55 protein-coding genes, 1 tRNA gene and 1 riboswitch (1 of these 57 only partly in view) are annotated in these 54,900 nt (G+C 69.3%); of the genes, 34 read left to right on the top strand and 22 right to left on the bottom strand.

Annotated elements, in window-relative coordinates; all coding sequences use genetic code 11:
* From ACX80W_RS13830 to ACX80W_RS13820, 3 genes are all read right to left on the bottom strand, one after another.
* Positions 1-439 carry the beginning of a DNA repair helicase XPB gene (locus tag ACX80W_RS13830; RefSeq protein ID WP_459284225.1) on the bottom strand. 1,202 nt of this gene lie to the left of the window's left edge, so 439 of the gene's 1,641 nt are visible here — the first part of the coding sequence; the start codon lies at positions 437-439; its stop codon lies beyond the left edge, outside the window.
* Complete coding sequence (locus ACX80W_RS13825) at positions 432-2,894, bottom strand: helicase-associated domain-containing protein (protein WP_459284223.1); 2,463 nt, start codon at positions 2,892-2,894, stop codon at positions 432-434. The genes ACX80W_RS13830 and ACX80W_RS13825 overlap by 8 nt, the downstream gene beginning before the upstream one ends.
* A gap of 66 nt (positions 2,895-2,960) precedes the next feature.
* Positions 2,961-3,209: a hypothetical protein gene (locus ACX80W_RS13820; RefSeq protein ID WP_459284221.1), complete on the bottom strand. Its 249-nt coding sequence runs from the start codon at positions 3,207-3,209 to the stop codon at positions 2,961-2,963.
* 171 nt (positions 3,210-3,380) lie between these two features.
* On the opposite strand from ACX80W_RS13820, the gene ACX80W_RS13815 reads away from it, so the two are divergent.
* From ACX80W_RS13815 to ACX80W_RS13805, 3 genes are read left to right on the top strand one after another with little or no spacing between them, the layout of a single operon-like run.
* Positions 3,381-3,764 (top strand): cold-shock protein, encoded by a 384-nt coding sequence (locus ACX80W_RS13815; RefSeq protein WP_459284219.1) that lies wholly within the window; start codon positions 3,381-3,383, stop codon positions 3,762-3,764.
* A gap of 4 nt (positions 3,765-3,768) precedes the next feature.
* The gene (locus ACX80W_RS13810; RefSeq protein WP_459284217.1) at positions 3,769-4,524 is read left to right on the top strand and encodes a DUF3027 domain-containing protein; all 756 of its coding nucleotides are present in this window, start codon (positions 3,769-3,771) and stop codon (positions 4,522-4,524) included.
* A gap of 42 nt (positions 4,525-4,566) precedes the next feature.
* Complete coding sequence (locus ACX80W_RS13805) at positions 4,567-5,841, top strand: MFS transporter (protein WP_459284215.1); 1,275 nt, start codon at positions 4,567-4,569, stop codon at positions 5,839-5,841.
* 74 nt (positions 5,842-5,915) lie between these two features.
* Here the strand turns inward: ACX80W_RS13805 and serC are convergent, their stop codons facing one another.
* Positions 5,916-7,061, bottom strand: a complete 1,146-nt coding sequence (gene serC / locus ACX80W_RS13800; protein ID WP_459284213.1) for a phosphoserine transaminase — start codon at positions 7,059-7,061, stop codon at positions 5,916-5,918.
* A gap of 245 nt (positions 7,062-7,306) precedes the next feature.
* Between serC and ACX80W_RS13795 the strand changes: the two genes are divergently transcribed.
* The 10 genes from ACX80W_RS13795 to ACX80W_RS13750 all read left to right on the top strand — a co-directional run bounded on the left by ACX80W_RS13795 (position 7,307) and on the right by ACX80W_RS13750 (position 15,904).
* Complete coding sequence (locus tag ACX80W_RS13795; protein WP_459284211.1) at positions 7,307-8,002, top strand: iron-dependent transcriptional repressor DtxR; 696 nt, start codon at positions 7,307-7,309, stop codon at positions 8,000-8,002.
* Between the two features lie 434 nt (positions 8,003-8,436).
* Positions 8,437-9,156, top strand: coding sequence for a M23 family metallopeptidase (locus ACX80W_RS13790; protein WP_459284209.1), 720 nt, complete (start codon positions 8,437-8,439; stop codon positions 9,154-9,156).
* 124 nt (positions 9,157-9,280) lie between these two features.
* A riboswitch (cyclic di-AMP (ydaO/yuaA leader) is annotated at positions 9,281-9,434 on the top strand.
* A gap of 5 nt (positions 9,435-9,439) precedes the next feature.
* Complete coding sequence (locus tag ACX80W_RS13785) at positions 9,440-10,204, top strand: NlpC/P60 family protein (protein ID WP_459284207.1); 765 nt, start codon at positions 9,440-9,442, stop codon at positions 10,202-10,204.
* A gap of 30 nt (positions 10,205-10,234) precedes the next feature.
* Positions 10,235-11,032, top strand: a complete 798-nt coding sequence (locus tag ACX80W_RS13780) for an NlpC/P60 family protein (protein ID WP_459284205.1) — start codon at positions 10,235-10,237, stop codon at positions 11,030-11,032.
* A gap of 236 nt (positions 11,033-11,268) precedes the next feature.
* The gene (locus ACX80W_RS13775) at positions 11,269-11,766 is read left to right on the top strand and encodes an HNH endonuclease (RefSeq protein WP_459284203.1); all 498 of its coding nucleotides are present in this window, start codon (positions 11,269-11,271) and stop codon (positions 11,764-11,766) included.
* A complete protein-coding gene (gene mobA / locus ACX80W_RS13770; RefSeq protein WP_459284201.1) occupies positions 11,763-12,392 on the top strand; it encodes a molybdenum cofactor guanylyltransferase in 630 nt (209 codons plus the stop codon). Before ACX80W_RS13775 ends, mobA begins: the two co-directional genes overlap by 4 nt.
* Before the next feature lie 20 nt (positions 12,393-12,412).
* Entirely contained in the window at positions 12,413-12,688 is a 276-nt protein-coding gene (locus tag ACX80W_RS13765) for a DUF6457 domain-containing protein (protein WP_459284199.1), read from the top strand.
* Positions 12,685-13,947 carry a molybdopterin molybdotransferase MoeA gene (locus ACX80W_RS13760; RefSeq protein WP_459284197.1) on the top strand — a complete coding sequence of 421 codons (1,263 nt, stop codon included), beginning with the start codon at positions 12,685-12,687 and terminating at the stop codon, positions 13,945-13,947. Before ACX80W_RS13765 ends, ACX80W_RS13760 begins: the two co-directional genes overlap by 4 nt.
* 42 nt (positions 13,948-13,989) lie before the next feature.
* Positions 13,990-14,868 carry a formate dehydrogenase accessory sulfurtransferase FdhD gene (gene fdhD, locus ACX80W_RS13755; protein ID WP_459284195.1) on the top strand — a complete coding sequence of 293 codons (879 nt, stop codon included), beginning with the start codon at positions 13,990-13,992 and terminating at the stop codon, positions 14,866-14,868.
* Between the two features lie 4 nt (positions 14,869-14,872).
* A complete protein-coding gene (locus tag ACX80W_RS13750) occupies positions 14,873-15,904 on the top strand; it encodes an LLM class flavin-dependent oxidoreductase (RefSeq protein WP_459284193.1) in 1,032 nt (343 codons plus the stop codon).
* Between the two features lie 129 nt (positions 15,905-16,033).
* Here ACX80W_RS13750 and ACX80W_RS13745 read toward each other — a convergent pair whose 3' ends face one another.
* The 3 genes from ACX80W_RS13745 to ACX80W_RS13735 form a co-directional block, all read right to left on the bottom strand.
* The gene (locus ACX80W_RS13745) at positions 16,034-16,825 is read right to left on the bottom strand and encodes an amino acid ABC transporter ATP-binding protein (RefSeq protein ID WP_459284191.1); all 792 of its coding nucleotides are present in this window, start codon (positions 16,823-16,825) and stop codon (positions 16,034-16,036) included.
* Entirely contained in the window at positions 16,812-17,471 is a 660-nt protein-coding gene (locus ACX80W_RS13740; protein ID WP_459284189.1) for an amino acid ABC transporter permease, read from the bottom strand. Before ACX80W_RS13740 ends, ACX80W_RS13745 begins: the two co-directional genes overlap by 14 nt.
* A 127-nt stretch (positions 17,472-17,598) precedes the next feature.
* Positions 17,599-18,420 (bottom strand): amino acid ABC transporter substrate-binding protein, encoded by an 822-nt coding sequence (locus tag ACX80W_RS13735; RefSeq protein WP_459284187.1) that lies wholly within the window; start codon positions 18,418-18,420, stop codon positions 17,599-17,601.
* Positions 18,421-18,660: 240 nt separating this feature from the next.
* On the opposite strand from ACX80W_RS13735, the gene ACX80W_RS13730 reads away from it, so the two are divergent.
* Positions 18,661-20,580: an ABC transporter ATP-binding protein gene (locus ACX80W_RS13730; RefSeq protein ID WP_459284185.1), complete on the top strand. Its 1,920-nt coding sequence runs from the start codon at positions 18,661-18,663 to the stop codon at positions 20,578-20,580.
* On the opposite strand, the gene ACX80W_RS13725 is transcribed toward ACX80W_RS13730, so the two are convergent.
* Together ACX80W_RS13725 and ACX80W_RS13720 are read right to left on the bottom strand one after the other, a co-directional pair.
* Positions 20,570-20,998: an NUDIX hydrolase gene (locus ACX80W_RS13725; protein ID WP_459284183.1), complete on the bottom strand. Its 429-nt coding sequence runs from the start codon at positions 20,996-20,998 to the stop codon at positions 20,570-20,572. The two genes, ACX80W_RS13730 and ACX80W_RS13725, sit on opposite strands and share 11 nt — an antisense overlap.
* Positions 20,999-21,070: 72 nt before the next feature.
* Positions 21,071-21,144: transfer RNA gene (locus ACX80W_RS13720), tRNA-Arg, on the bottom strand.
* Positions 21,145-21,347: 203 nt separating this feature from the next.
* On the opposite strand from ACX80W_RS13720, the gene ACX80W_RS13715 reads away from it, so the two are divergent.
* The 5 genes from ACX80W_RS13715 to ACX80W_RS13695 all read left to right on the top strand — a co-directional run bounded on the left by ACX80W_RS13715 (position 21,348) and on the right by ACX80W_RS13695 (position 28,314).
* Positions 21,348-22,913 carry an alanine/glycine:cation symporter family protein gene (locus ACX80W_RS13715; RefSeq protein WP_459284182.1) on the top strand — a complete coding sequence of 522 codons (1,566 nt, stop codon included), beginning with the start codon at positions 21,348-21,350 and terminating at the stop codon, positions 22,911-22,913.
* Positions 22,914-23,049: 136 nt separating this feature from the next.
* On the top strand, positions 23,050-25,500 hold the full coding sequence (pcrA, locus tag ACX80W_RS13710; protein ID WP_459284181.1) for a DNA helicase PcrA: 2,451 nt from the start codon (positions 23,050-23,052) through the stop codon (positions 25,498-25,500).
* A gap of 153 nt (positions 25,501-25,653) precedes the next feature.
* Positions 25,654-26,820 (top strand): ADP-forming succinate--CoA ligase subunit beta, encoded by a 1,167-nt coding sequence (gene sucC, locus ACX80W_RS13705; protein WP_459284179.1) that lies wholly within the window; start codon positions 25,654-25,656, stop codon positions 26,818-26,820.
* A gap of 12 nt (positions 26,821-26,832) precedes the next feature.
* Positions 26,833-27,735, top strand: a complete 903-nt coding sequence (gene sucD, locus ACX80W_RS13700) for a succinate--CoA ligase subunit alpha (RefSeq protein ID WP_459284178.1) — start codon at positions 26,833-26,835, stop codon at positions 27,733-27,735.
* A 114-nt stretch (positions 27,736-27,849) separates the two neighbouring features.
* Complete coding sequence (locus tag ACX80W_RS13695; RefSeq protein ID WP_459284176.1) at positions 27,850-28,314, top strand: SRPBCC family protein; 465 nt, start codon at positions 27,850-27,852, stop codon at positions 28,312-28,314.
* 38 nt (positions 28,315-28,352) lie between these two features.
* Here ACX80W_RS13695 and ACX80W_RS13690 read toward each other — a convergent pair whose 3' ends face one another.
* Entirely contained in the window at positions 28,353-29,447 is a 1,095-nt protein-coding gene (locus ACX80W_RS13690; RefSeq protein WP_459284174.1) for a VIT1/CCC1 transporter family protein, read from the bottom strand.
* Between the two features lie 353 nt (positions 29,448-29,800).
* Between ACX80W_RS13690 and ACX80W_RS13685 the strand changes: the two genes are divergently transcribed.
* Entirely contained in the window at positions 29,801-31,534 is a 1,734-nt protein-coding gene (locus ACX80W_RS13685; protein ID WP_459284173.1) for a long-chain-fatty-acid--CoA ligase, read from the top strand.
* Positions 31,531-32,955, top strand: coding sequence for an AI-2E family transporter (locus ACX80W_RS13680; protein WP_459284171.1), 1,425 nt, complete (start codon positions 31,531-31,533; stop codon positions 32,953-32,955). The genes ACX80W_RS13685 and ACX80W_RS13680 overlap by 4 nt, the downstream gene beginning before the upstream one ends.
* A 67-nt stretch (positions 32,956-33,022) precedes the next feature.
* Here the strand turns inward: ACX80W_RS13680 and ACX80W_RS13675 are convergent, their stop codons facing one another.
* A complete protein-coding gene (locus ACX80W_RS13675; protein ID WP_459284169.1) occupies positions 33,023-34,567 on the bottom strand; it encodes a sodium:solute symporter family protein in 1,545 nt (514 codons plus the stop codon).
* Between the two features lie 178 nt (positions 34,568-34,745).
* Here ACX80W_RS13675 and ACX80W_RS13670 point away from each other — a divergent pair, with 178 nt between their 5' ends.
* The 4 genes from ACX80W_RS13670 to ACX80W_RS13655 all read left to right on the top strand — a co-directional run bounded on the left by ACX80W_RS13670 (position 34,746) and on the right by ACX80W_RS13655 (position 38,445).
* Positions 34,746-35,324 carry a helix-turn-helix domain-containing protein gene (locus ACX80W_RS13670; RefSeq protein ID WP_459284168.1) on the top strand — a complete coding sequence of 193 codons (579 nt, stop codon included), beginning with the start codon at positions 34,746-34,748 and terminating at the stop codon, positions 35,322-35,324.
* Positions 35,325-35,466: 142 nt separating this feature from the next.
* The gene (gene speB / locus ACX80W_RS13665; RefSeq protein WP_459284265.1) at positions 35,467-36,453 is read left to right on the top strand and encodes an agmatinase; all 987 of its coding nucleotides are present in this window, start codon (positions 35,467-35,469) and stop codon (positions 36,451-36,453) included.
* Complete coding sequence (locus ACX80W_RS13660; RefSeq protein WP_459284166.1) at positions 36,454-38,148, top strand: thiamine pyrophosphate-binding protein; 1,695 nt, start codon at positions 36,454-36,456, stop codon at positions 38,146-38,148.
* 90 nt (positions 38,149-38,238) lie between these two features.
* Complete coding sequence (locus ACX80W_RS13655; protein ID WP_459284164.1) at positions 38,239-38,445, top strand: hypervirulence associated TUDOR domain-containing protein; 207 nt, start codon at positions 38,239-38,241, stop codon at positions 38,443-38,445.
* 9 nt (positions 38,446-38,454) lie between these two features.
* Here ACX80W_RS13655 and ACX80W_RS13650 read toward each other — a convergent pair whose 3' ends face one another.
* Positions 38,455-38,793, bottom strand: coding sequence for a DUF3140 domain-containing protein (locus tag ACX80W_RS13650; protein WP_459284162.1), 339 nt, complete (start codon positions 38,791-38,793; stop codon positions 38,455-38,457).
* Between the two features lie 141 nt (positions 38,794-38,934).
* On the opposite strand from ACX80W_RS13650, the gene ACX80W_RS13645 reads away from it, so the two are divergent.
* Positions 38,935-39,477, top strand: coding sequence for a hypothetical protein (locus tag ACX80W_RS13645; protein ID WP_459284160.1), 543 nt, complete (start codon positions 38,935-38,937; stop codon positions 39,475-39,477).
* A gap of 177 nt (positions 39,478-39,654) precedes the next feature.
* A complete protein-coding gene (locus ACX80W_RS13640) occupies positions 39,655-40,287 on the top strand; it encodes an FMN reductase (protein ID WP_459284158.1) in 633 nt (210 codons plus the stop codon).
* Between the two features lie 17 nt (positions 40,288-40,304).
* Here ACX80W_RS13640 and ACX80W_RS13635 read toward each other — a convergent pair whose 3' ends face one another.
* Genes ACX80W_RS13635 through ACX80W_RS13625 form a run of 3 tightly spaced genes read right to left on the bottom strand, consistent with a single transcriptional unit; the run spans position 40,305 to position 43,274 of the window.
* On the bottom strand, positions 40,305-41,438 hold the full coding sequence (locus ACX80W_RS13635) for an FAD-dependent oxidoreductase (protein WP_459284156.1): 1,134 nt from the start codon (positions 41,436-41,438) through the stop codon (positions 40,305-40,307).
* Positions 41,431-42,150, bottom strand: a complete 720-nt coding sequence (locus tag ACX80W_RS13630) for a class I SAM-dependent methyltransferase (RefSeq protein ID WP_459284154.1) — start codon at positions 42,148-42,150, stop codon at positions 41,431-41,433. The genes ACX80W_RS13635 and ACX80W_RS13630 overlap by 8 nt, the downstream gene beginning before the upstream one ends.
* The gene (locus ACX80W_RS13625) at positions 42,147-43,274 is read right to left on the bottom strand and encodes a type III polyketide synthase (RefSeq protein WP_459284152.1); all 1,128 of its coding nucleotides are present in this window, start codon (positions 43,272-43,274) and stop codon (positions 42,147-42,149) included. The genes ACX80W_RS13630 and ACX80W_RS13625 overlap by 4 nt, the downstream gene beginning before the upstream one ends.
* 96 nt (positions 43,275-43,370) lie before the next feature.
* Here ACX80W_RS13625 and ACX80W_RS13620 point away from each other — a divergent pair, with 96 nt between their 5' ends.
* The 3 genes from ACX80W_RS13620 to ACX80W_RS13610 all read left to right on the top strand — a co-directional run bounded on the left by ACX80W_RS13620 (position 43,371) and on the right by ACX80W_RS13610 (position 46,154).
* On the top strand, positions 43,371-44,270 hold the full coding sequence (locus ACX80W_RS13620; RefSeq protein ID WP_459284151.1) for an SDR family oxidoreductase: 900 nt from the start codon (positions 43,371-43,373) through the stop codon (positions 44,268-44,270).
* Positions 44,271-44,362: 92 nt separating this feature from the next.
* Positions 44,363-45,373, top strand: a complete 1,011-nt coding sequence (locus tag ACX80W_RS13615) for a hypothetical protein (protein WP_459284149.1) — start codon at positions 44,363-44,365, stop codon at positions 45,371-45,373.
* A gap of 136 nt (positions 45,374-45,509) precedes the next feature.
* Positions 45,510-46,154: a hypothetical protein gene (locus ACX80W_RS13610; protein WP_459284148.1), complete on the top strand. Its 645-nt coding sequence runs from the start codon at positions 45,510-45,512 to the stop codon at positions 46,152-46,154.
* A 38-nt stretch (positions 46,155-46,192) separates the two neighbouring features.
* Here the strand turns inward: ACX80W_RS13610 and ACX80W_RS13605 are convergent, their stop codons facing one another.
* From ACX80W_RS13605 to ACX80W_RS13590, 4 genes are all read right to left on the bottom strand, one after another.
* Positions 46,193-46,630, bottom strand: coding sequence for an arsenate-mycothiol transferase ArsC (locus ACX80W_RS13605; protein ID WP_459284146.1), 438 nt, complete (start codon positions 46,628-46,630; stop codon positions 46,193-46,195).
* A gap of 93 nt (positions 46,631-46,723) precedes the next feature.
* A complete protein-coding gene (locus ACX80W_RS13600) occupies positions 46,724-47,755 on the bottom strand; it encodes an LLM class flavin-dependent oxidoreductase (RefSeq protein WP_459284144.1) in 1,032 nt (343 codons plus the stop codon).
* 126 nt (positions 47,756-47,881) lie between these two features.
* The gene (locus ACX80W_RS13595) at positions 47,882-48,091 is read right to left on the bottom strand and encodes a dodecin (RefSeq protein ID WP_459284143.1); all 210 of its coding nucleotides are present in this window, start codon (positions 48,089-48,091) and stop codon (positions 47,882-47,884) included.
* A 175-nt stretch (positions 48,092-48,266) separates the two neighbouring features.
* Positions 48,267-48,947, bottom strand: coding sequence for a transglycosylase family protein (locus ACX80W_RS13590; RefSeq protein WP_459284141.1), 681 nt, complete (start codon positions 48,945-48,947; stop codon positions 48,267-48,269).
* 484 nt (positions 48,948-49,431) lie between these two features.
* On the opposite strand from ACX80W_RS13590, the gene ACX80W_RS13585 reads away from it, so the two are divergent.
* On the top strand, positions 49,432-49,902 hold the full coding sequence (locus tag ACX80W_RS13585; RefSeq protein WP_459284140.1) for an acyl-CoA thioesterase: 471 nt from the start codon (positions 49,432-49,434) through the stop codon (positions 49,900-49,902).
* A gap of 209 nt (positions 49,903-50,111) precedes the next feature.
* Entirely contained in the window at positions 50,112-50,963 is an 852-nt protein-coding gene (locus ACX80W_RS13580) for a trypsin-like serine protease (RefSeq protein ID WP_459284138.1), read from the top strand.
* A gap of 185 nt (positions 50,964-51,148) precedes the next feature.
* Here ACX80W_RS13580 and fdhA read toward each other — a convergent pair whose 3' ends face one another.
* On the bottom strand, positions 51,149-52,366 hold the full coding sequence (fdhA, locus tag ACX80W_RS13575; RefSeq protein ID WP_459284136.1) for a formaldehyde dehydrogenase, glutathione-independent: 1,218 nt from the start codon (positions 52,364-52,366) through the stop codon (positions 51,149-51,151).
* A gap of 166 nt (positions 52,367-52,532) precedes the next feature.
* Between fdhA and ACX80W_RS13570 the strand changes: the two genes are divergently transcribed.
* Positions 52,533-53,300 (top strand): SDR family NAD(P)-dependent oxidoreductase, encoded by a 768-nt coding sequence (locus tag ACX80W_RS13570; RefSeq protein ID WP_459284134.1) that lies wholly within the window; start codon positions 52,533-52,535, stop codon positions 53,298-53,300.
* A 48-nt stretch (positions 53,301-53,348) separates the two neighbouring features.
* On the opposite strand, the gene ACX80W_RS13565 is transcribed toward ACX80W_RS13570, so the two are convergent.
* Positions 53,349-53,687, bottom strand: coding sequence for a hypothetical protein (locus ACX80W_RS13565; RefSeq protein WP_459284132.1), 339 nt, complete (start codon positions 53,685-53,687; stop codon positions 53,349-53,351).
* Positions 53,684-54,220: a very short patch repair endonuclease gene (locus ACX80W_RS13560; RefSeq protein ID WP_459284130.1), complete on the bottom strand. Its 537-nt coding sequence runs from the start codon at positions 54,218-54,220 to the stop codon at positions 53,684-53,686. Before ACX80W_RS13560 ends, ACX80W_RS13565 begins: the two co-directional genes overlap by 4 nt.
* A 107-nt stretch (positions 54,221-54,327) precedes the next feature.
* Between ACX80W_RS13560 and ACX80W_RS13555 the strand changes: the two genes are divergently transcribed.
* Complete coding sequence (locus ACX80W_RS13555; RefSeq protein ID WP_459284129.1) at positions 54,328-54,591, top strand: YegP family protein; 264 nt, start codon at positions 54,328-54,330, stop codon at positions 54,589-54,591.
* Positions 54,592-54,900: the final 309 nt, after the last annotated feature.

Raw genomic sequence — 54,900 nt, 5'->3', positions numbered from 1 at the left:
GGCCCCGCTGCGAGGAGTGGACGACGACGGTTTCACCGTCGATGCGCGGACCGAGCAGGGGTGCGATCTTCTTGGCATGGAGCACCTCCTCGAGCACCGGATAGTCGGTCGTCCGCAGGACCAGCCCATGCTGGGCGTCCTTCTCGAGGCGCAGCCGCCCGTAGCGGGACATCGTGTCCTCGATGTCGATCAGCAGGGCGTGCGGGACGGGGAAACGGGAGAACGTCAACAGGGTGTCAAGGACCTGCTCGGCGTCAAGGCCCGCGGCCCGCGCGTTCCACAGCCCCAGCGGGGTCAGCCGGTAGCTGTGGACGTGTTCCGGCGCGCGCTCCAGTTCGGCGAAGGGCGCAATGGCGTGGCGTGCCTCGGCCGCCTGGGGATGGTCGACCTCGAGCAGGATGGTCTTGTCGCTCTGAACGATCAGCGGTCCGTCAGCCATCGGAATTCCCTTCGATAATTTCAACGTCCATCACCCGGTGCACCGAAACCACCTTTTCGACCTGCCGGGCCGGATCGAAAACGCGCACCCTGCCGCCGGAGACGGACAGGGGGACGAGCACCTGCCGGACGGAATTGCCCTGGCTGTCGGCGGTTCCGAGACGGACCGCCGAGCGCTGGCGGATGGCGGTGCGCAGCGTTTCGAGCCCCAGCAGGGTCTCCCCCTCGGATCCCGCCGCCCGGTCGGCCGGGTGCCTGGGCCCATCCCGCAGCGCCTGCACCTGGGCGGCGATCTCCTCCTCCGTGACGGTCCAGGGGTTGGACCTGGCCCGCGGGGGCAGGGCCGGCGCACGTTCTCCGGGCGCGCCGGGTGCCGGGGGAGGGGCTCCACCCTCCACGGCGGCCGGCGGATGCGCTGGTGCGGGGAAATAGCCGAGGTCCCGCAGCAGCGCCGTGAGTTCGGCGGCTCCGGCGCGTGCCGCGACGACCGTCGGGGCCAGCCGGACCACGCCCAGGCCGGCCGCCCGCGGGTCGGCGAGCAGTGCCTCGACGGCGGCGTCGTCCTCGGTGCGCAGGTAGCTGCCGGCGCTTCCGACCCGGAGGGCGCCGTAGCGGGACGCGGTGTCCTCGACGAGGTAGGTCAGTGCCTGGGGCAGTTCGGTGGCCGAATGGCGGGCCAAAAAGGCGAGGATGGCCGCGGCGTCCTGCCCGCCGTCCAAGGCCGAACGGATCGACGCCGCGGAGAACCGGTAGGTGGTCGCGGGCCCCTGGCCCTCGGGGGTGGCGAGCAGCAGCAGTTCCCGTGCCACGGCCGGGTCGAGGTACCCCGGGGCGACGGCGGTGAGGTCCGCCTGGACGACGAAGTGGCTCAGCGGTGCCGGCAGGGCCCCGCGGACGGCGGCGGCGGCCTCGGCGAGGCGGTACTGCTGTACGAGCCCACCGATTTCGGTCAGGGCGCCGCCTCCGAAAAGGCCGAGTGCCTCCGCCTCGGCCAGGATTCCGGGGACGAGGCGTTCGAAGCGCCGCCGGAGCCGCGGCTGGTGCCAGGCGAGCCGCCCGGTCAGGGACGGGGCGTCGACGCCGGCTCCGGTGCCTGGCGGGAAGTCGCCGGCACCCAGTTCGACGGCGGCGTCGAGCACGCGCCGGCGCACCCGCGGGGCGTCGGGGCGGGAGGCTTCGGCGGCCAGGGCGTTGATGGTGCTTCCGTCGGGCGATTTGGACCCCACGATGGAGGGCGCGCGCTCAAGCTCAAGCCAGCCGTCGACCAGGGCCAGCCACAGTGCCTCCCGGTCGTCCGAACGTGCGGCCGCAGCAGCGGGCTTCCACCGGGAGTCGTCGACGTCGAGCGCGAGCATGCCCGCCCCGGCAGCCAGTTCAAGCAGCCATGCCGCGGCGTCCGGTTCGACCTGCAGCGCCTCGGCCAGCCGCTTCACCTCCCGCACCCCCACGCCTCCCGAACGCAGTGTGGCCACCGGGGTGGGGCCGCCGGGGGCGAGCAGGGCGCCGACCAGGCGGAGGGTTTCGGCGATCGCGCTGTGGGCGGCGTTGTCGCGGAGGGCAAGGCGCACCGGGCGGAGGCCGGGATCGGGCGGTGCCGTGTGCAGGGCGGTGACGACCCGGTGGCCGCGCACCGCCTGGCCGACATTGCGGGGCAGTTCGACGTGGGAGGCATCAATCCGGGCGAGCAGTCCGTGCCGGAGCAGCCAGTCCACCTCGGCCGCGGGGTGCCCGGCCGGCTGCCCGGTGCGGGCGGCTGCCGGCGCAACGCCCACCGGCGCTCCGGCGAGCCGCCGAAGGAGGTCCGGGGTGCCCGGCGGCGCGGCAGCCAGGAGCCGTTGCCAGTCGTCGGGCCGCCCGACGGCGTCCCCTAGCTCAGCGGCGGCGGCCTCCGCGTCCGGCGTCGGGCCGAGCGGGATGCCGAGTGCGCGGACGCGCTCCGCAGCCTCGAGAATCGTGCCGCCGAAGCCGGGCAGGACGCGGACGAGGGCGCCCAGGGGACGGCCCAGGCCGGCGGGGTACGGCCCGAGGGCCTCACCGAGTGGGCCGACGGGGCAAATGCGGGAGCCCGGCTGGGTCAGCGCGGCGCCACCGCAGGGGCCGTCGTCCTGCGGCGGGGGCGCAGCCTGCAGCAGGGCGCGCGCCGACAGTTCGGCCAGGACCGCCTCCAGTGCCGGCGGTTCGACGCCGCCGATCAGCTGAGCCAGCGCGGCGGTGTCCACCGCGTTGCCGCCGGTGGCCTCGGCGGCAATAAGCACCGTCTCAAGGACCTGCAGCTGCGGTTCGGTGAGGTTCTCGAGGGCCCGCTGGAGGCTGGCCCGCGTGGAGGCCCGGGCGGCCAGGGCGGCGAAGTCCGGGACCGGCGGCAGGGCCAGGTCAGGGCGTACGGCAAGGAGGCGGCGCAGATCGGAGTCGCTGCGGGCGGCCAACTCATCGGCCAGGGCGCGGATTGCGGACATTACCTACAGGTTACCCGCCGCGTGCGGGGTGCCGGCGCGGGCGAGGACCCGCACGGACGCCCGGCCTCAGCTCCTGCGGCGCAGAACGACGGCGCCGAGCACCAGCGCCACCATCAGGATGAAACCCAGGGGAAGGAGGATGAAGGCCCCTGCCACGAAGCCCCGCCAGACGGGTTCCCCGAGCCAGGCGCCCACCAGGACGGCGGTCAGCGAGGCCAGGCCCAGGGCGGCACAGAGAACGGCGGCCAGGGTGAGGGCGGTGCGCCCACGCTGCCGTGCGGCGGCGGGCGGGGCGGCCATATTGTTGGGTTCCATAACGCTTACAGCGTACAAGAACGCCCGCTCACACGATCAGGCGCCAAGGGGATATTCTTTTATCTTAAAGACCTCCCCGGCAGTGGCCGCCACGGCAGAATCCTGCCGCAGCACCGGGACTCCCCATACAGCAGGCGCTCACCGCCCCGCAGACCAAGAAGAGGTAACTACGTGCCCATCGGCAAAGTGAAATGGTTCGACGCTGACAAGGGTTTCGGCTTCGTCGCCACCGACGACGGCAAAGAGGTCTTCCTCCACGCCTCGGCGCTGCCCGCGGGCGTGACCGAGGTGAAGGTCGGTACCAAGCTTGAGTTCGGGGTCGCGGACGGCCGGCGGGGGCTGCAGGCACTCTCGGCCCGGATCCTCGAGGCGGCGCCGTCGGTGGTCAAGGGCACGCGCAAGAAGGCCGATGACATGGCGGTCATCACCGAAGACCTCATCAAGCTGCTCGACGGCGTGTCGAACGGGCTGCGCAAGGGGCGCTACCCCGAGAAGTCCCACGCCTCGAAGGTGGCCGCGGTGCTGCGCGCCGTCGCCGACGACCTGGACGCGTAGGCCCGTGATTCCCGCCCGCAACGACACCCCGGAGACGACTCCCGACGACCCCACGGACGCCGTCGACGCCGGTGCCCCAGCAAAACGCCGGCCCGTCCGCCGTTCGGCCAAGCCCGACGCCGTGCTCGCGGCGGCCGTCGACTTCGCGCGGGAGGGAATCCTGCAGGTCGCTCCCGCCGAGCAGGTCGGCGGGCACGTCACGTCCTACCCCGAGGGCGAGCGGCTCACCACGCACCGCTTCGAAGCCTTCGTCCCCGGGTACGGGAACTGGCACTGGTTCATCACCCTCGCCCGCGTGGCGCGCAGCAAGGAACCGACGATCTGCGAGGTCGGCCTCCTGCCCTCCGAGACGGCGCTGTTGGCCCCTGAGTGGCTGCCCTGGTCCGAGCGGGTGCGCCCCGAGGACCATGAGGACGCCGCAGGCGCAGCATCCGGTGACGCGGCGGGCTCCGGTGACGCGGTGGCCTCCGGCGGCGTGCCCGGCGAGGAGGCAGTGGAGGACCAGGGTTCCCCGGCGGCGCCTGACGCGCCGGATCCGGCGCCGGCGGGTTCGGTTTCGGAGCGGAGCCCTGTCGCGGGCGCCGGTGATTCAAACCCCGAGGATTCAACCCCTGAGGGGCCCGAGTCCGGTCATTCCAACCTCGATGGTTCAACCTCCGATCTGCCGGGCACCGATGGGTCGGACACCGTGCCCGATGACGGCCGGCAGGCAGCCGGACCGACCTTCGCGGCGCCCCCTCCCGCGGGCCGGGACGACTAGCGCCTTGCGTTGCGGGGGTCCGGGCCGTCCGGAAGTGCGCGTGTGAGCACGTTCCGGTCGCTGCGCATCCCCAACTACCGCCGGTGGTTCATCGGGGCCTCGGTGTCCAACATCGGAACCTGGATGCAGCGCACGGCCCAGGACTGGCTCGTCTACGACATCCTGACCGACCAGGACGCCTCGGCCCTCGGGATCGTCCTGGCCCTGCAGCTCGGCCCGCAGCTGCTGATCTCGCCGTGGGCGGGGCTGGTCGCCGACACCGTGGACCGCAGGAAGCTGCTGCAGGCGACACAGGTGCTGATGGCGTTGCTCGCCGTCGGGCTCGGCCTGCTGGTGGTGCTCGGCATGGCCGAACTCTGGCACGTCTATGCCTTCGCCCTCGCCCTCGGCGTCGTGTCCGCCTTCGACGCGCCGGCGCGGCAAAGCTTCACCTCGGAGCTGGTGCGCGATGAGTACCTCCCCAACGCGGTGGCCCTCAACAGCGCCTCCTTCAACGCCGCCCGCCTCGTCGGCCCCGCCGTCGCGGGGCTGCTGACCGCCGCCGTCGGGCCCGGGTGGGTGTTCCTGATCAACGCGCTCACCTTCGGCGCCATGGTTCACACCCTGCTGGTGCTCCGCACCCCCGACCTGCAGGTCCAGCCCAAATCGCCACCGGGCAAGGGGCGCATCCGGGAGGGCTTTCGGTATGTGCGGGGCCGGCCCGACCTGATCATGGTGCTGCTCACCATCTTCCTGGTGGGCACCTTCGGCCTCAACTTCGCCGTCTTCATCGCCGCCATGGCGCGCACCGAGTTCGGGCAGGGCGCGGGGGTGTTCGGCGTGCTGTCCTCGGTCATGGCGATCGGATCGGTCGTCGGGGCGCTGCTGTCGGCCCGGCGGGAGCAGCCCCGGCTACGATTCGTCTTCGGTGCCGCCGGAGCCTTCGGCGCGGCGTGCGTCCTGGCGGCGCTCGCACCGAACCTGATCCTGTTCGGCCTCGCCCTGGTCCCCGTTGGCCTGTTCGCCCTCACCCTCATCACCAGTGCCAACGCCTACGTGCAGACCACTACGGAGCAGGTGATGCGCGGGCGGGTGATGGCGCTGTACCTGGCGATTTTCCTGGGTGGAACCCCGCTTGGGGCGCCCGTCGTCGGCTGGGTCTCGGACGCCTTCGGGCCGCGCTGGAGCCTGGGCGTCGCAGCCGCGTCGGGCCTGGTGGCGGCGGCCGCCGGACTGTTCTGGGCCTGGCGGTACCACGAGGTCCGGATCCGCTACGACCGCTCGGCGCCCCGGCGGCTGCGCATCACCTCCGAGGCGACCGACAGGGGCGGGGATTGACCGGATGTGGCTGCAGCGTCCCCGGATGCGGCGGGACGGGGCGGCCGCGGTGCCGGGGCCGGCGCCGCGGCATCTCATTCCGTGATGTCCGCCGGCAGCCTTTCGATGACGTAGTCGATGCAGGCGAGCAGCGCCGACACATCGTCAGGATCGATCGAGACGAAGGTGGCGATACGCAGCTGGTTCCGGCCGAGCTTGCGGTAGGGCTCGACGTCGACAATGCCGTTGGCGCGCAGCACCGACGCGACCCGTGCCGCACGGATCGGCGGTGCGAGGTCGATTGTGGCAATGACGTTCGAGCGGTCTTCCGGGCGCTGGACGTAGGGGGTGGCGACGGGGGAGGCCTCCGCCCAGGAGTAGACCCGCCCGGCCGACTCGGCGGTGCGGGCCGCCGCGAACTCCAGGCCGCCGTTGCCGAGAAGCCATTCAACCTGGGCGTTGAGCATCACCAGCGTCGCCAGCGACGGCGTGTTGTAGGTCTGGTTCAACTGCGAGTTGCCGATCGCGGTCTGCAGGTTAAGGAAGTCCGGGATCCACCGGTCCGAGGCGTCGATGCGCGCCGCCCGCTCAAGCGCGGCGGGGGAGAACAGGCCAAGCCACAGCCCACCGTCGGAGGCGAAGTTCTTCTGGGGCGCGAAGTAGTAGACATCCGACTGGGAGACATCGACAGCCAGTCCGCCAGCGGCCGAGGTGGCGTCGATGAGCATCAGGGCGCCCTCGTCGGCGCCGCCGACGCGCTCGACGGGTGCCGCGACGCCCGTCGAGGTCTCGTTCTGCGGCCAGGCATAGGCATCGACGCCGGCTTCGGCGGCCGGGCGCGGCCGGGTGCCGAAATCGGCGGAAAGGATCGACGAGCGTTCAAGGAACGGCGCGTTGTCCGTGGCCGCGGCGAATTTCGAGCCGAACTCCCCAAAGGACAGGTGCTGGGCCTTCGACTCAACGAGCCCGAAGGCGGCGGCGTCCCAGAACGCCGTTGAGCCGCCCACCCCGAGCACCACCTCGTAGCCGTCCGGGGCATCGAAGAAGGTGGAGAGGCCCTCGCGGACCGCGCCGACGAGGTTCTTCACCGGCTGCTGGCGGTGGGACGTGCCGAGGATCGACGGGTTCGCCGCGGTGAGGGCCCGGAGCTGGTCCCCCCGGACCTTCGACGGACCGGCGCCGAACCGGCCATCCCGGGGCAGCAGATCGGTGGGAATCGACAGGTCCAAGGGCTCGCTCACTCGTCCTCCGTGCGGATCGTGGGTACGTAAGGCAACGCGCCTCATTCTGCCCCAGGACCGGGGCGCCGGGTTATTTGTGAAGTCCCGCACGCCGCCGGCCCCGGGCCCCGGCCGGATTGCCGCGGCCGGCGGCGCATGGGTTAACCTGAGGGGGCAGAGGGACGCGTCGGCCCCACCCGGACGTGCTGCACCACGCGCATTCCTTACCTGCCCCGCACTGCGCCGTACCTAGGAGCCGAACGGTTATGACGGATCTCATCGATACCACCGAGATGTACCTGCGGACCATCCTTGAGCTCGAGGAAGAGAACATCGTCGCCCTGCGGGCGCGCATCGCCGAACGGCTGCGCCACTCCGGTCCGACGGTGTCCCAGACCATCGGGCGGATGGAACGCGACGGGCTCGTCGTCGTTTCCGGGGACCGGCACCTCGAACTGACCGAACTCGGCCGGCGCCGCGCCACCGGAGTCATGCGCAAGCACCGGCTCGCCGAGCGGCTGCTGAGCGATGTCATCGGGCTTGACTGGGCCTACGTGCACGACGAAGCCTGCCGCTGGGAACACGTGATGAGCGAGCGGGTCGAACGGCGGCTCTACGAACTGCTGGGGCAGCCCTCCCAGTCGCCCTACGGCAACCCGATCCCCGGGCTGGAGGCCATTGGAGGAGTGGCGTCGGAGCCGGCGGCCGACGGCGCGACGACGCTGCTGGCCGCCATGGACGAGTACCGGCCGGGCTCCACGGTCACCCTGCTGCGCCTCGCCGAGCCGATCCAGGTGGATCCGGAGCTGCTCTCCCAGCTGGCCGAGGGCGGCCTGCGCCCCGGAGCCTCACTCAGCCTCGAGTCGGTGGGCGGATACGTCTCGGTCCGGGTGCCCGGCGTCGAGGGGGCGCTCGAGCTGCCGCCCGAGGTCGCCGCGCACGTCTTCGTCGCCGTCGCCTGAGCGCCCCTGCGCCTGAGCGCCATCGCCTGAGCGGTTCCTGCGTCTTCGTCGCCGTCGCCTAAGCGGTGCCGTCACCTGAACGCCTCCGCGTGAGCGGTTCTTGCACCTAAGCGCCCCTGCGCCTGAGCGCCCCGGCGCGCCGCCGTGGCCCGGGATTCCGGCCCGGGCCCTGCACCGTGCCGCGCCGGTTTTGCCGCTGGGGCCTCCTGCTGTGAGACTGTTCCCGATCGTTCCCTGTCCCCGCACAGCACTCCGCGGGGAGGTGCCCGCCATCGGCGCAGGCGCGGGGAAGCGCGAAGCATTTCAACCCGGGCCGCGGCCGTCCATGCGGCGCCCCGGGTGCTGCCTGCCCGGTGTCGGGCAGGCCACCGGCAGTGAAAGGGGACAAATTGCCGAAACACCGGGTATCGGGCCGCCGCCGTGCCGAGACCGCCATGCCAACACCTCGTCCGCAGGATGCGCACGCGCTGCGCCGACGCCGCCGCAGCGCGCGGCGCATCGGCTCCTTGCGCAGGGTCAGCCAGAAGCTCGCGATGACCGCGGCCGTCTCGGGGCTTGTGTTGACGGCGGCCCTGCCCACCACGGCGGCCGGCACGTCGGCTTCGGCCGCAGGGAACCCTGCTCCGCGGCTCGAGGTCCAGGCACCCACCTCCGCCAGCCTCAGCTTCTCCCCGATTCCCCTCGGCGGATCCCAGGACTTCGACACCCAACTCAAGGCGATCGTCGCCGCCTCCGACGGCCGGGCCGCCCCGCTGGGCGTAAAGGGCGTGCTGAGTGCGCCGCTGGAGTCCCTGCAGGGCACCTCGGCATTCGGTTATCGGGTGAGCCCGATGACGGGCCTGGACGGCGAGTTCCACTCGGGGCAGGACTTCAGCGCCCCCTGCGGCACGGAGGTCCGGGCCGCGGCCGAGGGGACTGTCGTCTCCGCCGGATGGCATCCGTACGGCGGAGGCAACCGGGTTGTCCTCGACCACGGCAACGGCCTTGAGACGACCTATAACCACCTCGCCTCGCTCGAGGTGGCTGAGGGGGACCGGCTCCACCCTGGCGCCCCGGTCGGTGCAAGCGGCAGCACGGGTTCCTCCACCGCCTGCCACCTCCATTTCGAGGTGCTGATCAGCGGCCGCCCGGTCGATCCAATGGCGTGGCTTTAACTTCCGACACACCTGTCGTGATCTGAATGTGACAATTGTGATACATGTGAGGTACGGTTCTACTCGTGCCGAATCGTTATAGATCCGGCGCCCTCAAGCAAATCGCCTAGCTCTGCCATTGCCTGGGGTCCGTCCGCACAATTCGCATGGCAGAGGCGGGGGAACCAATTTTTGGGTTTCGCAAGAAATCCTTGGGGTTAAGTCGCTGAATTACTCAGCGGCCGGGTGACTCCCATCCGAATCCGACAGCTCACCTCGCAGGCATTGGGAGAGGCAATTTAACGTGTCCAATAACTCTGCTCTGGGTCGCCACCGGGCCGCCCAGGTTCCTGCGAATCCGCTGACGGCACTCTCCAAGGCCGTCTCTTCGAATGCCGGCTCAGTCGGGCGCCAGGCCGCCGTTGTCGTCGCCGCCTCGGGCCTCGTCCTCGCCGCAGGCCTGCCGGCCCACGGCTCCTCGACCGCCGAGCGCGAGGTCCAGTCCTCCTCCTCGCTGAGCGTGACCGCCCCGGAAACCGCGGCCGTCAGCGCCGCAGCCACCGCCGCTGTCTCCTTCGAGCGGGAGGCCGTGGCCGTCGCCCCCGCCCCCGTCGTCGTACAGGCCCCCGCTCCGGCACCCGCCGCGCCCGCCGTCCGGCCTGCAGTAGCGGCACCGGCCCCCGCCGCACCCGCTGCCGTGCAGGCCGCCGTGCAGACCGCCGCCGTGGCTGCGCCCGCCCCGAAGCCCGAGGTTCCGTCCTCCGGCGTCGGTGCCGCGCTGGTCGCCTCCGCCTACTCCCAGATCGGTGTCGCGCAGGACTGCACCGCCATGGTCGAGAAGGCCCTCCGCTCGGTCGGAAAGGCCGTTGGTGACCTCGCTCCCGGCCAGTTCTTCCAGTACGGCGACGTTGTCGGAAGCCCCGCGGCCGGCGACCTCGTCATCACCGGCGGCCATGTCGCCATCTACGTCGGCAACGGACAGGTCATCTCCGGTGGCCTCAACGGCATGAACACCGGTCTGCACTCCCTGTCGGACCTGCCCGGCGCAAGCTTCGTCCGCGTTCGCTAGAACCCTTCCAACACCTTCTGGAGATCTCCCATGTCTAATCGCGCCCAAATTGCCCGCCACCGCGGGGAAGCGCAGCGTTCGGCCACCCTCACCTCCCTCGCCAAGGCCGTCAGTGACAACGCCGGCGGCATGGGCCGCCAGGCCGCCGTCGTCGCGGCCGCCTCGGGTCTCGTCCTCACCTCCGGCGTCGCGGCGAACGCCGCCGACCTCCAGCCCGAGCGCGAGTCGTTCACCTCGACGCTTGAGGTGACCGCACCGGCCGCCACCGTCGTCGCCGACGTCAACGCCAAGGTTGCGTTCAACCGCACCCCCGTCAAGGCCGTCGCCAAGCCGGTCGTCGTCCAGGCTCCGGCCCCGGCCCCCGTGGCAGCGCCGGCACCCGTGGCCGCCCCGGCCGCTCCCGCCGTCGCCGCCCCGGCCGCCCCTGTCGTGAAGCTCGCGGCGGTAGCGGCACCTGCACCTGCGCCAGCCCCGGCCCCTGCTCCTGTGGCTTCCTCCGGCAAGGCAGCCACGATCGCCGCCGCGGCCAAGGCCCAGCTCGGCGTTCGGCAGGACTGCACCCGCCTGGCCAGCAACGCCCTCGCCGCAGCGGGCATCAACTTCCACGGCTGGCCGGCCGGATACCTCTCCCTGGGCCGCACCGTCAGCGCCGGCGAAGCCATCCCCGGCGACCTGATCTACTACGCCGACGGCGGCATGGGCATGGCCCACATCGCTGTCTACATCGGCGGCGGCCAGGCCGTCCACGGCGGGTTCAACGGCAACAGCACCGTCATCGCACCGGCCCAGCTCGGCTCGGGCCCGGTGTTCATCCGCGTCGGCGGCTGATCCAAGCATTTACAACGACGGGCCGGCAGGGAAACCTGCCGGCCCGTCGTTCGTTAACAGGATTCCGTCCCGCATTGCGGCGGCGGAGTGCGGGTGCTTTCGAACCCGCCCACGGGAACTCCATATTCCCGCCCGGGCGCGGGGCCGCTACCCTAGCATTGTTAATCCGTAGAACTTATCCCGAACATCCGGGGTGGCAGCCGGCAGCGGGACATAGTCCGCAAAGAGGCATGCGCATGCGCACTCTCGTTTTGAATGCAGGATTCGAGCCGCTGGCGGTTGTGACATTCCGCCGCGCCCTGGTGCTGGTGCTGACGGGGAAGGCGAGCGTCATTGCGGAGGACGACGAGCCGGTCATTGGGCCAACGGAAATCCTGGGGCGGCCCTCGGTGATCCTGCTGAACCGGTACGTGAAGATCCCGTACCGCCACGACCTCGCGGTGACCCGGCGCGGGGTGCTGCGGCGTGACAACCACCTGTGCGCCTACTGCGGGAAGACCGCCACCACCATCGACCACGTGGTGCCCCGCTCCCGCGGCGGCGGGGACACCTGGGAGAACATGGTGGCGTGCTGCCTGCGCTGCAACAACACCAAGGGGGACAAGACCCTCGCCAGCCTGGGCTGGAGCCTCCGGTTCGTCCCCAAACCACCCCGGGGCCCGCTGTGGCAGTTGAAGGAACTCGACAAGCCCGCGCCCTCCTGGAGCGAATACCTCTCCGAACGGGCCGCGTGAGCGGATCCCACCCGCCGGCGTTCGACGCCGTCATCCTGGCCGGCGGCAGGTCAACCCGGCTGGGCGGCACGCCGAAGGCGGCGCTTCGCATCGCCGGCGCCACCCTCCTCGACCTCGCCTGCGCCGCCGCTGCCGGGGCGGGTCGAATCGTCGTTGTCGGGCCCGAACCGGCGGGCGGGGCGCGACCCGCGGGAGCCCCCGGGGTCCCGGCCGTGGACTTCGTGCGCGAGGATCCGCCCTTCGGCGGACCGGCCGCGGCCCTGGCCGCGGCCCTGGCACAGCCATCGGGCCGGGAGACGCATGCCCCCTGGCTGCTGGTGCTGGCCTGCGACATGCCGCGCTCTGGGCAGCTTGTCCCCGTGCTGCTGAAGGAGGCCGCGGCCGATCCATGCTCTTCGGTGATGGCCTTCGACGCCGGGCGCGACCAGCCGCTCGCCGCGCTGTACCGGCGTCGGGACCTGGAGGGGGCGGTGGCGGTGGCGGTGGAGTCCGGAGGGGTGGGGAATCTTTCGATGAAGACGCTCCTTGCTAGGGTGAAGGTTCGACCGGTCCCGGTTCCACCGGGCACGACACTCGACGTCGACACGTGGGCCGATGCACGGGCCCTGGGGGTCGACGACGGATAACCAACCCCGGGAGGGCCCCCATGGACGAGCGCGATCAACTACTTTCTCAGTGGTGCGGACACCTGCTTGCAGCCTTTGAGCTTGAGGATTCCCGGGTGGACATCGACGCGGTGCTGGGGCTGGCGGGAAAGGCAGCGCATTCGGTGGTCCGCCCGGCGGCGCCGCTGACGACCTTCGTCGCCGGCTACGCGGCCGGACTCGCGGTGGGCAGCGGCCAGGCCTCGGAGGAGGTCGCCATGCGTTCCGCACTCGCCCTCGCGGCGCAGCAGTGCGACGCCGAAGGGGCCAGCTCTTGAGCGCTGGGGTGGGTCCGGCGCGCGATCTCGCCTGGGAGGAGGCCCGACGGGTCGCCCACGCCGCGGGCAAGGCTAAGCCGTACCAGATGGTGCCGCTGGCCGACGCGCTCGGCCAGACCCTCGCCGAGCCGGTGCTGGCGCTGCAGGACATCCCGCATTATGCCTCGTCCGCGATGGACGGGTGGGCCGTCAGCGGCTCACCGCCGTGGACCTTCGTCCGCCCGCCGGCGGAGGATCCGCGCCGGATGAACGCACCGCACAGCGACTCGGGTGCCATCGCCCTGGAGCCGGGCCAGGCCACCTTCATCCTCACCGGCGGCACGGTGCCGGCACACACAACGGGCATCCTCCGCACCGAGCATGGGATGGTGCGCGGAGACACCCTGGACCGCAACGCACTGGCGCGTGCCGATGAACCGGCGCCGGGGGAGCACATCCGCCCCGCGGGCGAGGAGGCCTCCAGCGGCTCGACCGCCATTCCGGCTGGAGTCATGCTGAACCCGGCGCAGATCGCCCTCGCGGCGGTGTGCGGCCACGACACCCTGGCGGTCCTGAGGGCGCCGCGGGTGTCGCTGCTGATGACCGGCGACGAGGTGATCGAGGCAGGGCTCCCGCAGCCGGGACAGGTGCGTGACACGTTCGGTCCGCAGCTGCCGGCGTTCGTGGCGATGCTCGGCGGCCACGTCGATGTGGCGGGCCGCGCCCGCGACGACTTCGACGACGTCGTGCACGCCATCAGCGCCGAAGCCACCGACGCGGCCTCGCTCGCCCGGGCCTCGGGTGACGTCCTGATCACCACCGGCGGGACGGGCGGCTCCTCCGCCGACCACATCCGGCGCGCCCTGGCCGTCCTTGACGCGGAACTGCTCATCGACGGCATCGCCATGCGCCCGGGACATCCGACGCTCCTGGCCCGGCTGCCCGACGGGCGGGTCCTGGTCGGACTGCCGGGGAACCCGCTCGCGGCGATGATGGCGATGCTCACGGTCGCCGCCCCGCTCATCGCGGGACTCCGGGGGGCGCCGCTGCCGCCGCTGCGCCAGGTGCTCAGCGGGGCCGACTTCGATCCCCTGCCCGGCAGGAGCAGGCTGGTGCCGTACCGCAACGTTGCGGGGCGGGCCCAGCCCAGCACCCACCAGCGCTCGGGGATGCTGCGCGGACTCGCCCTGGCCCACGGCGTGATGGTGATCCCGGCCGCCGGGTGCGCCACGGACCAGCCGCTGCAGGCCGTGGACCTCCCATGGCCGATCCCCGAGTGATGCGGCTACCCTCGAGATAGACCATATTCGAGGAGGCTCACCATGAACCGGGTCACCCAGCGGCGCCGTATCACCACGTTCCGCGTTGCGGCGGATCCCCGCCGGCGCGAGGACGCCCTCGCAGGGGAGGAGCCGCTGGAGATCCGCCTCGGCGGGTCGGCGTTCACCGTCACGATGCGCACCCCGGGCGATGACTTCGACCTCGTTGCCGGCTTCCTGGTCTCCGAGGGCGTCGTGTGGGAGCCCGGACAGCTGCCGAGCCTGCGGTACTGCGCCGGGGTGGACGAATCGGGCCGGCAGACCTTCAACGTCGTCGAGGCGCAGCTGCGGCCGGGCACAGTGCTTCCCGACACGGCCCTCGAGCGCCACGTCTACACCTCGAGTTCCTGTGGAATCTGCGGCACCGCCTCCATCGACGCTGTACGCAAGTCCTCCCGGTTCGACCTGAGGTCCGACACGGCGGGGGTCGAGCTCGAGGTGCTTCTCGGGCTGCCCGACCGGCTGCGGGAATCCCAGAAACTCTTCGACCGCACCGGCGGCGTCCACGCCGCCGGCCTGTTCACCGCAGACGGTGAGCTGCTGTGCCTGCGCGAGGACGTCGGCCGGCACAACGCCGTGGACAAGGTGGTGGGCTGGGCGCTGCGCGAGGGCAGGCTTCCCCTGAGCGGCACCATCCTCCAGGTCTCCGGACGGGCCTCCTTCGAGCTCGTGCAGAAGGCGCAACTGGCCGGGATCCCCGTGTTGGCCGCTGTCAGCGCGCCGTCGTCGCTGGCGGCCGACCTGGCCGACGACGCCGGGATGACCCTCGTGGGCTTCAGCAGGGGTTCCTCGCTCAACTGCTACTCCCACCCCGGGCGGATCCGCGCCGGCCAGGCCGAGAACGCAGCCAGCTCCGACCGCTCAGTGCCCGCCGCCGGGTAACTCCATGGAACTTGGCCTCTTCACCTTCGGGGACATCCACCCGGACCCCGTCACCGGCGAGCGGGTCTCCCCCCAGACGCGCATGGCGCACCTGCTGGAAAGGGCACGGCTGGCGGACGAAGTGGGGCTGTCCTACTTCGGCGTCGGTGAGCACCACCGGCCCGACTACGCCGTCTCCTCGGTGGTCCCGGTGCTCGCCGCCGCGGCGGCGCAGACACGTTCCATCCACGTCGGCTCCGCCGTCACGGTCCTGAGCACCGAGGACCCGGTCCGGGTGTACCAGCAGTTCGCCACGCTCGACCTGCTCTCCGGCGGGCGGGTCGAACTGACGGCCGGGCGGGGCTCCTTCATCGAGTCGTATGCCCTGTTCGGTGCCGCGCTCGAAGACTACGACGCCCTGTATGAGGAAAAGATCGGCCTGCTCCTGCAGCTCGACGCCGAGGAGCGCATCACCTGGAGCGGGCGGTTCCGGCCGGAGCTGAAGGACGCGCTGGTGCTGCCGCGCCCGCCGTCGGGGCACCTCGACATCTGGATCGCGACCGGCGGGACGCTCTCCTCGACGGTGCGCGCCGCGCGGCTGGGGCGCCCGGTGATGTACGCGATGCTCGGCGGGACGGTGGACAACTTCGCGGAGCACGCCCAGCTGTACCGGACCACCGCGGCGGAGGCCGGGCACGATCCCGGCCGGCTGCGGGTCGGGGTGAGCAGCGTCGGCCTGGTGCTGCGGGAGGGCGCCCGGGAACTGTACCGGCCGTACTGGCTCGATACGATGACCCGGATCTCGGCGGAGCGCGGCTTTGCGACGCCCAGCGGGGTGAGCTACAACATGCAGTCGGCGCGCTCCGGTGCCGCCTTCGTGGGGACCCCAGAGGAGGTGGCGCGGAAGATCGTGCTCACCCATGGGCGGATGCAGCATGACCGCCACATCTTCCAGTTCGACGTTTCCTCGGTGCCGCACGCGAAGGTCCTCGAGGCGATCGAACTGCTGGGCACCGAGGTGTTGCCGCTGGTCCGGCGGGAGCTCGGAGCCGCCTGAGGGGCTGCCCCCGGGGTGGGCGCATCCCGGCGAGTCTGCAGTTAACCACCCTTCGGGGCCGGGAGAGCGTGGTGAGCTGCAGTTTCGGCGGGGGTGGGAGAGGCAACGACGGCGGCCGGGCGCCTCCCGCTAGAAGGGGTGGAGCAGGCGCTGGACGAACCGGCGGGTGCGTGCGTGATCGGGGTTGCGCAGCACCTTCTCCGGGTGGCCGCGCTCGACGACGACGCCGCCGTCCATGAACACCACCTCGTCGGCGACCTCACGCGCGAAGGCGAGCTCGTGGGTGACGATGACCATCGTCCAGTCCTCATCGGCGAGGTCCTTGATGACCTTGAGCACCTCCCCGACCAGTTCGGGGTCGAGCGCGGACGTGGGCTCGTCGAAGAGGAGCAGGGCGGGCCGCAGCGCCAGCGCCCGGACGATCCCCACCCGCTGCTGCTGCCCGCCGGAGAGTTCGAACGGGTACTGGTCCTTCTTCGCGAGGAGGCCGACGCGCTGGAGCAGCTTCTCGGCGTCCTGGACGGCTTCCGCGCGGCGGCGCCTCTGGACCTGCACGGGGCCCTCGATGATGTTCTCCAGGACTGTGCGGTGCGGGAACAGGTTGTACTGCTGGAACACCATGGCGCTCTGGTCCCGCAGGGAGGCCAGTTCCCGGGTGGAGACCGATCCGCCGAAGGTCACCGATGGCCCGCCGGTGAAGGCGACCGTTCCGCCGTCGGGCACCTCCAGGCCGTTGAGGCAGCGCAGCACCGTCGTCTTGCCCGAACCGGAGGGTCCCACGAGGGCGACGACCTCGCCGCGGCGCACGGTGAGGTCGATCGAGCGCAGCACCGTGTTCGTGCCGAAGGATTTCTCGAGCCCTTCGGCGGTGAGCAGGACGTCGCCGGATGCACCGGCGCGGGCCGGATCAGTGGTGAACATAGCGGTCCAACCTTTTCTCGAGTGCTCCCTGCCCTGCGGCGAGGATGAAACAGAACACCCAGTAGATCAGCGCCGCCTCAAGGTAGAGCAGCATGAACTCCTGGCTGAAGGCGGCGATTTCCTGGGCCTGGCGGAACAGTTCGGAGACCAGGATCAGCGACGCCAGGGAGGTGTCCTTCACCAGAGAGATGAAGGTGTTGGACAGCGGGGGAACCGAGACGCGCGCGGCCTGCGGGAGGATGATGCGCCGCAGGCTCAGGCGCCGTGACATGCCGATGGTGTGCCCGGCCTCCCACTGGCCCTTGGGCACCGACAGGATGGCGGCCCGAAGGATCTCCGCGGCGTACCCGGCGACGTTGAGCGAGAACGCGATCACGGCGCTCGGCCAGGGCGGGATCACCACGCCGATGGAGGGAAGCCCGTAAAAGATGACGAAGAGCTGCACCAGCAGGGGAGTGCCCCGGATGATGGAAATGTATCCGCGGGCGATGCCGGACAGCAGCCGCCGGCCGCTGATCCTCATCAAAGCGAGGACCAGGGCCAGCGTGAGGCCGAGGACGAAGGAGACAAGTGTCAGCGGGATGGTCCCGGTCAACCCGCCCTGGAGGAGAGGCCAGAACGAACTCCGGAACAGCTCCCAATCCACTTAATCGTCCTTCCATCCGCGGAAAATGAGCGCGCGGCCGCGTTGAAGGTGTCCGGCGGCGGATGCCGGGGACGGTCCCACCTGCCCGGTCCGCCGGCGGGTTCAACCGTCGGCGGACCGGGTCGGCTTACTTGCTGACGTCGGCGTCGAAGTACTTCGTCGAAATCTCGGCAAGGGTACCATCGGCGCGCAGCTCGTCGAGGGCGTCGTTGACGGCTTCGACGAGGTCGGTGCTTCCCTTCTTGAAGGCAACGGCACTCTCCGAGGTGTCCCCGGTCTCCGCCGCGATCTTGATGGAGTCATCCTTCGCAGTGTTCTGGTAGTCGAGGTAGGTCAGCTGGTCGTTGATCGTCGCGTCGACCCGGCCCTGCTGGAGCAGGGAAACCGACTGGGCCCACCCCTCGACGGCCTCGACCTTCGCGCCGGACTCCTTGGCCATCTCGTACCAGTTGCTCGTGCGCGACTGGGCGGTGGTCTTGCCCTTCAGGTCCTCAAAGGAGGTGATGTCGTTGTTGTCGGCGCTGGTGACGATCACGCCCTTGCTGACGGTGTAGGGATCGGAGAAGTCGTACTTCTCGGCGCGCTTCTCGGTGATGGAGACCTGGTTGGCGATGGCGTCGAAGCGGCCGGCCTCGAGACCCGCGAAGATCGCATCCCACTGGGTCTCCTCGAACTCGACGTCGACGCCGAGTTTCTCTCCAACGGCGGTGATCACCTCGACGTCGTACCCGGTGAGTTCACCGTTGCCCTCTTCATGGAAGCTGAAGGGCTTGTAGGTGCCTTCGGTGCCGACGGTGAGGACGCCGGCCTCCTGGATCTCCTGGAGGGTCGACGGCGCGGCCTCGGAGGCTCCGCCGCTTTTTCCTTCGGACCCGGAGGAGACCGAGCACCCGGTGACGGCAAGGGCAAGCGCTGCGGCGGTGCCGAGGGCAGTCAGGCGGAAAGTCATGGGGAGTCCTTAAATTCATGGGGAGTGGATCTGCGGGCGGTCCGGTGACCGCCTTCTACCATGTGCAACAACTCTTCACCCTTCCATTGTTCCGCAGCCGGGGGCGACTCGGTATGACGCAATGTGTCGACAATTTCGGCCGGCTCTTGAACAACCGTCCGAAATTGTGCCTAGGGCATACACCCGAAGACGGTCAGTGCCAGCGCCTAAGCTTGAAGAGGCTTAACGGAAGGCACTTGGATGAGCATGGAAGGCGCGGCCTGGAGTTCCCTCTACCGGATCTCCACCGCCAAGGACCGAACGAACAAATTCTCGAAGGAAACGCTGAAGCGCATCGTCGCCTTCGCGGTGCCCTACCGGGTGAAGCTCACACTCTTCATCCTGTTGTCGGTCGCCGCCGCCTTCCTCGCCGTCGCCACCCCGGTGCTGGCGGGGCAGGTCGTGGACGTCATTGTCGCGGAGGGGTCGTCGCGGACGGTTCTCTGGTTGGCCGTCGTCATCGCCCTGGTCGCGGTGGCGGACGCGGCCGTCAGCATGGCCACCCGCTGGTATTCGGCGAACATCGGCGAGGGAGTCATCCTCGACCTGCGCACGGCGGTGTTCAACCACGTCCAGAAGATGCCGATCGCCTTCTTCACCCGCACCCGCACCGGCGCCCTCGTCAGCAGGCTCAACAACGACGTCATCGGAGCCCAGCAGGCCTTCAGCGGCACCCTGTCCGGGGTCGTCAGCAATACTGTGGCACTCGCCCTGACCCTGATCGTGATGCTCAGCACCTCCTGGCTCGTCACGATCCTCGCCATCGTGATGCTTCCGCTGTTCCTCGTGCCCGCGCGGCGCATGGGCGGCAAACTGGCCGCCCTGCGGAGGGAAGCGGCCGACCACAACTCGGCGATGAGCACGCAGATGACCGAACGGTTCTCCGCCCCCGGTGCCACCCTGGTGAAGCTGTTCGGCCGCCCCGACGCCGAAGCCGAGGAGTTCCGGGTCCGGGCCGCCCGCGTCCGCGACATCGGGGTGCGCATGGCGATGCTCCAGTTCCTCTTCTTCACCGCGCTGATGCTTGTCTCGGCGCTCGCCCTGGCCCTGGTCTACGGACTGGGCGGCTCGCTCGCGCTCGGCGGGCAGCTCGAGACCGGCGAGGTGGTGACCCTCGCGCTGCTGCTCACCCGGCTGTACGCGCCGCTGACCTCCCTGGCGAATGCGCGGGTCGAGATCATGAGCGCACTGGTGAGCTTCGAACGGGTCTTCGAGATCCTCGACCTGTTGCCCCTCATCCAGGAAAAGCCGAACGCCCGGCCGGTGCCGGCGGGGCCGGTCACCATCGAGTTCGACGACGTCCGCTTCGCCTACCCCTCGGCCGACAAGGTCTCCCTCGCCTCGCTCGAAGAGGTCTCCACCCTCGATACCCGCGGCGGCGAGGAGGTGCTCCACGGAATCTCCTTCCGGATCCTGCCCGGGCAGACGGTCGCCCTCGTGGGCACCTCCGGCGCCGGAAAGTCGACGATCGCGCAGCTGCTGGCGCGCCTCTACGACGTCGACAGCGGCGCCGTCCGCCTTGCGGGGGCTGACGTCCGCGACGTCACCTTCGCCTCGATGCGCTCAACCCTGGGCATGGTCACCCAGGACGGGCACCTGTTCCACGAGACCATCCGGTCGAACCTGCTGCTCGCGCGCCCCGAGGCGACCGAGGAGGAGATCTGGGACGCGGTCCGCCGCGCCCGGCTCGAACCGCTGCTGCGGTCGCTTCCGGACCAGCTCGACACCATGGTCGGCGAACGCGGCTACCGGCTCTCCGGCGGGGAGCGCCAGCGCATGACGATCGCCCGGCTCCTGCTGGCCCAGCCCCGCGTCGTCATCCTCGACGAGGCGACGGCGGCACTTGACTCCACCTCCGAAGCGGCGGTGCAGGCCGCCCTGACCGAGGCGCTGGAGGGCCGGACGGCCATGGTGATCGCGCACCGGCTCTCGACGATCCGCAGCGCCGACCTCATCCTCGTCATCGAGGACGGGCGCATCGCCGAACGCGGCACGCACGACGAGCTGCTGGCCCGCGGGGGCCGGTATGCGGAGCTGCACCGGACGCAGTTCGCGGTGCAGAAGAACTCCGCGCCCGATGAGGACCCCGAAGTGCTCAGCGGGGCGAACGCTACGCCCTGACCGCCGTCGCGGGCCCGGGAACGTCCCTCAGGGCGGGGAGAACGAACTCGGTCAGCAGCGGGGCGAGGTCGCTCCGGTCCCCGGGTCCGCTCAGGTCGAGCCAGCCGATCTCCTCGATCTCGGCGGCGGGCGCCGGGGTGCCCTCCAGCGGACACAGGAACACTGTGGCATCGATGAAGGTGTCCGCTTCGTTGGCGGCGGGCCCGTACCAGCATCCAAGCGGTACGAGCCGGGAGGCCGCGACGGAAAGGCCGAGCTCCTCCTGGAGTTCGCGCACGGCCGCGGCCGCAGCGGTTTCGCCGGGTTCGAGCTTGCCGCCGGGCTGCATGAACATGCGCGTGCCGCGCTTGCGCACCAGCAGGAGGTTTCCGGCGCCGTCGAGCAGGCACAGGGCGGCGATGGGAAGAACCTGGGTCATGACCGCCTCGGAGGTTCGGGCGTGCTGCCCGTGCCGAACAGTGCCCTGACGGGGCACTGTTTTACATCGTTGTGCCCCTGGCCGGAATCGAACCGACGACCTTCCCTTTAGGAGAGGGACGCTCTATCCTACTGAGCTACAGAGGCTTGCCGGCGAAGCGCATCCACCCCGCTCAGGCGCTCCCAGCTTACCTGTTCCCGTGGCCGTGTCGAAAAGCCCTGCCGCCGACGAGCCGTTCCCCCGAACCCGAGCACTGATGGGCTTGTCAATTCCTCCTTTTCGGGCACTGTTTTCGTGTCATACGCCGCATGTGATTGCGGTCACGCCAACTTCGGGGTTCATTGGATGGATGCAAATTTCCCAGGCACTACCCCGCGCTGTGACCGAGGACGTAGGATGGCTCGCCGCCATCGACAACGCCATCAATGCGGCCTTCGAACCGATCACCAGGGTCTTCTCGACCATCGTCTTCTTCCCCATCACCATCGGTGAAGTCAGCTTCCCCGCCGTCGTGGCCTGGCTCATCGCCGCAGGCATCATCTTCACCATCTACTTCGGCTTCATCCAGTTCCGGGGCCTGAAGGTCGCCACCGAGGTCATCCGGGGTAAATACTCCGTCAAGGACGATCCGGGGGAGGTTCCGCACTTCCAGGCGTTGACCTCGGCTCTTTCCGGAACCGTCGGACTGGGCAATATCGCCGGCGTCGGCGCCGCCATGGCCCTTGGCGGTCCGGGGGCCACCTTCTGGATGATCCTCGCCGGGCTGCTCGGTATGGCCAGCAAGTTCGCCGAGTGCACCCTCGGCGTCAAGTACCGGGAGGTCCACGAGGACGGCACTGTCAGCGGCGGTCCGTTCAAGTATCTCCCCATCGCCTTCAGCAAGCTCGGCAGGATCCCCGCGAAGATCCTTACCGGCATCTTCGCCGTCGCCATCCTCATCTTCGGCCTGGCCGGCGGCAATATGTTCCAGGCGAACCAGACCTTCGCGCAGGTGCAGAACGTCACCGGTGGTGAGGACGGTTTCTTCGGCAGCGCCGGCTCAGCCCTGATCTTCGGCATCGTCCTGGCCGTCCTCGTCGCCGCCGTCATCCTCGGCGGCATCAAATCGATCGGCGCGACAACCAGCAAGCTCGTCCCCGCCATGGGGTTCATCTATGTGGCGTCCTGCCTGCTGGTCATCTTCGTGAACTTCGGCCAGGTCCCCGCCGCCTTCGGCGCCATCATCTCGGGGGCCTTCGCTCCGGCCGGTATCGCCGGCGGCGTTGTGGGCGTCATGATCGTCGGGTTCCAGCGCGCTGCCTTCTCCAACGAGGCGGGCCTCGGCTCGGCCGCCATCGCCCACTCCGCAGTGAAGACCCGCCGGCCGGTCAGCGAGGGCTTTGTCGCCCTGTTCGAACCGCTGGTCGACACAGTGCTCATCTGCACCATGACGGCCCTGGCTATCATCATCGCCGGGGCGCCCAGCCTCCAGGCCGGTATCGACCAGGTGCAGGCCGGAGACGGTCCGCCCGACGGAGTGACGCTCACCTCGGATGCCTTCGCCACAGTGCTGCCGTGGTTCCCGATCGTGCTGGCTGTCGCGGTTGCGCTGTTCGCCTACTCGACGCTCATCACCTGGTCCTATTACGGGCTCAAGGCGTGGGAGTTCCTCTTCGGCCGCGGCAAGGTTTCGGAGATCCTCTACAAGGTGATCTTCCTGTTCTTCACCGTCGCCGGCTGCGTGCTGACCTTCAGCCAGGTCATCAGCTTCGCCGACGCCGCCCTGTTCGTCTGCGCGTTCGTGAACCTGCTGGGCGTGTACCTGCTCCTGCCCGTCATCAAGCGGGAGATGAAGGAGTACCTCGCCGACCGCAGGAGCGGCAAGCTCGCGCTGCTCGGCATCGAACCCGAGGAGTCGCGGCCCCGCAGCCTCTAGCCCCGGCGTCAGCCATTCCAGTGCCAGTCCAAGCGCCCGCCGGCGGACCGCCGGCGGGCGCTCGTCCGTTCCGGGCCGGGAGCACGGAGCCGGGCCGTGCCGACAGTCGGAGCCACCGCCTAGACTTGGAAGCACCATGGATATGCTTTTCGACCCGTACCCCGCACCCAAGAACCCAGGTTCGAAGCAGCCCGGGGGCGGGCAGGTCTCCGCGCTGGCCGATCCGGCCCTGGCCCGACCGGTCTCCGCCGCCCCCAGCGAAGAGCGGGCGCGGGAACTCCTCGAGGGACTGAACCCGCAGCAGGAGGAGGCCGTCCGCCACAGCGGCTCCCCGCTGCTCATCGTCGCCGGCGCCGGCTCGGGCAAGACCCGCGTGCTCAGCCACCGCATCGCCCACCTGCTGGCCACCGGACGGGCCCGGCCCGGGGAAATCCTGGCGATCACCTTCACCAACAAGGCGGCCGCCGAGATGCGCGAGCGCATCGAGGCCCTGATCGGCGACGTCGCCCAGCGCATGTGGATCTCCACCTTCCACTCCTCCTGCGTGCGCATCCTGCGCCGGGAAGCCGCCAGCGTCGGGCTGAACTCCAACTTCTCGATCTACGACTCGGCCGACACCCTGAGGCTGATCACCCTCACCGCGAAGGGCCTCGACCTCGATCCGAAACGGTTCGCCCCAAAGGCCATCCAGCACAAGATCTCGGCCCTGAAGAACGAGCTGATCGACGAGGAGGCCTACGCCGACGCCGCCGACCCCTCCGATCCGTTCGAGACCGCCGTCGCCGAGGTCTACAAGGGCTATGCCCAGCGCATGCGCTCGGCCAACGCGATGGACTTCGATGACCTGATCGCCCAGACGGTCTACATGTTCCGCGCCTTCCCCGGGGTCGCCGACTACTACCGGCGCCGGTTCCGCCACGTCCTCGTCGACGAATACCAGGACACCAACCACGCCCAGTACGCGCTGGTCCGCGAGATCGTCGGGGTGCCGGGGGAGACGACGGACACCCCCGCCGAACTCACGGTGGTCGGCGATTCGGACCAGTCGATCTACGCCTTCCGCGGCGCGGATGTCCGGAACATCGTCGAGTTCGAGAACGACTACAAGGACGCCCGCACCATCCTGCTCGAGCAGAACTACCGCTCGACCCAGACCATCCTCAGCGCCGCCAACGCCGTGATCTCCCGCAACCCGAACCGGCCCGAGAAGCGGCTGTGGACGGCCGAGGGCAACGGCGAAAAGATCGTCGGCTACGTGGGGGAGAACGAGCACGAGGAAGCCCGCTTCATCGCCGATGAGATCGACCGGCTCCAGGACGAGGAGAACCTCCGACCCGGTGACGTGGCGGTGTTCTACCGCACGAACGCGCAGTCCCGCTCAATCGAGGAGATCCTGCTGCGGGTCGGCCTTCCCTACAAGGTGGTGGGCGGTACGCGCTTCTATGAGCGCAAGGAGATCAAGGACGCCCTGGCCTACCTGCGGGTGCTCGTGAACCAGGACGACGTCGTCAACCTGCGCCGGATCCTCAACGAGCCCAAGCGGGGCATCGGGGACCGGGCCGAGTACGCCGTGGCGGCGCTCAGCGAACGGCACCGTATCAGCTTCATGGAGGCGCTGCGCCGGGCCAACGAGGCACCGGGCATGGCCACCCGGTCGGTCAACGCCGTGGCGGGCTTCGTCAAGCTCATCGATGACCTCGCGGAGGTTGCCAACAGCTCGGGTGCCTCCGCGGCCCTCGAGGCGGTCCTCGAGCAGACGGGGTACCTCGAACAGTTGCGCACCAGCAACGACCCGCAGGACGAATCACGCGTCGAGAACCTCGCCGAACTCGTCGCCGTCGTGCGCGAGTACGAGCGCGACAACCCCGAGGGAGCACTCGGTGACTTCCTCGAGCAGGTGTCCCTCGTCGCCGACGCCGACTCCATCCCCGACGCACCCGGGGGCACCGCCGAGGAGGTCGAGCAGGCCGTCGCTGAGGCGCGCCGCCAGGGCGTCGTGACCCTGATGACCCTCCACACGGCGAAGGGCCTCGAGTTCCCGGTGGTCTTCCTCACCGGCATGGAACAGGGGATCTTCCCGCACCAGCGCTCGGCAACCGACCCGAAGGAACTCGCCGAGGAGCGCCGGCTCGCGTACGTGGGGCTCACCCGTGCGCGCCGCAGGCTCTACCTGACCCGCTCCGAGGTCCGCAGCATGTGGGGGCAGAGCCAGTACAGCCCCGCGAGCCAGTTCGTCTCGGAGGTCCCCGATGAGCTCATCGAATGGAAGCGGGAAGGGGCATCCCTCCCGGCCTGGAACGCCAGCCCGACGAGCGGCCCACGCTTCAGCGGGTCCTACTGGGGCTCCGGTGCGTCCGGGGCGGGCGGTGCGGCCGCGGCCTCCCCGGCGAAGGCCATTGGGCGGGTCCAGCCCCAGAAGGAAGTGATCGCGGTGGCTCCCGGGGACAAGGTGAACCACACGACCTTCGGCAACGGCACAGTGGTCGCCGTGGAGGGCGCCGGGGATAAAACCGTCGCCAAGGTGCGATTCGGGGAGGGCGAAAAGCGCCTCCTGCTGCGTTATGCACCGCTGACAAAGGCCGGATAAAACGCCGATTTCACCTAATTAAATTGCGATTTTTTCTACAACTCATAGAAGTGTGGCCTTCCTCACGAAACGGGTAGTCTGGAAAAGGCCCCCAGTGCCAAGGGACTAAAGTTCCCTAGGTAAACCTACTTCGACGTAGAAGGACACCAGCCCGTGGACCTGTTTGAATATCAGGCGCGCGATCTCTTTGAGGCACACGGAGTTCCCGTGCTCGCCGGCATCGTGGCGCACACCCCCGAAGAAGCCAAAGCAGCAGCTGAAAAAATCGGCGGAGTTGTCGTCGTCAAGGCCCAGGTCAAGGTTGGTGGCCGCGGTAAGGCCGGCGGCGTGAAGGTGGCCAAGACCCCCGACGAAGCCCACCGCTACGCCTCGGACATCTTGGGGATGGACATCAAGGGCCACACGGTACACACCGTCATGATCGCCCAGGGCGCGGACATCGCCGAGGAGTACTACTTCTCGGTCCTGCTCGACCGGTCGAACCGCAACTACCTCGCCATGTGCTCCGTCGAGGGCGGCATGGACATCGAACAGCTCGCCGTTGAGCGCCCCGAGGCGCTGGCACGCATCGCCGTCGACCCGGGCGTCGGTATCGATTCGGCCAAGGCCCAGGAGATCGTCGAGGCCGCAGGGTTCGCACCGGAGCTGCACGAAGGCGTCACCGCGACGCTCCTCAAGCTGTGGGACGTCTTCGTCAAGGAAGACGCAACGCTCGTCGAGGTCAACCCCCTGGTAAAGACCGGCAGCGGCGACATCCTCGCGCTCGACGGCAAGGTCACCATCGATGAGAACGCCGCGTTCCGCCACGCCGACCACGCGGCGCTCGAGGACAAGGAAGCGGCCGACCCGCTCGAGGCCAAGGCGAAGGCCAACGACCTCAACTACGTCAAGCTCGACGGCGAAGTGGGCATCATCGGCAACGGCGCAGGCCTCGTGATGTCGACCCTCGACGTCGTCGCCTACGCCGGCGAGGCCCACGGCAACGTGCGCCCGGCGAACTTCCTCGACATCGGCGGCGGAGCCTCCGCCGAGGTCATGGCCGCCGGCCTCGACGTCATCCTCAACGACACGCAGGTCAAGAGCGTGTTCGTCAACGTCTTCGGCGGCATCACCGCCTGCGATGAGGTCGCCAACGGCATCGTCAAGGCCCTGGAGATCCTCGGAGACGAAGCCAACAAGCCCCTGGTGGTCCGCCTCGACGGCAACAAGGTGGAGGAGGGCCGTGCCATCCTGCGCGGAGCCAACCACCCCCTGATCACCCTGTCCGACACCATGGACGAAGGCGCCGACAAGGCCGCCGAGCTGGCTTACGGAAAGTAAAGGCAACCCACCATGTCTATCTACCTCAATAAAGACTCAAAGGTGATCGTCCAGGGCATCACCGGCGGCGAAGGCACCAAGCACACCGCGCTGATGCTCGCTGCCGGCACGCAGGTCGTCGGGGGCGTCAACGCCCGCAAGGCCGGCACCACCGTGACCCACGGCGAGACCACCCTGCCCGTGTACGGCACCGTGAAGGAAGCCGTCGCCGAGACCGGCGCCGACGTCTCCATCGTGTTCGTGCCGCCGGCCTTCACCAAGGACGCCGTCGTCGAGGCGATCGAGGCCGGCCTCGGCCTGGTCGTCGTGATCACCGAAGGCGTCCCCGTGCAGGACACCGCCGAGTTCTGGGCCCTCGCCCAGTCCAGGGTCGACGCCGACGGCAAGCAGGTCACCCGCATCATCGGCCCGAACTGCCCCGGCATCATCACTCCGGGGGAGTCCCTAGTGGGCATCACCCCGGCGAACATCACCGGCAAGGGCGGCGTCGGCCTCGTCTCGAAGTCCGGCACCCTGACCTACCAGATGATGTTCGAGCTGCGTGACCTCGGCTTCTCCACGGCCATCGGCATCGGCGGCGATCCCGTCGTCGGCACCACCCACATCGACGCCCTCGAGGCGTTCGAGGCCGACCCGGAGACCAAGGCGATCGTCATGATCGGCGAAATCGGCGGCGACGCAGAGGAGCGTGCGGCCGAGTACATCAAGGCCCACGTGACCAAGCCGGTCGTCGGCTACGTTGCAGGCTTCACCGCCCCGGAGGGCAAGACCATGGGCCACGCCGGTGCGATCGTCTCGGGTTCCGCCGGAACCGCCCAGGCGAAGAAGGAGGCCCTCGAGGCCGCCGGCGTCAAGGTGGGCAAGAGCCCGTCCGAGACCGCCCGCCTGCTGCGCGAGGTCTACGCCACGCTCTAGCACCGCCGCAGTACACGGAGGAAAGCCCCGGACCGCCCGCGCGGTCCGGGGCTTTCCTTTTCCCATCGCCGGCTCCGGCCCGCCACAGGTTCCGGCCTCGGGCACAATGGGCCTATGACGACGACGCCCGGGCCCCCCGATTCCCGCTACCTCATCACCCGCAGCCGGCTGATTTCCGCGCCCGCCGGACGCATCTTCGAGGTCCTGGCCACCCCGGCCCTGCACAGCGTGATCGACGGCTCCGGCACCGTCCGCGGCGAACAGCCCAACGGCCCGCAGCGGCTCTCGGCAGGTGCCCGGTTCGGCATGGAGATGAAGCTCGGGCCCCGTTACCGGATCCTCAACCGGGTGGTCGAGTTCGAGGAGGGACGCCTGATCGCCTGGCGCCACTTCTCCCGCCACGTCTGGCGCTACATCCTCGAACCGCGCGGGGAAGCGACACTGGTCACCGAGCAGTGGGATGCCCGGCCGGTCCCGTGGAAGCTGGTGCTCCGGCTCGCCGGCTTTACCCGGCGGCACCCGGCGAGCATCGAGAAGACCCTCGAACGCCTCGAGCAGCACGTCACCGGCCGGCCCTGAACCGCGCGCCGGACCGGGGCCGCGCTGGAGCGCGGTGGTTAGATGGCGGTGGTGCCGAACAGCATCCCCAGGAGGTAGGTCGCCGCTGCGGCTCCAAGGCCGATCGCGAGCTGCCGCAGGGCGAGCTTCAGCGGCGAGGCGCCGGACAGCAGCCCGACCACCGCCCCGGTCGCCAGCAGGGCGAGCCCGACGAGGATGCAGGCCGTGACGATGGCGGCCAGGCCCGTGAGGCCCACCAGGTAGGGAAGGACGGGGATCACCGCACCCGAGGCGAAGAAGCAGAAGCTCGACGCCGCAGCCCCCAGCCCGGTGCCGACCTGCTCGTGGGCGTCCTCCGCGGGGTCGGTGTCCGGCTGCAGGGAGAAGCTCGGGTCGCAGTCGCAGGCTGCGAGCCCCATGCGTTCCTCGGCCCGGTGCCTGGCCGCCTCCGGGGTCATGCCCCGCGCCCGGTACACGAGGACGAGTTCGTTCGCGGCGATGTCGAGTTCCTTGGAGGCCGTCAGGGTGACCTGGGTGGGGCGGGTCGCCGACAGCAGCTCCCGTTGGGAACGCACCGAAACGTACTCTCCGGCCCCCATGGACAGGGCGCCGGCCAGCAGGCCGAAGAGGCCGCTGATGAGGATGAACGCGGTGGAGGCCCCCGTCGCCCCGATGCCCATAATGAGGGCGAGGTTGCTGACGAGCCCGTCGTTCGCGCCGAAGACCGCCGCCCGGAAATTCCCCGACAGGCGGTTCCGGCCCCGGGTGGCCAGCGCCCGCACGACTTCCTCGTGGATCTGCTCATCGGCGGCCATGGCATTGGTGGCGGTGGGGTCGGCCGCATAGGGGGAGCGCCCTTCGGCGCGCTGGGCCAGGGCAAGGACGAAAACCGATCCGAACCGGCGTGCCAGCAGGCCCAGCATCCGGTTGCGCATCGAGGCCCGGACCGGGCGCCCGGCCTCATTCCCGAGCAGCTTCAGCCAGTGAGCCTCATGGCGGCCCTCGGCGTCGGCGAGGGCGAGCAGGATGTCGCGTTCCTCGCCGGTCCGCCGGCGGGCGAGGTCGCGGTAGGTGGCCGCCTCGGCGCGCTCGTCGGCAAGATACTGGCGCCAGCGTTTGATGTCGGCGGGGCGCCTTGGGTGGGCGGCTGTCACTGAAAGCTCCTCTTGACCGGCTGCAGATGATCGCCGGGTGCGTGGAACTCCGGCCTGCAACACTCGAACGTGTTCTGGCCGAAGGTCTCGCTCGCCGCCGCTGGGCGGTGGACTGCCGGGCGGCTTGATTGGCGCCAGTATGTCGACAGGCCTCGCGGCACACCGGCCACGGAGCTACTCCCCTTCGCTGGTGCAAGTCTACCGTGTCGGTTGCCTTGGTCCACCGGTTACGCGGCGGGAGAAAAGTGCGGCGACCAGTCCGCGGTCCCCGTCGCCGAGAATAGAGGGTGGCGGCTACCATGACGCCGGTGGTGCCCTGTAGAGTTCACAGGGTCAAAACAGGAAGCAGGCTTATGAAATTGGAGTCCTCCCGTCCGTGGACGGCACGTTACGCGCCCGGGGTGCCCCCCGAAATCGCCGTGCCCGAGGGTTCCCTGTTCGACCTGATCGAATCCGCCGGGGCCCGCCACCGGAACCGTGTGGCGCTCGAATTCTTCGGATCCGAGACGACCTACGGCGAATTGATCGGGGATGTGCTGCGCATCGCCGAAGGCCTGCGCGGGCTCGGAGTGGGTCCGGGCGACCGGGTTGCCCTCGTCCTGCCGAACTGTCCCCAGCACATTGCCGCGTTCTATGCCGTGCTGCGGCTTGGGGCGATCGTCGTTGAACACAATCCGCTTTACACCGACCGGGAACTGCGCCACCAGTTCGAGGACCACGGCGCGAAGGTCGCTATCGTGTGGGACAAGGTCGTTCCGCGGGTCCAGGCGCTCCCGGAGGACGCGGGACCGGACGCCGTGGTGTCGGTCGACCTCACCCGCGCCCTTCCCGCCGGGAAGCGCCTCGCGCTGAGGCTGCCGCTGCCGGCCGCGCGCCGTGCGCGGACGGCTCTGTCCACCGCGGAGGCACCCGGCGGGTCCCGCCCGGTCTCGACCTGGGAGGAGCTCCGGAGGAACCGCCCGCTGAAGCCGGGGCATCCGAGGCCCGGGGCAGGGGACACCGCGGTGCTCCAATACACCAGCGGCACCACCGGCTACCCCAAGGGCGCCGTCCTGACCCACCGCAACCTGCTTGCCAATGCCGCCCAGGGCCGGGCCTGGGTGCCCGGACTCGTCGAAGGGGAGGAGGTCGTCTACGCGGTGCTGCCCATGTTCCACGCCTACGGGCTCACCCTGTGCCTCACCTTCGCCATGAGCATCGGCGCGCGGCTCGTCCTCTTCCCCCGCTTCGACGTCGACCTGGTGTTGAAGGCCGCCCGGAAGAGTCCGCCGACGTTCCTGCCCGCCGTCCCTCCGATCTACGACCGGCTCGCCGCCGCCGCCGAGGAGCGCGGAGCCGACCTCACGAGCATCCGGTTCGCCATCTCCGGAGCGATGAACCTGCCCCCTGCGACGGTGGCCCGCTGGGAGAAGGCCACCGGCGGGTATCTCGTCGAGGGCTACGGGCTCACCGAGACCTCCCCGGTGGCCCTTGGCAACCCCATCGGCCCCACCCGGCGCCCGGGCACGGTCGGAGTTCCCCTCCCGAACACCGAGATCCGGGTTGTCGACCCCGATAGCCCCGAGATTGAGCGCGCGCCGGGGGAAGCGGGCGAACTGCTCATCCGCGGGCCCCAGGTGTTCTCGGGCTACTGGCGGAAGCCCGAGGAAACCGAGGCGGCCCTGCTGGAGGGTGGATGGTTCCGCACCGGCGACATCGTGACCGTCGACGCGGACTCCTACGTCAGCATCGTCGATCGGATCAAGGAACTGATCATCACCGGCGGATTCAACGTGGCGCCCACCGAGGTGGAGGAGGCCCTTCGGGCCTTCGGCCCGGTCACCGACGCGGCCGTCGTCGGGTTGCCGCGGTCCGGCGGCGGGGAGGACGTCGTCGCCGCCGTCGTCCTGGCCGACGGTCAGTCCCTCGACGAGGAATCCCTCCGCAGGCGCTGCCGCGACGCGCTGGCCGCCTACAAGGTTCCCCGCCGCATCTTTGCGGTGGATGAACTGCCCCGGTCCCTGATCGGGAAGGTGCTGCGCCGCGAGGTGCGCACCCGCCTCCTGGACAGCAAGCCAACGACCCCTACCGGAAGACAGGCATCATGAGCGTTCAAGCCCCAGACCCGACGAACCCGTGGAGGGACAGCCTCGGCCGGGCCAGCCTGCGCTGCGCCCAGGTCCTCCTGATGCTGCTGCTCGCCGTGGTGACTGTCTACGCGCTGATCCAGGTGCGCCTCGTGGTGATCCCGATGCTGCTGGCCCTGATCCTCGCGGCGGCCATCGTGCCCCTCGTGCACTGGCTGCGCCGCATGGGCTGGCCCAGTTCTGCGGCCACCGGCTTCTCCTTCCTGCTCCTCCTGCTCCTCTTCGGGGGGCTGATCACCGGCATCGTGTTCGCCGTGCAGCGCCAGGCGGGCGAACTTGTCGACAGCGCCGTGAAGGGTTTCGACCAGCTCTACGCCTTCGTGGAGGACGGGCCACTGCCCATCGACTCGGGCCAGATCCAGCAGGCGCGGGACGCGGTGATCGACTTCGCCACCAGCAGCACCGCGGGCGCCGGGGCCCTCTCCGGCCTGAGCGCGGCAACCAACTTCCTCGCCGGCGGCCTGCTGATGGCCGTCATCCTCTTCTACTTCCTCAAGGACGGCGAGAAGATCTGGGCCTTCATCCTGCGGGCGTTCAAGGGCAAGCGGCTGGTGAAGGCCCGCCGGGTCGGCTACAGCAGCCTCGCCGTGCTGGGCGGGTACGTCCGGGGAACGGCCATCGTCGCACTTGTCGACGCCGTCTTCATCGGCATTGCCCTCGCCATCCTCGGGATCCCGCTGGCCCTGCCGCTGTCCGTGATCGTCTTCATCGGAGCGTTCATCCCGCTCGTTGGCGCCACCCTAGCCGGGGTGCTCGCAGCCCTCGTCGCGCTTGTCTCCAACGGGCCGACAGCGGCCCTGATCGTGATCATCGTGGTCATCGTCGTGAACCAGCTCGAGGGCAACTTCCTGCAGCCCGTCGTCATGGGCCGCACGCTGAGCGTCCACGCCCTCGTCATCCTGCTCGCCCTGACCGCCGGAACCATCCTGGCCGGCATCATCGGCGCCATCCTCTCCGTGCCGGTGGCGGCGGTCACCTGGGCCGCGATCAAGGCGTGGAACCAGGAGGAGGACGAGGCGATCACCGACACCGAAATCGAAAAAGCCGAACAGGCGACGGCGCTCGACGAGAGCGGGCACGGCCTGAGCACTCTCCCCAAGGACGATCCGAAGGCCGTCGAGCTCGCCGAGCTCGCCGCCGCCAAGAGCTCCGACGAGGACCGCCCCGGCGTCGCCTCGCGCGGTGTCACCCCGGAGACGGAGGAATCCTCGAAGCAGTTCGCCGAGGAGCCGTCCGTGCCGGCGACCGCCGGTTCCCCGGGCACCCCAGGAACCGGGGCCCACGGAAAGGGCCGTGAGGCCTCCGATCCGGCCGGGTCCGGCGGGACCCGGCGGGAGCGGCGGGACCGCCGGGACGGCGGCTCCACCGCCCTGGACGACTGACCGTCCACCAAAAGGGAAAGGGCCCTCCCGCGCCGCGGGAGGGCCCTTCTCATTGATCCTCTATCGGTCAGGGGCGCGCCGCCACCTCGGCCTCCTCGGCCGGGGCGTCGTCGTCGGGCACATTGCCGGCCACACGGTCCTCCCAGGCGGCCATGACGGCCGGATCGGTGGGCCGGGTCACCAGGGACACGATGCAGTAGGCGAGGGCCGAGGCGGCGAGACCGAAGTAGATCGGCTCGTTCGCGTAGATCCCGTCGTACTGGTTCTCGGCGTTCACCTCGAGGAAGACCATGGTGCCCAGGGTGACGACCGTTCCGACGGCCATGGAGATCCCGGCGCCGAGTCCGTTGCCGCGCTTCCAGACGAGGCCGCCGATGATGGCGACAAGGAGGCCGCCAACGAGGATGTCGTAGGCGATGGTCAGGGCCGCCACGACGTCCTGCACCACGATGGCGAGGGCGATGACCGTCACGCCGAGGCCGAAGACCCACCACCGGCTCGTGCCGACCCCGTGTCCGTCGGCGTCGACCGTCGGGTGCTGCGCTGCTCCGGCGGCGGCGGGACGTGCGCCCCGCCGCGACAGGCTCCGGAGGTAGGGCAGGACATCGGTGCGGGCCACGGTCGCCGAGGCGATCAGGGCGCCCGACGCCGTCGACATCATGGCGGCAACGGCCGCGGCGAGGACGAGCCCGCCGACGCCGATCGGCAGGACGTTGAGGGCGATGTCGGCGTAGACGTCGTCCTTCGACTCGATCTCCGGCAGGATCACGCTGGCGGCCATCCCGATCAGTGCCCCGGCCACCCCGTACAGGATGCAGTAGATGCCGGCCGTCGCGCCGCCCCAGCGGGCGATCTGCGGCGTCCGGGAGGTGAAGACGCGCTGCCAGATGTCCTGGCCGATGAGCAGGCCAAGGGTGTAGACGACGAAGTAGGTGATGATGCTCTGCGCGCCGATGCCGGTGATGTCGAAGAACTCGGCGCCGGCGCGTTCGGAAATTCCCTGGAACCCGCCGGCCGAGGCGAGCGAGAACGGGAGCATCAGGGCGAAGACGCCGATCGTCTTGATGATGAACTGCGCCATGTCCGCCAGCGTGATCGACCACATGCCGCCGATCGCCGAGTAGATCACCACGATGATGCCGCCAATGGCGATTGAGAGGGCGCGGTCCCACCCGAAGAGGACCACGAAGATCGTCGCGTAGGCGCCGGTGGAGGTGGCGCACAGCATCAGCGTGTAGGCCAGCATGACGATGCCGGAGACCTTCGTCGCCTCCGAGCCGTAGCGGAGGCTGAGCATCTGCGACACGGTGTAGATCTTCAGGCGTTGGATCGAGGGCGCGAAGAGCAGGCTCAGCAGCAGGACGCCGACCCCGATGGCCACAACGAGCCACATCCCCGAAATGCCGTAGGTGTAGCCGAGGCCGACTCCGCCGACGGTTGAGGCCCCGCCGAGGACGACGGCGGCCATCGTGCCCGTATAGAGCAGCGGCCCGAGGCGCCGGCCGGCCACAAGGTAGTCGCTCGCATTGCGGGTGCGGGACTTGCCCCACCACCCGAAGCCGAGCATGGCCACGAGGTAGACGACCACGATCGCCGCATTGAGATATTGCATGATTACCATCCAGGATTGAGGTTGCACAGCAAGCAACTGTTGTTTCGTCGTAGGCTATGGTGATGGAGCTCACTCGGTCAATTGTGGGCCCCCGGGCCGCTTCATACTCGAACCGTTTCGCTCGCTATGCTCTAGTTGAAACCCTCCAATCCCCTCTCATCCCCCGCGGAGGATTGCCATGAAGGCCCTGCCCGTCGAACCAACGAACGCCCCCGTCGCGATCGGTTCCCGTATCCGCGCGGCCCGGCAGGCCCAGCGCATGACCATCGAGCAGGTGGCCGAGGCGACCGGGCTGACCAAGGGGTTCCTGAGCAGGGTGGAACGCGACCTCACGTCGCCGTCGGTGGCCTCGCTCGTCACGCTGTGCCAGGTCCTCTCGATCTCCATCGGCGACCTGTTCCTCGCCCCCGAAACCCACCTGACCCGCCTCGAGGACGCCCCGCGCATCAGCCTCGGCGGGGAGGGGATCAATGAGCGGCTGATGACCGCCCGGTCGGAGCGCCGGCTGCAGGTGATCCGGGCCGAGATCGAGCCGCACGGCCGCGGTGAGAAGGAGCTGTACTCGGTGGACTGCGAGGTGGAGACGCTCCACGTGGTGGAGGGCACCTTCGAACTGATCTTCTCGAACCAGCGCTTCGAGCTTCGGGCGGGGGACACCGTGACCTTTCCCGGGCGCGAACCGCACACCTGGGCCAATCCCTCGGGGGCGCGGGCGGTCATCCTGTGGACCCTGGTGCCGGCGGCCTCGGGCAAATAGGGGCAGGGCGGCGCAGAACGGGCTGTCGCGCCCGGTGCCTTGACCGGTGACCCGCCCCACAATAGCCTTATAAAAAACTATTGATGCATATTGAGCAACTTCGGGGCGACAGGTGCGCGCCGGGGAGGAACGGATGACGCCCATGGAAGAACTGCGCATCACCGCAGGCGGCCACCTCGGCCCCATCGATTCGGCCCGCGTGCCGCGCTACTCCGGCGCCGCGACCTTTGCGCGGCTCCCGCGCCTCGACCAGGTGGAACGCGCCGACATCGCCGTCGTGGGGGTGCCCTTCGACTCGGGGGTCTCGTACCGGCCCGGGGCGCGGTTCGGTGCCAACCATGTGCGCGAGGCGTCCCGGCTGCTGCGCCCCTACAACCCGGCGCTCGACGTGTCACCCTTCGAACGCGTCCAGGTCGCCGACGCCGGTGACATGGCCGTGAACCCCTTCAACATCCATGAGGCCATCGAGACGGTCCAGGCCAACGCGCTCGGCCTCACCGAAGGAGGAGCGCGGCTGGTCACCCTCGGCGGGGACCACACCATCGCCCTGCCCCTGCTGCGTGCGGCATCCGAGCGCGCCGGCTCGCCCGTGGCACTGCTCCACTTCGACGCCCACCTCGACACCTGGGATACCTACTTCGGGGCCGAATACACCCACGGCACCCCGTTCCGGCGGGCCGTCGAGGAGGGGATCCTCGACACCGAGGCCATCTCGCACGTCGGGACGCGCGGGCCGCTCTACGGTGTGAAGGACCTCGAGGATGACCGCCGCTTCGGCTTCGGCATCATCACCTCCTCCGATGTGTTCCGCCAGGGCGTCGACGAGGTCATCGCCCGGCTGCGGGACCGGATCGGCAACCGACCGCTCTACGTCTCGGTCGACATCGACGTGCTCGACCCGGCGCATGCCCCCGGCACCGGCACCCCCGAGGCCGGCGGCATGACAAGCCGGGAACTCCTTGAGATCCTGAGGGGACTGCGCGGCCTCAACCTTGTGGGCGCCGACGTGGTCGAGGTGGCCCCCGCCTACGACACCGCCGAAATCACCGGCGTCGCGGCGTCCCACGTCGCCTACGACCTCGTCAGCCTCATGGCCGACAACCTCACCCCGCCGTCAAAGGAAAGCTGAATGGAAATCACCGACAGCGCCGCCTCCGTCCCACCCCAGCCGCTGGCCACCGGGCAGCGCAACGGCGGTGACCTCGTTGTTGAGACGCTGACCGCCCTGGGCGCCACCACAGTCTTCGGCATCCCCGGCCAGCACGCGCTGGGCCTCTTCGATGCCCTGTCGCGTTCGCCGCTGCGGTTCGTCTCCTCCCGGGTCGAGAACAATTCCGCCTTCGCCGCGGACGGCTTCTCCCGGGCCACCGGCGAGGTCGGCGTCCTCTTCCTCTCCACCGGACCCGGCGCCCTCACCTCCCTGGCCGGACTGCAGGAGGCCTACGCCACCGGCGTGCCGATGATCGTGATCGCCAGCCAGATTCCGCTCGAGGGCCTCGGCGCACGGCGCAAGGGCATGCTCCACCAGCTCGATGACCAGAAGGCGTCGGCGGCGAACGTCACCAAGAGCCAGCGGCTGATCCAGCACGCCTCCGGGATTCCCTCGGCGATCCAGGACGCCTGGACCGAAGCCGTCTCCTCACCGCAGGGGCCGGTCTGGATCGAGGTGCCCCAGAACGTGCTGCTGGACCCCGTCATGGTCCCCCGGGTCGAGGATGCGCTCGCCGAGCCGTTCGACAACCCCCCGCGCGTCGAACTGGTGCGCGAGGCCATCGAGTGGCTGACGGCCTCCAAGCGCCCCGCCATCGTCGCCGGCGGCGGTGCCCGCCGCGGCAAGGCCGAACTGCAGCTGCGCTCGATCGCCGAGAAGCTGGGCGCCCCAGTGGTGTGCTCGCCCGGCGGCAACGGAGCCTTCCCCTGGAACCACGAACTGTCGCTGCAGTCCTGGGTCGAGGACCGCTACGTCACCGAGGTGCTTGAGGACGCCGACCTGCTTTTGGTTGTTGGATCCTCGCTGGGGGAGGTCACCTCCAACTACTTCACGCTCGAACCGCGCGGGCGCATCATCCAGATCGACGCCGAACCCCGCGTCCTCGAATCGAACCGCCCGGCGCTGGGAATCCGCGCCGACGCCGGCCAGGCGCTGAGCGCCCTCGACGAGGCGCTGTCGAAGCTCGACCGGGGACGCACCGAGGGCTACGACGCCGCCGCCCTGGTGGCGGAAACCCTGGCCAAGGTCTCGGCCCGCCTCGACTCCCAGGACCTGGCGCTTGAGCGGAAGTTCATGGCCGACATCCGCGAGGCCGTGCCGGATGCGATGCAGACCTTCTGGGACATGACGATCTCCGCCTACTGGGCCTGGAGCTGCTGGGACTCCCGGGACGGGGAATTCCACTCCGCCCAGGGCGCCGGCGGCCTGGGCTACGGCTTTCCGGGCGCCATCGGCGGGGCCGTGGGCCTTGAGTCCACCGGGGGTCCGGCGCGGGTGCTTGCCGTCTCCGGGGACGGCTCGGCCATGTACTCCATCGCGGAGCTGGCGACGGCGAAGCAGCACAACCTTCCCGTCACCTGGCTCATCGTCGACGACGGCGGGTACGGCATCCTGCGCGAATACATGGAGGGCGCGTTCGGCAAGGCGACCGCCACCGAACTGGCCCGGCCCGACTTCGTGAAGCTCGCCGAAGCCTTCGGCGTACCGGCGCGCAGGGTCGCCCCGGGCGACATCCGGGAGGCCCTCGAGGAGAGCCTCGCGGCCGAGGGGCCCAACGTCGTCGTCGTGGAGACGCTCCTGCGCCTCTTCGCCCCCACGCACCTGGCCGACTAAGCGCCGGCATTAAGCCCGGCGGCCCTGTGCCGGGCGCCGGCCTGCGGGTAGGGTGCAACTACCTGCAGGCCGGACGGAAGGGTAGTGCCGATGTCATTCCGCAAGGGCGAGAAAGTGAAGTGGAACACCCCGCAGGGGACCACCGAGGGCAAGGTCGTGGAGAAGCGGGACAAAGAGTTCACCTTCGACGGCCAGAAGTTCAAGGCCTCAACCGACGAGCCGTACTACATCGTCGAAAGTGCCAAGTCCGGCAAGCAGGCAGCCCACAAGGAAAGCGCGCTCAGCAAAGGGTCCTAGGCCGGTGCGCTACTTGTGCGGGTCGTGTCCCCAGTTCATCAGCGAGTAGCGCCACTTGGAGTGTTCAAGGTCCTCCTTGGCCGGGGTCTGCGCGAGGTGGCGGTGCACGTAGCCGACAACCTTGGCCATGTGTTGGACGTCATCCTCGGAAAGCTCCGACTTGCGGGTCTCGAGGATCTCGACGATGCGGCGTCCGGAGACATGACCGACCGATTCGCCACCCTCCTTCTGGCCGACGGCGAGCGACTCATCGGTGTCAAGCCATTTCTTCATCTCGGCGGCCGACATATTGACCGCTTCCCTCCACTGCGGCCACACCGCGTCGAGATCCGTGCCACCAGTTGCCATTGCCCATGCCCTTCCGCCGGGCGGGTTCTCCTGCCGGAATCCGCGTACTTCCTGTTTTCGAGGCTTCCCGTAGCTTAATCGTAAGCACGCTGATAAAGGTAGAGGGTAGGTCGATTTTCGAGAACAAAGGAGTACGACATCATGGCAGGAAACCTTCTGGCTCGATCCGCCCACGATCTCGGGGCGGCCGCATGGTTCGGCGGAACTCTGATGGGGGCGGTGGGGCTGAACGGCGCCACCGGCAAGGCGAAAGACCCGCGCGAGCGCACACGCCTCTCGAGCCTCGGGTGGGCAAAGTGGACCCCAGTCCAAATCGGTGCCTTCGTTGCGCACGCCGTCGGCGGCATCGGACTGATCTTCGGCAACAAGGGGCGCCTGGCCAAGCAGGAGGGCGTTGGCGCGAACACTGTCATCAAGAGCGTCGTGACGGTTGTCGGCATGGCGCTCTCCCTCTACGCCGGCATGATGGGCAAGAAGGTCGCCGAGCTGGCCGAACAGGGCGGTGAAGGCGCGACCGAGCCGCGGCCCGGTGCCACGGACGAACTCGCCAAGGCGCAGTCGCAGCTCAAGATGCTGCAGTGGGCGCTGCCGGTTGTCAGTGGCACGGTGGTCGTCCTCTCGGCCCACCAGGGCGAGATGCAGCGGCCCCAGAACGTCCTCGACGGCATCTTCCGGAAGAAGTAAGCCCCCGGCGGTCCGCAGGGCCGCCGCGGAAGAGGTGGCTCCCCGTGCGCGGCACGGGGGGCCACTTGGTCGTTAAGGGTGGGATGCGCCACGGCGACGACGACAGGGAATGAATCCGAGATCCCCTCAGTTGTGCCAAGTACATGCAATGGCATGTAATGCGGAAGGGGTTTACCGGTGTCTACAACGCACATCATGGTCGTATCGGCGGGGCTGGGCGTGCCCTCCTCAAGCAGGATGCTTGCCGATCAGCTGGCGGATTCCGCGGTCGAGGCGCTGGAAGCGTCAGGTGCCACGGTTGAGGTGGAGCTGGTTGAGCTCCGTGAGTTCGCGCTGGACATCGCCAACCACCTCGTTTCCGGCTTCGCCCCGCCGACCCTCGCCGCTGTGCAGGAGCGTCTCGCCCAGGCCGACGCGCTGATCGTCGTCAGCCCGGTCTTCTCCGGGTCCTACAGCGGATTGTTCAAGTCTTTCTTCGATGTGCTGGACCTCAAGTCCCTCCAGGGGACGCCCGTGCTGCTGGGTGCCACGGGCGGCAGCGCACGGCACTCCCTCGTGCTCGAGCATGCGCTGCGGCCGCTGTTCAGCTACCTGCGCGCCGTCGTCGTACCTACCGCCGTCTACGCCGCGCCGCAGGACTGGGGCGCCGGCACCGGGGATGGCGTCCCGGAGCTCGAGCAGAGGTCGCGGCGCGCGGCAAAGGAGCTGGCGGCCCTGGTCCTTGGGTCTTCCGGGCCCCGGCCCTCCCGCGCCCCGGAAGCGTCGGCGCCCTTCGAGGAGCTGCTGGCGCGCGTACAGGGCAACCGCTAGGACCGGAGGCCGGCCCCTCACTGCATGGTGAAGGCCCGGGCGACGCCGGAGGAGACGGACGGCAGGGAGAGCAGCCGGGCCAGGGCCGCATTGCGGGCGGCAAGCACCGGAGCCGGCAGGGGCCTGCCCAGGGCCATGTTCAGGTGGGCCTTCCGCCGCGCCAGGTCCGCGGCCCTGCGGCGGGACCTGCCGTACTCCGCCAGCTGCCGTCCGACGTCGGCGCCCTCCACCAGGGATGCCGTGACGAGCGGCACCAGGGCGTGGACGTCGAGCCAGCCCAGGTTCATGCCCTGGCCGCCGATGGGGCTGATCTCGTGGGCGGCGTCACCGACCAGCAGCACCCGGCCGGCGATAAAGCGCTCGGCCAGCCGGGAGCGCACCTCGAAGCTGCTGACCATGGTGTTCCCGTCCGGGTCCACCGCCACCGAGGTGCGCTCGGCGATGAGGCGGCACAGCAGGCCGGCGTCCGGCCCGGTGGGCGCGCCCATCCGCACCACCCAGCGCCGCACCCCGCCCGGCAGCGGGAACGACTCGACGATGCCTCCGGCCTCGAGGTAGAGCACCGCGGAGTCGCCGTCGCCGGTTTCATCAGCGAAGTCCCCCATGAGGTAGCAGTCGGGGTAGGACCTGCCCGGCGCCCGGATCCCCGCGAAGCCGCGCACCGCGCTGCGGGCGCCGTCGGCGCCGATCACCAGGCGCGCCTCGAACACCTCCTCGCCGCCGGCCACCGTGGCCCGCACCCCAACGCTCCCGCCCTGCTGCTCCAGCCCGGTCACCGTGGCACCACGGCGCAGCGTGCCGGGGAAGCCACGGGTCAACCGGTCCTCGAGCACCTCCTCGGTCACCGCCTGCGGCACGGCCAGGACATAGCGGTGCTCGCCCGGGAGGGTGGCGAACGAGAGGGTCGCGACGCGGCGCCCGGCGCTGCGCGCGATCCCCTCCGTGATCCGCGATCCCCGAGCCCGCAGCGCCCCGGACACCGCCACCGAGTCCAGCGCCTCCAGCGCCGGTGGATGGATTCCGATCGCCCGGGAATGGGTGCTGCGGGCGGCCCGCTGTTCGAGCACGACGACGTCGAGGCCGGCCTGCCGCAGCGCGAGGGCGGCGTAGAGGCCCACCGGGCCACCGCCGACCACCACGACATCATGCATCCGGGCCCGCCCGGTAGATGAGGAGGTTCCGGAAGGGGACGGCGCTTTCGACGCTCCAGCCGGGACGGCGTTCGGCCGCAAGGACGGCCCGAAGCTCGGCCGGGGTATAGCTGCGCCGGATTGAGGTGAGCCCGTCCCGGCGGATGTAGGAGCCCCGGAACGGCAGGGTGCCGACCGAGAACAGACCGTAGCCAATCCGGCTGCGGGCAATATCGCTGTGCACGGCGAGGCGCCCGGCCAGCCGGGCGCTGTCCCCGAGCAGGCCCCACAGGGCCGGGCGGTCGAGGTGGTGAAGCACATGGTTGGAGGTCACCACGGTGAACGTCCTGCCCTCGGCGACAAGCTCCGCGCTGAGCGCCCGCCGGAAGCTCAACCCGGGAACGGCTGGTTGCCGGAGTGCGTAGGCGTGGGCCCGCTCGTCCGGGTCGATGGCGGTGATCGTGAGGTCCAGCCCGTCGCGCCGCGCCCAGCGGGCCAGCGACCGGGGCAGGTCCCCGCCGCCCGACCCGATGTCCAGCAGCGTGTTCCCGCCCTGTGTGGAGAGCCGAGGGCGCACGAGCGTTCGGTAGGTGTGCCGCCAGCCGGACACCACCGCATTCACGAGGCCGAACTGGGAGTAGGTGCGCTCGAGGGTCCCCGGGTCGCAGTCGGGCTTGTCCATTTCCTCGACGGCTCCGGCGTCGCGCCGGAGGAGGAATCCGCCGGGGGTCATCCGATCTTCGTGAGGAGGGCGGTCTCCACGGTGAGGCCGGGCCCGAAGGCCATCGAACAGACGCGTCCGTTGCCGCCGGACGCGGGAGCCTCGAGGATGTTCTTCAGCACGAACAGCACCGTTGCGCTGCTCATATTGCCGTAGTTGCGCAGGATGTCCCGCGCCGGCACCAGCTGGTCCCGGGTCAGCTCGAGCTTCGCCTCCACCTTGTCGAGGATGCTGCGGCCGCCCGGGTGGATGGCCCAGTGCTCGATGTCGGAGTAGGCCTTGCCCTCGAGGGAGATGTCGTGCGCTAGAAGCGGCTCAAGGGCGCTCACGATGTTCGCGTCGATGATGTGCGGGACGTAGGTCCCGAGCACCATCTCGAAGCCTTCGTCCCCGATGTTCCAGGCCATCGACTCTTCGCCCACCGGTGTGAGCACCGTTTCGAAGTGGTCGAGGCTGAACATGGGGCCGGTCCGGGGGAGTTCGCGCGCGGTGATGACCGCGGCGGCGGCGCCGTCGGCGAAGAGGGAGGAGCCGACGATGGTGTCGGGATTGTTCGAGGAGCGCACGTGCAGTGAGCACAGTTCGGCGCTGACCACGAGCACCACTGCCTCAGGATCGGCCTCGCAGAAGGCCTTGGCGGCGCGCAGGGCCGGGAACGCCGCGTAGCAGCCCATGAAGCCGAGATGGTAGCGCTGGACGGCGGGGCTGAGGTTCAGGGCCCGCACCACCTTGTAGTCCGGCCCGGGATTGAAGAACCCGGTGCAGGAGACGGTGACCACGTGGGTGACGTCCGCTGCCTCGATGCCGTCCGCGGCCGCCAGGGCCCGGCGGCCGGCCTCGATGAAGAGCTTGCTTCCCTCTTCCGCGTACACCTCGTTGCGCGTCTTGGTGCTCGGGCTCAGGATCAGCATCTGCCGCGAATCGAAGAAGACCGGGTTTTCGGCGGTGCTGTCCAGGGTGAGCTCCTGGACGGCCGTGTACCGGGTGTCGATGCCGGAGGAGTCGAAGGCGGCCCCGACGAGGCGGGTTCCAAGCCGGGTCAGGTCCGGCTGTGCGGCGAACACGTCCCGGACCTGGTCCTGGATCATGACCGTCTCGGGCACGGCCGTTTCGAGGGACCTCAGCATCACTGTCATAGTCCATTGTTAGGGGACCTCCACGCAGAACACAATGACAGTAGGCTTAGTATTCCTGCCTCAGCAGGGAACCAACCGACCGGTAAGGAGTGCAGCATGTCGAACCCGAACGCGCATCCACTCGAGCAGGATGATCCCCGCGGACCCAAGGAGGAGGCTTCGACCGACCTCCAGAACTATCCCGGTTTCACCGAGCAGATGGACCCGCGGCCCGACCACGGCGAGGAGACCTACCGCGGCACCGGCAGGCTCGCCGGGCGCCGGGCCCTGATCACCGGCGGCGACTCGGGCATCGGACGCGCCGTGGCCCTCGCCTACGCGCGGGAAGGCGCCGACGTCGCCATCGGGTACCTTCCGGAGGAAGAAGAGGACGGCCGCAGCTGCCTCAAGCTGATCGAGGCCGAGGGCCGGAAGGCGCTCGCCCTGCCGGGGGATATCCGGGACGGGGACTACGCACGATCCGCGGTGGACGCCGCCGTCGCGGAGTTCGGCGGCCTCGACCTGCTGGTGAACAATGCCGGATACCATCTCGCCCAGCCCGGCGGCATCGAGGACATTTCGCCGGAGCAGTTGAGGCGGACCTTTGAGACCAATGTCTACGGAACCTTCTGGATGATCCAGGCGGCCCTGCCGCACCTGGGTGCGGGTGCCTCGATCATCAACACCACCTCCATCCAGGGCTACCACCCTTCAACCTCGCTGATCGACTACGCCGCGACCAAGGCGGCGCTGAACAGCCTCACCTTCAGCCTCTCCGAACTGCTCGGTGAGCGGGGCATCCGGGTGAACGCCGTCGCCCCGGGGCCCATCTGGACGCCCCTGCAGCCGGCGACGACCACCCCGGAGAAGCTCGAGAGCTTCGGCGACGACACGCCCCTGGGGCGGATGGGCCAACCCGCGGAGCTGGCCGGGGCCTTCGTGTTCCTGGCCTCGAACGACGCGCGGTACGTCTCGGGCGAAGTCCTGGGGGTCACCGGCGGCAAGTACCTCGCCTAGGGCGGCCCGCGGCGGGGCAGGGCAATCCCGGCCCGGCGCCGGGCTACGGTTGAGGTTCCCCCTCTCCTCTCCACCCCGCCGGGAGGCACCCTTTGGCATTTTTCCCGGACCGCGGCGCCGCGGCGCCCGCCGCCCTGCTGGGCCTGGCTCTTTTCCTCGCCGGCTGTGGCGCCGGGCCGGGTACTTCCGCCGGGCCCGGCGGCCCGTCGGCCTCCGGTCCGGCGCCGTCGGCCTCCGCGACGGCCCGGCCCACGCCAGCCGCCTCTGCGACGGCCGGCCCGACGCCATCGCCCGAGGCGCCGAAGCCGACCGAGCTGCCGCGCGGTGGCACCGACCTGTTTCCCGCCTACCGCCTCATGGGCTACAGCGGCCACCCCCTTTCGCCGGGGCTCGGGCGGCTGGGCATCGGCGACCTCGACGAGCGCGTCGCCGAAATTGAGGCGCACGGCGCCGCCTACGCCGGAGGGCGCAGGATCCTGCCCGTGCTCGAACTGATCACCGTCGTGGTGCAGGCCGAACCCGGACCCGACGGAACCTACCGCACTCACACCCCGGACGCGACGATCCAGCAGTACCTCGAGGCGGCACGCCGCCACGACGCCATCCTGCTGCTCAATATCCAGCCGGGCCGCTCGAGCATGACCGAGGAGGTGAAGCGCCTCGAGAAGTGGCTGAAGGAGCCCGACGTCGGCCTCGCGCTCGACCCCGAGTGGGACATCACCGACCAGGAGGTCCCGGGCGCCGTGTATGGCTCGACGGCGGGGGAGGAGATCGAGGCCATCGCCGCATGGCTGAACGACCTCGTCGTGCGGGAGGCGCTCCCGCAGAAGGCCCTCGTCTTCCACCAGGTCGCCGTGAGCGTGGTCCCCAACGAGGGGGCCATCACCGCGCACCCGGGCGTGGAGGTGATCAAGAGCGCCGACGGCATCGGCAGCGCCGGGTCCAAGACGGAGGCGTATGCGCTGCTCACCGCCGGACTGCCCGCCACCGTCCGCCCCGGCTTCAAGCTGTTCTTCGAGGAGGAAGCGGCGGCAGGGCCGCTGATGACCCCTGACCAGGTCCTCGCCCTGGTCCCGCAGCCCGAGTACATCCTCTACGAATAGACCCTTCGTGCCCTCTCGGAGCAGGGATCGGAGCGGACCGACCGGTCGAGACCCAGCCGCTCGGGTGCCGGCTCCGAATACCTCGCAGAGCACGGCCGCCCTGCACGGGTGGCGGCCCCGACCAGGGAAGAGCGCCATGACGAGAAGGCAGACCCCGAGAGGGCTCCTTGGAGCCGCAGCCCTCACGGCTGCGCTCCTGGCGGGCTGCGGCGTCACCGAGGAGAACCCACTCGACGTCAACGCAGCCCGCGAGGTGTCCGCAGGCTCCGTCCAGGGCTCCCCGGCCGGGACGGTCAAGGGGGAGGACCCGCTGAATATCGGGGCGGACGGGGCGAAACTCTGCGGGGTCCAGCCGCAGGAGAGCTTCCAGGAGTACACCGTGATGCTCCACAATCCCACCCTTGAGGAATTCACCTTCGGAGAGATTTCCCTCGGCGACCCCCAGGGGCTGCGCATGGTGTCGGCGGAGGTCACACCGGCCAACAAGGAAGGCCATGGCCACCACGGTGCCGGCGCGGACGCGGGCCACGCCGGCCACGGCGAAGCCACGGTAACCGCCGAGCCGGCGGAACCGAGCACCTTCCTCGTCGAACCGGTCCCCGCCGACGGATACCGGTTCACGCCGGACTCCCACATCAATATCGTCGTGGCGGTGGCGCTCGAGGACGGCGTCGACAACGGCACGGCCCGGAACATCCTCGTGCGGTTCGCCTCATCGGAGCGCGACTACGAGGTGGCCCACAACCTGGAGATCGAGATCGACCGCACGAGCTGTGCCTGAGCGCCAGCCCGGGCGGTCAGCACCGGGCCCGGACGCCCCTACTGCGCGTCGACGTGGCGGCCCGGCAGCAGTTCGGTGATCAACTGCTGGACCCTTCCCTTGATCTCGTCGCGGACCCGGCGCATCGCCGCGGTGTCCTGGCCGACCGGGTCCTCAACGGGCCAGTCTTCGTGGCGGACGTTCGGGAAGCTCGGCTCCTGGTCGGCATACCCCAAGGTGATGACGAAGTCCGCGCCCACCACCATCTCGGGGCTGAGCCGCCGGGGCACCGCCGCGGAGATGTCGACGCCCACCTCGGCCATCGCCTCAACCGCGGTGGGGTCGACCCGGTCAGCGGGGTCCGGGCCGCCGGAGCGCACCTCGACCCGCCCCTGCGCGAAGCGGGTGAGGAACGCTGCGGCCATCTGCGACCGCGCCGAGTTGGAGGCGCCGACGAACAGGACTGAGGGTTTGGGGGATTCGGTTGTCCCTTTCATCTGCCCCGCCTTTGCTCGAGCCGATCCACTACACCGAAGTAAACCAGCAGATCGGCCGTTGGCATACCCGCCGGCCCGACGCGGCCCTGGTGGTCAGGCCAGGATGTCCCGGACCATCGGGATGACCTTCGTCCCGTAGAGCTCGATGTTACGCATCAGCAGCTCGTGCGAGAGCGGGCCAGAGCCGTATTTCAGGTCGAACCTGTCAAGCTTGAGGGTCTTGACCGTGGCTGCGATCTTGCGCGCCACGGTTTCGGGCGATCCGACGTAGAGCGAGCCGCCCTCGATCTCGGCGTCAAACTCGGCGCGGCTCGTCGGGCCCCAGCCACGCTCGGCTCCGATCCGGTTCCTCATGACCTGGAACGCGGGCCACAGCTCTTCGCGTGCCTGTTCGTCGGTGTCGGCGATGTGGCCCGGGGAGTGGGTCCCGACCGGCTGCGTGGGCTGGCCGAGCTCGGTCAGCGCCCTGTGGTAGAGGTCGACGTAGGGCTCGAAGCGTGAGGGGTGGCCGCCGATGATGGCGAGCATCAGGGGCATGCCGTACCGTGCGGCGCGCACCACCGACTGGGGGCTGCCGCCGACGCCGATCCACGTCTTCAGCTGCCCGCCGTCGGTCTTCGGGAAGACGGACTGCTGCGTCAGCCCCGGTCGGATGCTGCCGGTCCAGGTGACCGGCTTTTCCTTGCGGACCTCGGCGAACAGGTCGAGCTTGTCCTCGAAGAGCTCCTCGTACCGGGTCAGGTCGAATCCGAAGAGCGGAAAGGACTCGGTGAAGGAGCCCCTGCCCAGGATCACCTCGGCGCGGCCGTTGGAGGCCGCGTCGAGCGTCGCGAAGCGCTGGAACACGCGGACGGGGTCGTCCGAGCTCAGGACCGTCACGGCCGAACCCAGGCGGATCCGTTCGGTCTTCGCGGCGATCGACGCCAGCACCATCTCCGGGGAGGAGACGGCGAAGTCAAAACGGTGGTGTTCGCCGATGCCGAAGAAATCAACCCCGACCGAGTCGGCAAGAACACCTTCTTCAATGACGTTCCGGATTACCTGTGGGTAAGCCACCGGATTGCCGTCGGCATCCGCCGTCACGTCTCCGAACGTGTCGAGTCCAAGTTCGAGTTCCTTCGCCATCACTGTGCTCCTGTATAAGGCCGATGCGGCCCGGAAGGTGCCGCCGGGGGGCATAACGCAGCCAACGGCGCCTCAATTCCCTTGGAGCAGCCCTCCGTCGTATCCGTGACGGGAAGGGGGGAATGCTTAGCCGTCCAGGCGGAAACCGACCTTCATCGTCACCTGCCAGTCGGCGATTGCGCCGTCCACGAGGTGCCCGCGGACCTCCTTCACCTCGAACCAATCGAGGTTGTGGAGGGTCGAGGCCGCCCGGGCGATGCCATTGCGCACGGCTGCGTCCGAGCCGTCGGGTGAGCTGCCGACGATCTCCGTGATGCGGTAAGTATGCCCGGCCATGAGTCCTCCTTGACGGAATGGATGCCCGGCGGCGGCGCCGCGGGATGGCGGCAACACTATTACGTGCCGGCACTCCCAGTCCAGAGTCCATTGGGCCTTCCGTAAACCAAGAACCCCCTGCCTCTCTCGAGGCAGGGGGTTCTTGAAAGCGGGTGGAGTGCCCGGACGCTGCTGCTTACGCGGGAAGCTGAAGCACGCTGCCGGTGAAGATGAGGTCGGCGTGGATGACAGTGTCCGCGTTCGCGGCAAACAGGGCCTGCCAGCCGCCCGCGATGCCAAGCTTGTCGGCGATGGAGCTGAGGGTGTCGCCGGACTGGATCGTGTAGGTCTCTCCGCTGAGGGCGGGAGCCTGCACGGCAGGTGCCTGGACGACAGGGGCCTGGGCGACGGGAGCCTGCACGGCGACCGGTGCCTGGGTGACAGGCGCCGGCGCGGCCACGGGTGCCTGGGCGACGGGTGCCTGCTGGACCTGCAGGGGGGCCGGAGCCGGAACCGCGCCGCCGGTGCTTGCGGCGCTGTTCAGGCCGAGCTGCGACGAGCAGGAGGGCCATGCGCCCCATCCCTGGCCGTCGAGGACGCGCTCGGCCACGGCGATCTGCTGCTCGCGGCTGGCGTCGGCTGCGGAACCGGTTCCACCGTAGGCGGCCCAGGTGCTGGGGGAGAACTGCAGTCCACCCGAGTAGCCGTTGCCGGTGTTGATGCCCCAGTTGCCACCGCTCTCGCACTGGGCGAGGGCGTCCCAGTCACTGGCGGGGGCTGCTGTTGCCGCGCCTGCTGAGGCGCCGAGGCCAAGGCCTGCAAGGGCAACCGTGGCAAGGCCGCGACGTGCGTTAAGGGTAAGTTTGGAATTCTTCATGAGGATTGATGCTCCCGTAGGCCACCAGCACTCGTTCCGTCCCCGGACGTCTCAGTACCGCTGCTCACCTTGACGATATAGAGGTCATGGTTAGGTAACCGCCGGACGAGCAGCATGTGGTGATGGCGGCACCGGGCATATGCAGCTGCTCAGGAAAGTCGGCAGCCTATCTCATTCCCCAGGGTGGGGAACCTCCACCACGCTAGGCCATAAATCGATCGTTGCCAAACTGAGATGCAACGGTCATTGACAAATGGGGGGCTGATCGAACTAATGCTAGCGTTCAGCCGAAGTTTCTGTCACACTACCGCCCGGTAACCTGAACAAGGGGGAGGGAAAGGTGCGGAATAGCCACCAAACGAGGGGCCCGGTGGAGCGATTTGCCGGGGAAATGCCGGGAAATGTCGTTCGGGGGTGAAGTTCATCACGCACGCCTTCGGAACGTACTGAGTGGCGCCGAACGAGGATGCTGTACAACGGAGTCATGGAATCGCCACTCCAGGCCCTCACTTGCCGCGTTCCGCTCCGGTGGGGTGACATGGACGCCTACGGCCATATCAACAACGTCCAGGTGCTTCGAATCCTCGAGGAGGCCCGCATTGCCGCCTTCGGGCCGCCCGCGGGCACGGGGCTGCCGGGGGCGGCGCCGCAGGTCGAGCTGTTTTCGTCGCTCGAACCCGGCGTCCAGGCCCTCGTCGTCGAGCACCGCGTGCGGTACACCGCCCCGCTCGATTATCGGAACATCCCTGCCGTCATCGATATCTGGGTCAGTGGACTCACGCCTGCCAGCCTCACCCTTTCGTACCTGATCCGCGACCCGGAAACCCGGGCCGTGTGCGCCAAGGCCGAAACCGTCCTGGCATTCCTGCGGGTCGAGCAGGGGCAGCTGGTGCGCCTTGATGCCGAGCACCGGCGCCTGCTTGAACCCCATCGCGCCGGGTCCGTCTTCGCCTGAAGGGCGCACCCGACGGGTCGGCAAACGCGTTGCCGCAGGCTACAAAAATGCCTTGACGCCCCGTTGGCCGCAGCAGGATGATGATTTCGCCCGTAGCGAAACATCGCGCCCGAATGGGTCTTTCCGGTGTCACGCGACTGGCGGTTCGAGTAATCGAGCTCTCCCGATCGAGTCGGCGTGTTCCCTTCCACCCTGTAAAGGACCCGATGATGAAACGTTTCTTCAGGAGATTGGCCCTCCTACTGGCGGCCACCCTTTCGCTCACCGTTGCCAGCGCACTTCCGGCGCCTGCCATTACCGGTGGTCAACCCGACGGCAACAAACATCCCAATGTGGGCCTGATTGTCTTCTATGACGCGGCGGACGGCGGACGATACCGCTGCTCGTCCACCCTCATCTCGCCGACCGTCCTGATTACGGCGGCTCACTGCACCGCGGGCACGGCGGGCGTCACGCTCGTCACCTTCGACTCGGTTATTGCCGAGGAGCCGCCGTCGCCGCTGCCTGAGGCGGCGGATCCCAGCGCCGGCTACACCCCCGAGGAACTTGAGGCGGCCGGCTATACCTGGGGCACACCGATGGCCCACCCCGACTACTCCGACTTCACCGACGTGGCCAACTGGAACGACGTAGGCATCGTCGTGCTCGACGAGCCGGTCACCGGGATCGCCCCCGCGACGCTCGCTCCGGTGAACTACCTCGACGGGTTCCAGCAGCCCCGGCTCAACGGGACGATCTTCGACCTCGTCGGCTACGGAACCGAGGTGCGCAAGCCGGCGAGCGGGCCGCAGAAACCGCAGCCGATGTCGTATCCGCTGATCCGCCGCTCCACCTCCTCTCCGGGCCAGAAGCTCACCCCGCAGATCCTCCAGCTCCAGGGCAACCCGAACGATAACCGTGGAGGTGGCGGGACCTGCTTCGGAGACTCCGGCGGCCCGGTCTTCCACGACGGCTACCTCGTTGCGGTGACGAGCTACACGTATACGGCGAACTGCCGCTACCTCGGCGGCTACCAGCGCGTCGACATCCCCGTGGTGCAGGACTGGCTGGATTCCTTCTAGGGACCGGGCCGGACACCACAACGGCCCCTTCCGCCGGCCGAACGCCGGAGGAAGGGGCCGTTGCCCTGCCCGAAGTGCCTCTGTCCACCTAAGGGCTCCTGATGGGCAGCCGTTCCGGCCGGCGCACAGCCGGCCGGAACGGTGGGCGCCGGGCCGTCGCGTCAGCGAACGCCCGGTACCGCGGATCAGGCCGCGATATACCCGTTGGGGTTGAGCACGTACTTCGTTGCGGCGCCAGCGTCGAACTCCTGGTAGCCCTGGGGAGCCTGGTCCAGCCCGATCGGCTTGGCGTTGACCGCCTTGGCGATCTGGACCTTGTCGTGCAGGATCGCCATCATGAGGCGCCGGTTGTACTTCATCACCGGGCACTGTCCGGTGGTGAAGGCCAGCGACTTGGCCCACCCGGTGCCGAGGCTGAGCGACAGCGAGCCCACCTTGGCGGCCTCGTCGATGCCCCCCGGGTCGCCCGTGACATAGAGTCCCGGAATGCCCAGGGCACCGCCGGCGGCGGTGATCTGCATCAGCGAGTTGAGCACTGTGGCAGGTGCCTCGCCGGCATCCTTCGAGCCGTGGGCGCGCGCCTCGAAGCCCACGGCGTCGACGCCGCAGTCAACCTCGGGCACGCCGAGCAACTGCTCGATCTGGTCCCGGGGATCGCCCTTCGACACGTCGACGGTCTCGACGCCGAAGCTGCGCGCCTGCGCCAACCGGTCCTCATTGAGGTCACCGACAATCACGACGGCGGCACCGAGCAGCTGCGCGCTGGCCGCCGCTGCGAGTCCCACCGGTCCGGCCCCCGCGATGTACACGGTGGAGCCGACAGTGACCCCCGCGGTGGTCACGCCATGGAAGCCGGTGGGGAAGATATCCGACAGCATGGTGAGGTCGAGGATCTTCTCCAGGGCCTGGTCGCGGTCCGGGAACTTCAGGAGGTTCCAGTCCGCATAAGGCACCAGCACGTACTCCGCCTGGCCGCCGACCCAGCCACCCATGTCGACGTACCCATAGGCGCTGCCCGGGCGGTCCGGGTTGACGTTCAGGCAGATGCCGGTCTTGCCTTCCTTGCAGTTCCGGCACCGCCCACAGGCGATATTGAACGGCACCGAGACGATGTCGCCCTGCTTGATGAATTCGACGTCCCGACCGACCTCGATCACCTCGCCGGTGATCTCGTGGCCGAGGACCAGGTCGACCGGTGCGGTGGTGCGGCCCCGGACCATGTGCTGGTCCGAACCGCAGATGTTCGTCGCCACCGTCTTGAGGATGACGCCGTGGTGGACGGCCCTGCCGACATTGGCAGGGTTGACCCCCGGCCCGTCCTTAAGCTCAAAGGTGGGGTATTCGGTATCGATCACTTCGACCTTGCCGGGCCCTTTGTAAGCGACAGCCCTGTTCGTGGTCATGGTTTTCCCTTTCCCTTGACAGTTGACCCGATCGATGACCGGGCCATTCCTGCTGGAACCTGCCTCTCAGCCTGTCCAATCGTTCGCTGGCCGGGGGGCTGGCCCGGCATCAAACTAACGGGGCAAAGGTTGCATCAGCGTTGCAGGAAAAGGCACAGTAAGGCCCATGACTGAGACCGTTATGATCACCGGCGCAACGGCCGGCCTGGGCGCCGAATTCGCCCGCGAGTTGGCCGCCCGCGGCTCCAACCTGGTGCTCGTGGCGCGGGATGCCGCACGCCTCGACGAGACGGCCCGACGCCTGCGGCAGGACTCGGGGGTCACCGTTGAAACCCTGCCCGCCGACCTGCTCGGGGACGGTGGGCTCGAGAGGGTGACCGCGAGGCTTTCGGGCGACGCCGTGCCCGTCACCACCCTGATCAACAATGCCGGGTATGGGCTGCGGCACGCCTTCGCCGATAACCCGTTCGAGGAGGAGCGGCGTCATCTGAGGATCCACGTCGAGGTCCCGCTCGCCTTGAGCCATGCGGTGCTGGGCGGCATGCGGCGGCGCGGCAGCGGGCGCATCATCAACGTGGCCAGTGTCGCGGGCTTCGTGCCGCGGGGCACCTACGGGGCAGCGAAGGCCGCGATGATCAGTTTCAGCCGGTGGGCCAACGTCGCCTACGGCAGGGAGGGCATCACCGTCACTGCCCTGTGCCCGGGATTCGTCCACACCGAGTTCCACGACCGCATGGGAATGGACAAGTCGACCATCCCGGGCTGGATGTGGCTGAACCCCGAGCAGGTCATTGCGGAGGGCCTCCGCGACGCTGCGGCCGGCAGAGCCGTCTCGATCCCCAGCGTGAAGTACAAGGTGCTCGCCGCAGTCGCCCGTACGATGCCGTCTCGCCTCGTGGCCGACATCGCCGCCAGGGGCCGCCAGGCCCCCTGAGCGCACCTCCCATGCCCCGGGCGCCACCCGATCGCGGTGGCGTCGGGCTCAGCCTTCGCTGTCCCAGCTCTCGACGCCGGGGGCATCGACGCCGGGGGCATCGGCGCCGGGAACATCGACGCCGGGGGCATCGACGTCGGGAACCTCGGAGCCGGAGGCATCCTCGGGGCGGGAGTCCGCCGGCGCGCCGCCGGGTCCGCCGCTGAAGCCCGGCGGCACGCTGCCGCCCGCCGAGGTCCCCTGCTGGTCGCGGATGTTGCCATGACTGCCGCCGGGTCCGCCGGCGCCGCTCTCCGGCTCCAGGACGCTCCCGCGCCGATCGCCAGCCACCGGGGACGCTCCGGTTGCGTTGTCCGCCGGTTCGGGGGTGCCGCGTGGGTTCCTCATGGGGTGTCCTCTCCCTGGTCTTGGGCCGCTGGCGCCGCCGTGTCGTTCCCGCCAGCGTCCGCGGAGCCCGCCGGAGCAGGTCCGGGGCGAGGCGCGGCCGGTTCCGGGGGCGCCCCAAGGAACGCCGTCAGCTGCTCCTCGAGCGTCGAGGGGGATTGCTTCAGCTCGCACTCCCAGACGACGAAGACGTCCCAACCCTGCGCACGGAGCGATGCCTGCTGGCGTTGATCCCGCAGGCGCGTCCCTTCCCTCTTATCGGTCCAGAACTCGGAGTTTGTCGACGGTGAGCGCTGACCGGCCCGGCAGGAATGGGAATGCCAGAAACACCCATTGACAAATACGACCTTGCGGCGGCCCGCAAAGACGAGATCCGGGCGCCCTGGCAGGGAACCTCCGGCGAAGGCCCCATGGAGCCGGTAGCGGTACCCGGCGCGGTGCAGCAGGCGGCGGACCGCAAGTTCAGGCTGGGTATTCCTGCCGCGGATCTTGGACATATTTCGGCTGCGCTGTTCGCGGCTGACGGTGTCGGCCATGGTCCGATCCTAGGGTGCCTCCGCGCGATGAGCGAGAAGGCCCTAAGTGTGCTTATGATTGAACACCGCTTAACAGAAAAATACGCCCCTTACAAGGAGGTAAGAAGATGGCTGGTTACTTCAAGCTGGTCGACGCCCACGACGGTGGATTCCGGGTGAAGCTTACGGCCCCCGACGGTTCACTCGTCGCCGTGTCGACATTCTTCGCCACGAAGCAGGAGGCCATCGCCGGCATCGAACTCATCCGTGAAATCGCCGGAACCGGGCCGATCGTTGATCACAGCCGCGGTGAGGAACTCGTCCAGGAGGACTTCCTGCGATCCGCCACGGCCGAGCTTGCCGCCGACGCCGCGCAGCTCCGTCAGGCCTGACCGCCTTTTCCTATGCCTCTTTGACTGCGGAGCCGGCGCCCCGCGCGGGCGGAATGCCCCGCCCGGCCGGCTGCCGTTCGATGACGACGCGCAGGTGTGTACGAATGTATACACTGGCGCCGCCGGCGGGATAGACTGGGCCCAATACTACTTTTTCACCTGCACTAAGGAGCGATGGCCATGACTGCCGCGGATTCATTTGGCTCGAGGGGCGTCCTGGAGGTTTCCGGGACCTCGTATGAGATTTTCCGGTTGGGGGCGGTTCAGGGGTCTGAGCGGCTGCCGTTCAGCCTGAAGGTGTTGTTGGAG

Source organism: Arthrobacter melezitosi, assembly GCF_054511055.1.
Note: the sequence above shows the minus strand (reverse complement) of the source record. Positions and strands in the feature narration are given on the sequence as shown.

What these genes read in the sequence shown, in the direction of transcription:
- ACX80W_RS13630 (WP_459284154.1), bottom strand. Translation starts at nt 42,150, where the DNA reads ATGACCCCCGGCGGATTCCTCCTCCGGCGCGACGCCGGAGCCGTCGAG.
- ACX80W_RS13795 (WP_459284211.1), top strand. Translation starts at nt 7,307, where the DNA reads ATGACGGATCTCATCGATACCACCGAGATGTACCTGCGGACCATCCTT.
- ACX80W_RS13570 (WP_459284134.1), top strand. Translation starts at nt 52,533, where the DNA reads ATGACTGAGACCGTTATGATCACCGGCGCAACGGCCGGCCTGGGCGCC.
- ACX80W_RS13775 (WP_459284203.1), top strand. Translation starts at nt 11,269, where the DNA reads ATGCGCACTCTCGTTTTGAATGCAGGATTCGAGCCGCTGGCGGTTGTG.
- ACX80W_RS13555 (WP_459284129.1), top strand. Translation starts at nt 54,328, where the DNA reads ATGGCTGGTTACTTCAAGCTGGTCGACGCCCACGACGGTGGATTCCGG.
- ACX80W_RS13685 (WP_459284173.1), top strand. Translation starts at nt 29,801, where the DNA reads ATGAAATTGGAGTCCTCCCGTCCGTGGACGGCACGTTACGCGCCCGGG.
- speB (WP_459284265.1), top strand. Translation starts at nt 35,467, where the DNA reads ATGGAAGAACTGCGCATCACCGCAGGCGGCCACCTCGGCCCCATCGAT.
- fdhD (WP_459284195.1), top strand. Translation starts at nt 13,990, where the DNA reads ATGAACCGGGTCACCCAGCGGCGCCGTATCACCACGTTCCGCGTTGCG.
- ACX80W_RS13765 (WP_459284199.1), top strand. Translation starts at nt 12,413, where the DNA reads ATGGACGAGCGCGATCAACTACTTTCTCAGTGGTGCGGACACCTGCTT.
- ACX80W_RS13565 (WP_459284132.1), bottom strand. Translation starts at nt 53,687, where the DNA reads ATGAGGAACCCACGCGGCACCCCCGAACCGGCGGACAACGCAACCGGA.
- ACX80W_RS13605 (WP_459284146.1), bottom strand. Translation starts at nt 46,630, where the DNA reads ATGAAAGGGACAACCGAATCCCCCAAACCCTCAGTCCTGTTCGTCGGC.
- ACX80W_RS13590 (WP_459284141.1), bottom strand. Translation starts at nt 48,947, where the DNA reads ATGAAGAATTCCAAACTTACCCTTAACGCACGTCGCGGCCTTGCCACG.
- ACX80W_RS13600 (WP_459284144.1), bottom strand. Translation starts at nt 47,755, where the DNA reads ATGGCGAAGGAACTCGAACTTGGACTCGACACGTTCGGAGACGTGACG.
- sucD (WP_459284178.1), top strand. Translation starts at nt 26,833, where the DNA reads ATGTCTATCTACCTCAATAAAGACTCAAAGGTGATCGTCCAGGGCATC.
- ACX80W_RS13670 (WP_459284168.1), top strand. Translation starts at nt 34,746, where the DNA reads ATGAAGGCCCTGCCCGTCGAACCAACGAACGCCCCCGTCGCGATCGGT.
- ACX80W_RS13635 (WP_459284156.1), bottom strand. Translation starts at nt 41,438, where the DNA reads ATGCATGATGTCGTGGTGGTCGGCGGTGGCCCGGTGGGCCTCTACGCC.
- ACX80W_RS13610 (WP_459284148.1), top strand. Translation starts at nt 45,510, where the DNA reads ATGACGAGAAGGCAGACCCCGAGAGGGCTCCTTGGAGCCGCAGCCCTC.
- ACX80W_RS13735 (WP_459284187.1), bottom strand. Translation starts at nt 18,420, where the DNA reads ATGACTTTCCGCCTGACTGCCCTCGGCACCGCCGCAGCGCTTGCCCTT.
- ACX80W_RS13745 (WP_459284191.1), bottom strand. Translation starts at nt 16,825, where the DNA reads ATGTTCACCACTGATCCGGCCCGCGCCGGTGCATCCGGCGACGTCCTG.
- ACX80W_RS13790 (WP_459284209.1), top strand. Translation starts at nt 8,437, where the DNA reads ATGCCAACACCTCGTCCGCAGGATGCGCACGCGCTGCGCCGACGCCGC.
- ACX80W_RS13680 (WP_459284171.1), top strand. Translation starts at nt 31,531, where the DNA reads ATGAGCGTTCAAGCCCCAGACCCGACGAACCCGTGGAGGGACAGCCTC.
- ACX80W_RS13780 (WP_459284205.1), top strand. Translation starts at nt 10,235, where the DNA reads ATGTCTAATCGCGCCCAAATTGCCCGCCACCGCGGGGAAGCGCAGCGT.
- ACX80W_RS13655 (WP_459284164.1), top strand. Translation starts at nt 38,239, where the DNA reads ATGTCATTCCGCAAGGGCGAGAAAGTGAAGTGGAACACCCCGCAGGGG.
- ACX80W_RS13625 (WP_459284152.1), bottom strand. Translation starts at nt 43,274, where the DNA reads ATGACAGTGATGCTGAGGTCCCTCGAAACGGCCGTGCCCGAGACGGTC.
- ACX80W_RS13730 (WP_459284185.1), top strand. Translation starts at nt 18,661, where the DNA reads ATGAGCATGGAAGGCGCGGCCTGGAGTTCCCTCTACCGGATCTCCACC.
- ACX80W_RS13725 (WP_459284183.1), bottom strand. Translation starts at nt 20,998, where the DNA reads ATGACCCAGGTTCTTCCCATCGCCGCCCTGTGCCTGCTCGACGGCGCC.
- ACX80W_RS13695 (WP_459284176.1), top strand. Translation starts at nt 27,850, where the DNA reads ATGACGACGACGCCCGGGCCCCCCGATTCCCGCTACCTCATCACCCGC.
- ACX80W_RS13675 (WP_459284169.1), bottom strand. Translation starts at nt 34,567, where the DNA reads ATGCAATATCTCAATGCGGCGATCGTGGTCGTCTACCTCGTGGCCATG.
- ACX80W_RS13645 (WP_459284160.1), top strand. Translation starts at nt 38,935, where the DNA reads ATGGCAGGAAACCTTCTGGCTCGATCCGCCCACGATCTCGGGGCGGCC.
- pcrA (WP_459284181.1), top strand. Translation starts at nt 23,050, where the DNA reads ATGGATATGCTTTTCGACCCGTACCCCGCACCCAAGAACCCAGGTTCG.
- ACX80W_RS13660 (WP_459284166.1), top strand. Translation starts at nt 36,454, where the DNA reads ATGGAAATCACCGACAGCGCCGCCTCCGTCCCACCCCAGCCGCTGGCC.
- ACX80W_RS13620 (WP_459284151.1), top strand. Translation starts at nt 43,371, where the DNA reads ATGTCGAACCCGAACGCGCATCCACTCGAGCAGGATGATCCCCGCGGA.
- ACX80W_RS13585 (WP_459284140.1), top strand. Translation starts at nt 49,432, where the DNA reads ATGGAATCGCCACTCCAGGCCCTCACTTGCCGCGTTCCGCTCCGGTGG.
- ACX80W_RS13560 (WP_459284130.1), bottom strand. Translation starts at nt 54,220, where the DNA reads ATGGCCGACACCGTCAGCCGCGAACAGCGCAGCCGAAATATGTCCAAG.
- ACX80W_RS13595 (WP_459284143.1), bottom strand. Translation starts at nt 48,091, where the DNA reads ATGGCCGGGCATACTTACCGCATCACGGAGATCGTCGGCAGCTCACCC.
- ACX80W_RS13650 (WP_459284162.1), bottom strand. Translation starts at nt 38,793, where the DNA reads ATGGCAACTGGTGGCACGGATCTCGACGCGGTGTGGCCGCAGTGGAGG.
- fdhA (WP_459284136.1), bottom strand. Translation starts at nt 52,366, where the DNA reads ATGACCACGAACAGGGCTGTCGCTTACAAAGGGCCCGGCAAGGTCGAA.
- ACX80W_RS13580 (WP_459284138.1), top strand. Translation starts at nt 50,112, where the DNA reads ATGAAACGTTTCTTCAGGAGATTGGCCCTCCTACTGGCGGCCACCCTT.
- ACX80W_RS13750 (WP_459284193.1), top strand. Translation starts at nt 14,873, where the DNA reads ATGGAACTTGGCCTCTTCACCTTCGGGGACATCCACCCGGACCCCGTC.
- ACX80W_RS13820 (WP_459284221.1), bottom strand. Translation starts at nt 3,209, where the DNA reads ATGGAACCCAACAATATGGCCGCCCCGCCCGCCGCCGCACGGCAGCGT.
- ACX80W_RS13715 (WP_459284182.1), top strand. Translation starts at nt 21,348, where the DNA reads ATGCAAATTTCCCAGGCACTACCCCGCGCTGTGACCGAGGACGTAGGA.
- ACX80W_RS13825 (WP_459284223.1), bottom strand. Translation starts at nt 2,894, where the DNA reads ATGTCCGCAATCCGCGCCCTGGCCGATGAGTTGGCCGCCCGCAGCGAC.